General features: G+C 70.0%; 51 protein-coding genes (2 of these 51 running past the window's edge). 23 read left to right on the top strand and 28 right to left on the bottom strand.

The window, feature by feature from the left end; genetic code table 11:
* On the bottom strand, positions 1-20 hold the beginning of the coding sequence (locus tag AB4112_RS24120) for a quinone oxidoreductase family protein (RefSeq protein WP_441723479.1). The gene continues 952 nt to the left of window position 1, outside the view; only the first 20 of its 972 coding nucleotides appear in the window; it begins with the start codon at positions 18-20; its stop codon lies beyond the left edge, outside the window.
* A 96-nt stretch (positions 21-116) separates the two neighbouring features.
* Here AB4112_RS24120 and AB4112_RS24115 point away from each other — a divergent pair, with 96 nt between their 5' ends.
* Positions 117-986 carry a LysR substrate-binding domain-containing protein gene (locus AB4112_RS24115; protein ID WP_309792365.1) on the top strand — a complete coding sequence of 290 codons (870 nt, stop codon included), beginning with the start codon at positions 117-119 and terminating at the stop codon, positions 984-986.
* A gap of 157 nt (positions 987-1,143) precedes the next feature.
* Positions 1,144-2,175 carry a hypothetical protein gene (locus tag AB4112_RS24110; RefSeq protein ID WP_441723478.1) on the top strand — a complete coding sequence of 344 codons (1,032 nt, stop codon included), beginning with the start codon at positions 1,144-1,146 and terminating at the stop codon, positions 2,173-2,175.
* A 9-nt stretch (positions 2,176-2,184) separates the two neighbouring features.
* Here the strand turns inward: AB4112_RS24110 and AB4112_RS24105 are convergent, their stop codons facing one another.
* Complete coding sequence (locus tag AB4112_RS24105; RefSeq protein ID WP_441723477.1) at positions 2,185-3,066, bottom strand: LysR family transcriptional regulator; 882 nt, start codon at positions 3,064-3,066, stop codon at positions 2,185-2,187.
* 151 nt (positions 3,067-3,217) lie between these two features.
* On the opposite strand from AB4112_RS24105, the gene AB4112_RS24100 reads away from it, so the two are divergent.
* Positions 3,218-4,108, top strand: coding sequence for a polysaccharide deacetylase family protein (locus AB4112_RS24100; RefSeq protein WP_441723476.1), 891 nt, complete (start codon positions 3,218-3,220; stop codon positions 4,106-4,108).
* Between the two features lie 18 nt (positions 4,109-4,126).
* Here AB4112_RS24100 and AB4112_RS24095 read toward each other — a convergent pair whose 3' ends face one another.
* The 3 genes from AB4112_RS24095 to AB4112_RS24085 form a co-directional block, all read right to left on the bottom strand.
* On the bottom strand, positions 4,127-4,627 hold the full coding sequence (locus tag AB4112_RS24095) for a GFA family protein (protein ID WP_441723475.1): 501 nt from the start codon (positions 4,625-4,627) through the stop codon (positions 4,127-4,129).
* Positions 4,628-4,688: 61 nt separating this feature from the next.
* Positions 4,689-5,963, bottom strand: coding sequence for an RNA polymerase sigma factor (locus AB4112_RS24090; protein ID WP_441723474.1), 1,275 nt, complete (start codon positions 5,961-5,963; stop codon positions 4,689-4,691).
* 10 nt (positions 5,964-5,973) lie between these two features.
* On the bottom strand, positions 5,974-6,327 hold the full coding sequence (locus tag AB4112_RS24085; RefSeq protein ID WP_441723473.1) for a YciI family protein: 354 nt from the start codon (positions 6,325-6,327) through the stop codon (positions 5,974-5,976).
* 352 nt (positions 6,328-6,679) lie between these two features.
* On the opposite strand from AB4112_RS24085, the gene AB4112_RS24080 reads away from it, so the two are divergent.
* Positions 6,680-7,192 (top strand): 2'-5' RNA ligase family protein, encoded by a 513-nt coding sequence (locus tag AB4112_RS24080; RefSeq protein ID WP_441723472.1) that lies wholly within the window; start codon positions 6,680-6,682, stop codon positions 7,190-7,192.
* Between the two features lie 58 nt (positions 7,193-7,250).
* Complete coding sequence (locus AB4112_RS24075; RefSeq protein WP_441723471.1) at positions 7,251-7,619, top strand: ArsC family reductase; 369 nt, start codon at positions 7,251-7,253, stop codon at positions 7,617-7,619.
* A gap of 18 nt (positions 7,620-7,637) precedes the next feature.
* Here AB4112_RS24075 and AB4112_RS24070 read toward each other — a convergent pair whose 3' ends face one another.
* The 7 genes from AB4112_RS24070 to AB4112_RS24040 all read right to left on the bottom strand — a co-directional run bounded on the left by AB4112_RS24070 (position 7,638) and on the right by AB4112_RS24040 (position 14,642).
* Positions 7,638-8,189, bottom strand: a complete 552-nt coding sequence (locus AB4112_RS24070; protein ID WP_309792353.1) for a thioredoxin family protein — start codon at positions 8,187-8,189, stop codon at positions 7,638-7,640.
* Between the two features lie 165 nt (positions 8,190-8,354).
* On the bottom strand, positions 8,355-10,133 hold the full coding sequence (locus tag AB4112_RS24065) for a tetratricopeptide repeat protein (RefSeq protein WP_441723470.1): 1,779 nt from the start codon (positions 10,131-10,133) through the stop codon (positions 8,355-8,357).
* Positions 10,134-10,279: 146 nt separating this feature from the next.
* Positions 10,280-10,558 carry an acyl carrier protein gene (locus tag AB4112_RS24060; protein ID WP_309792350.1) on the bottom strand — a complete coding sequence of 93 codons (279 nt, stop codon included), beginning with the start codon at positions 10,556-10,558 and terminating at the stop codon, positions 10,280-10,282.
* Positions 10,555-11,931, bottom strand: coding sequence for an FAD-containing oxidoreductase (locus AB4112_RS24055; protein ID WP_441723469.1), 1,377 nt, complete (start codon positions 11,929-11,931; stop codon positions 10,555-10,557). Before AB4112_RS24055 ends, AB4112_RS24060 begins: the two co-directional genes overlap by 4 nt.
* A 341-nt stretch (positions 11,932-12,272) precedes the next feature.
* Complete coding sequence (meaB, locus tag AB4112_RS24050; protein ID WP_441723468.1) at positions 12,273-13,247, bottom strand: methylmalonyl Co-A mutase-associated GTPase MeaB; 975 nt, start codon at positions 13,245-13,247, stop codon at positions 12,273-12,275.
* Positions 13,248-13,307: 60 nt separating this feature from the next.
* Positions 13,308-13,697 carry a hypothetical protein gene (locus tag AB4112_RS24045; RefSeq protein WP_309792347.1) on the bottom strand — a complete coding sequence of 130 codons (390 nt, stop codon included), beginning with the start codon at positions 13,695-13,697 and terminating at the stop codon, positions 13,308-13,310.
* A 27-nt stretch (positions 13,698-13,724) separates the two neighbouring features.
* Positions 13,725-14,642, bottom strand: coding sequence for an acyl-CoA desaturase (locus AB4112_RS24040; protein WP_309792345.1), 918 nt, complete (start codon positions 14,640-14,642; stop codon positions 13,725-13,727).
* Positions 14,643-14,782: 140 nt separating this feature from the next.
* On the opposite strand from AB4112_RS24040, the gene AB4112_RS24035 reads away from it, so the two are divergent.
* A complete protein-coding gene (locus AB4112_RS24035) occupies positions 14,783-15,097 on the top strand; it encodes a metalloregulator ArsR/SmtB family transcription factor (RefSeq protein WP_309792344.1) in 315 nt (104 codons plus the stop codon).
* A gap of 9 nt (positions 15,098-15,106) precedes the next feature.
* On the opposite strand, the gene AB4112_RS24030 is transcribed toward AB4112_RS24035, so the two are convergent.
* Complete coding sequence (locus AB4112_RS24030; RefSeq protein WP_309792343.1) at positions 15,107-15,907, bottom strand: IclR family transcriptional regulator; 801 nt, start codon at positions 15,905-15,907, stop codon at positions 15,107-15,109.
* Positions 15,908-15,987: 80 nt separating this feature from the next.
* Here AB4112_RS24030 and AB4112_RS24025 point away from each other — a divergent pair, with 80 nt between their 5' ends.
* Positions 15,988-16,815 carry a phytanoyl-CoA dioxygenase family protein gene (locus AB4112_RS24025; RefSeq protein ID WP_441723467.1) on the top strand — a complete coding sequence of 276 codons (828 nt, stop codon included), beginning with the start codon at positions 15,988-15,990 and terminating at the stop codon, positions 16,813-16,815.
* 118 nt (positions 16,816-16,933) lie between these two features.
* On the top strand, positions 16,934-18,238 hold the full coding sequence (locus tag AB4112_RS24020) for an MFS transporter (RefSeq protein WP_441723466.1): 1,305 nt from the start codon (positions 16,934-16,936) through the stop codon (positions 18,236-18,238).
* A gap of 16 nt (positions 18,239-18,254) precedes the next feature.
* Here the strand turns inward: AB4112_RS24020 and AB4112_RS24015 are convergent, their stop codons facing one another.
* On the bottom strand, positions 18,255-18,962 hold the full coding sequence (locus tag AB4112_RS24015; RefSeq protein ID WP_441723465.1) for a DUF4241 domain-containing protein: 708 nt from the start codon (positions 18,960-18,962) through the stop codon (positions 18,255-18,257).
* Positions 18,959-20,815, bottom strand: coding sequence for an ABCB family ABC transporter ATP-binding protein/permease (locus tag AB4112_RS24010; protein ID WP_309792338.1), 1,857 nt, complete (start codon positions 20,813-20,815; stop codon positions 18,959-18,961). The genes AB4112_RS24015 and AB4112_RS24010 overlap by 4 nt, the downstream gene beginning before the upstream one ends.
* Before the next feature lie 198 nt (positions 20,816-21,013).
* Between AB4112_RS24010 and AB4112_RS24005 the strand changes: the two genes are divergently transcribed.
* The gene (locus AB4112_RS24005; protein ID WP_441723463.1) at positions 21,014-22,705 is read left to right on the top strand and encodes a L,D-transpeptidase family protein; all 1,692 of its coding nucleotides are present in this window, start codon (positions 21,014-21,016) and stop codon (positions 22,703-22,705) included.
* Positions 22,706-23,056: 351 nt separating this feature from the next.
* Positions 23,057-23,569 carry a DUF882 domain-containing protein gene (locus AB4112_RS24000; protein WP_309792336.1) on the top strand — a complete coding sequence of 171 codons (513 nt, stop codon included), beginning with the start codon at positions 23,057-23,059 and terminating at the stop codon, positions 23,567-23,569.
* A gap of 285 nt (positions 23,570-23,854) precedes the next feature.
* On the opposite strand, the gene AB4112_RS23995 is transcribed toward AB4112_RS24000, so the two are convergent.
* The 3 genes from AB4112_RS23995 to AB4112_RS23985 form a co-directional block, all read right to left on the bottom strand.
* Positions 23,855-24,589 (bottom strand): metallophosphoesterase family protein, encoded by a 735-nt coding sequence (locus tag AB4112_RS23995; protein WP_441723461.1) that lies wholly within the window; start codon positions 24,587-24,589, stop codon positions 23,855-23,857.
* A complete protein-coding gene (locus AB4112_RS23990; protein ID WP_309792333.1) occupies positions 24,582-25,268 on the bottom strand; it encodes a hypothetical protein in 687 nt (228 codons plus the stop codon). The genes AB4112_RS23995 and AB4112_RS23990 overlap by 8 nt, the downstream gene beginning before the upstream one ends.
* 189 nt (positions 25,269-25,457) lie before the next feature.
* The gene (locus AB4112_RS23985; protein WP_309792332.1) at positions 25,458-26,078 is read right to left on the bottom strand and encodes a DapH/DapD/GlmU-related protein; all 621 of its coding nucleotides are present in this window, start codon (positions 26,076-26,078) and stop codon (positions 25,458-25,460) included.
* Positions 26,079-26,239: 161 nt separating this feature from the next.
* On the opposite strand from AB4112_RS23985, the gene putA reads away from it, so the two are divergent.
* Positions 26,240-30,139, top strand: a complete 3,900-nt coding sequence (gene putA, locus AB4112_RS23980) for a trifunctional transcriptional regulator/proline dehydrogenase/L-glutamate gamma-semialdehyde dehydrogenase (RefSeq protein ID WP_441723458.1) — start codon at positions 26,240-26,242, stop codon at positions 30,137-30,139.
* A gap of 57 nt (positions 30,140-30,196) precedes the next feature.
* On the opposite strand, the gene AB4112_RS23975 is transcribed toward putA, so the two are convergent.
* Positions 30,197-31,894: a peptide ABC transporter substrate-binding protein gene (locus tag AB4112_RS23975; protein WP_441723456.1), complete on the bottom strand. Its 1,698-nt coding sequence runs from the start codon at positions 31,892-31,894 to the stop codon at positions 30,197-30,199.
* A gap of 163 nt (positions 31,895-32,057) precedes the next feature.
* Between AB4112_RS23975 and AB4112_RS23970 the strand changes: the two genes are divergently transcribed.
* Positions 32,058-32,519, top strand: a complete 462-nt coding sequence (locus AB4112_RS23970) for a hypothetical protein (RefSeq protein ID WP_374710593.1) — start codon at positions 32,058-32,060, stop codon at positions 32,517-32,519.
* A 72-nt stretch (positions 32,520-32,591) separates the two neighbouring features.
* On the top strand, positions 32,592-32,957 hold the full coding sequence (locus AB4112_RS23965; protein ID WP_441723453.1) for a YidB family protein: 366 nt from the start codon (positions 32,592-32,594) through the stop codon (positions 32,955-32,957).
* A 69-nt stretch (positions 32,958-33,026) separates the two neighbouring features.
* Here AB4112_RS23965 and AB4112_RS23960 read toward each other — a convergent pair whose 3' ends face one another.
* On the bottom strand, positions 33,027-34,073 hold the full coding sequence (locus tag AB4112_RS23960) for a calcium-binding protein (protein WP_441723451.1): 1,047 nt from the start codon (positions 34,071-34,073) through the stop codon (positions 33,027-33,029).
* A gap of 338 nt (positions 34,074-34,411) precedes the next feature.
* On the opposite strand from AB4112_RS23960, the gene AB4112_RS23955 reads away from it, so the two are divergent.
* Positions 34,412-36,487 (top strand): M3 family metallopeptidase, encoded by a 2,076-nt coding sequence (locus AB4112_RS23955; RefSeq protein ID WP_441723449.1) that lies wholly within the window; start codon positions 34,412-34,414, stop codon positions 36,485-36,487.
* A gap of 179 nt (positions 36,488-36,666) precedes the next feature.
* On the opposite strand, the gene AB4112_RS23950 is transcribed toward AB4112_RS23955, so the two are convergent.
* Positions 36,667-37,497, bottom strand: a complete 831-nt coding sequence (locus tag AB4112_RS23950) for an isocitrate lyase/PEP mutase family protein (RefSeq protein ID WP_441723447.1) — start codon at positions 37,495-37,497, stop codon at positions 36,667-36,669.
* Between the two features lie 143 nt (positions 37,498-37,640).
* Here AB4112_RS23950 and hisC point away from each other — a divergent pair, with 143 nt between their 5' ends.
* On the top strand, positions 37,641-38,708 hold the full coding sequence (gene hisC, locus AB4112_RS23945) for a histidinol-phosphate transaminase (RefSeq protein WP_441723445.1): 1,068 nt from the start codon (positions 37,641-37,643) through the stop codon (positions 38,706-38,708).
* 22 nt (positions 38,709-38,730) lie between these two features.
* Here hisC and AB4112_RS23940 read toward each other — a convergent pair whose 3' ends face one another.
* Positions 38,731-40,293: a D-aminopeptidase gene (locus AB4112_RS23940; protein ID WP_441723443.1), complete on the bottom strand. Its 1,563-nt coding sequence runs from the start codon at positions 40,291-40,293 to the stop codon at positions 38,731-38,733.
* Positions 40,294-40,410: 117 nt separating this feature from the next.
* On the opposite strand from AB4112_RS23940, the gene AB4112_RS23935 reads away from it, so the two are divergent.
* Positions 40,411-41,553: an alpha-hydroxy acid oxidase gene (locus AB4112_RS23935; protein WP_441723441.1), complete on the top strand. Its 1,143-nt coding sequence runs from the start codon at positions 40,411-40,413 to the stop codon at positions 41,551-41,553.
* 41 nt (positions 41,554-41,594) lie between these two features.
* Here AB4112_RS23935 and AB4112_RS23930 read toward each other — a convergent pair whose 3' ends face one another.
* From AB4112_RS23930 to dinB, 3 genes are all read right to left on the bottom strand, one after another.
* On the bottom strand, positions 41,595-42,215 hold the full coding sequence (locus AB4112_RS23930) for a hypothetical protein (protein WP_441723439.1): 621 nt from the start codon (positions 42,213-42,215) through the stop codon (positions 41,595-41,597).
* A gap of 124 nt (positions 42,216-42,339) precedes the next feature.
* On the bottom strand, positions 42,340-42,951 hold the full coding sequence (locus AB4112_RS23925; RefSeq protein WP_309792318.1) for a TetR/AcrR family transcriptional regulator: 612 nt from the start codon (positions 42,949-42,951) through the stop codon (positions 42,340-42,342).
* Between the two features lie 193 nt (positions 42,952-43,144).
* Positions 43,145-44,392, bottom strand: a complete 1,248-nt coding sequence (dinB, locus tag AB4112_RS23920) for a DNA polymerase IV (protein ID WP_441723436.1) — start codon at positions 44,390-44,392, stop codon at positions 43,145-43,147.
* A gap of 134 nt (positions 44,393-44,526) precedes the next feature.
* Between dinB and AB4112_RS23915 the strand changes: the two genes are divergently transcribed.
* The 7 genes from AB4112_RS23915 (at position 44,527) to AB4112_RS23885 (ending at position 53,532) form a co-directional block, all read left to right on the top strand.
* Positions 44,527-45,480 carry a GlxA family transcriptional regulator gene (locus tag AB4112_RS23915; RefSeq protein ID WP_441723434.1) on the top strand — a complete coding sequence of 318 codons (954 nt, stop codon included), beginning with the start codon at positions 44,527-44,529 and terminating at the stop codon, positions 45,478-45,480.
* 231 nt (positions 45,481-45,711) lie between these two features.
* Positions 45,712-46,962, top strand: coding sequence for a sarcosine oxidase subunit beta family protein (locus tag AB4112_RS23910; protein ID WP_441723432.1), 1,251 nt, complete (start codon positions 45,712-45,714; stop codon positions 46,960-46,962).
* A gap of 12 nt (positions 46,963-46,974) precedes the next feature.
* Positions 46,975-47,241, top strand: a complete 267-nt coding sequence (locus tag AB4112_RS23905; RefSeq protein WP_309792313.1) for a sarcosine oxidase subunit delta — start codon at positions 46,975-46,977, stop codon at positions 47,239-47,241.
* Complete coding sequence (locus AB4112_RS23900) at positions 47,238-50,213, top strand: sarcosine oxidase subunit alpha family protein (RefSeq protein ID WP_441723430.1); 2,976 nt, start codon at positions 47,238-47,240, stop codon at positions 50,211-50,213. The genes AB4112_RS23905 and AB4112_RS23900 overlap by 4 nt, the downstream gene beginning before the upstream one ends.
* Entirely contained in the window at positions 50,206-50,805 is a 600-nt protein-coding gene (locus AB4112_RS23895; RefSeq protein WP_309792311.1) for a sarcosine oxidase subunit gamma, read from the top strand. Before AB4112_RS23900 ends, AB4112_RS23895 begins: the two co-directional genes overlap by 8 nt.
* A gap of 88 nt (positions 50,806-50,893) precedes the next feature.
* Entirely contained in the window at positions 50,894-51,904 is a 1,011-nt protein-coding gene (locus AB4112_RS23890) for a LacI family DNA-binding transcriptional regulator (RefSeq protein ID WP_309792310.1), read from the top strand.
* Between the two features lie 197 nt (positions 51,905-52,101).
* A complete protein-coding gene (locus AB4112_RS23885) occupies positions 52,102-53,532 on the top strand; it encodes an aldehyde dehydrogenase family protein (RefSeq protein ID WP_309792309.1) in 1,431 nt (476 codons plus the stop codon).
* A 248-nt stretch (positions 53,533-53,780) separates the two neighbouring features.
* Here the strand turns inward: AB4112_RS23885 and AB4112_RS23880 are convergent, their stop codons facing one another.
* The 3 genes from AB4112_RS23880 to AB4112_RS23870 all read right to left on the bottom strand — a co-directional run.
* Entirely contained in the window at positions 53,781-54,314 is a 534-nt protein-coding gene (locus AB4112_RS23880; protein ID WP_309792308.1) for a MucR family transcriptional regulator, read from the bottom strand.
* 434 nt (positions 54,315-54,748) lie between these two features.
* Positions 54,749-55,696 (bottom strand): threonine/serine dehydratase, encoded by a 948-nt coding sequence (locus tag AB4112_RS23875; RefSeq protein WP_309792307.1) that lies wholly within the window; start codon positions 55,694-55,696, stop codon positions 54,749-54,751.
* 118 nt (positions 55,697-55,814) lie between these two features.
* Positions 55,815-55,983 carry the 3' end of a MarC family NAAT transporter gene (locus tag AB4112_RS23870; RefSeq protein WP_309792306.1) on the bottom strand. Its footprint extends 479 nt past the window's final position, so the window shows 169 of its 648 coding nt (coding positions 480-648); the start codon falls outside the window, past its right edge; its stop codon occupies positions 55,815-55,817.

The following is a 55,983-nucleotide window of genomic DNA, read 5'->3' as shown; positions in this document are numbered from 1 at the left end:
TGAACTCGGATCGCTTTCATGGGTCCCTCTCGCGTTGCGCTGTGCCGTGTCTGGGAGATAGCGGGCCGCGAGATATGTTTGTAGACTGATGTCGGTGAGATCAGAGTTCAACGGACATGATATCCGAACAGATCGGCCTCGACCTTCTCCGCAGCTATGTCGCGGTCTGCCGGCAGGGCAGCCTGAGCCGGGTCGCGGCGCAGACCGGCCGCACCCAATCGGCGCTGAGCATGCAGATGCGCCGGCTGGAGGGCCTGCTCGACCGGCAGCTGTTCCAGCGCACCGGCCGCGGCGTGGTGCCGACCGCGGAGGGGGAACTGCTGCTGGGCTACGCGACCCGCATCCTGGCGCTGGGCGACGAGGCGGTGGCCCGGCTGCAGCAGACCGAAATCAGCGGCGGCGTGCGCATCGGCCTGGCCGAGGAGGTGGCCACGGCCACGCTTCCCGCCGCGCTGGGGCGGCTGCATCGCGCCTATCCCGACATCCGCCCCGAGGTGACGGTCGAGCATAGCGTCGCGCTGGGGCGGCTTTGGGCCGAGGAGGGGCTGGATGTCATGATCGCCCCGACCTCCGTGGTGGTGGCCGACGCCCTGACCACCTGGAATGTTGAGCTGCAATGGGCCTGCGCCCTGGACTATGTCCCGGATCCGGACCGGCCGCTCGATCTCGTCGTCTTCGCCGCGCCCTGTCTGTGGCGCCGGCGCATGATCGACGCGCTGGCCGCCGACGGGCGCGAGCATCGGGTGATGTTCACCAGCCGGAGCGTCATGGCCCTGCAGGCCGCGGTCGAGAACGGGCTGGGCATCGGGCTGCTGCCGCCCGAATCCGTCCGCGCGGGGGCGATGCGGGCGTTGAAGCCGTCGGCCGGGGTGCCGGGGCCGCTGACCGTCCAGTATGGCCTCTACGCCCGGGATCGGCGGACGCCCCTCCTGGATGCCGTGATCGCCATCTTGCTGGAGGGCATGCCGGCGACGCCCGGACCGTGATCGGCCCGGCTAGAACCATGCCATGCAACGCGGTGTTGCGGTCGTAACCGGTTTGTCGGGCCCCGACGTCAATTCGTAACGCCGGATGGGAATTCTGCGGGCAGGGAGGGACATCAGGATTGGAGGTTCCCTCAGCGCCATCAGGAGGGTGCCCAGCGTGTCTCGTCAGATCAGCCATCGGCTGCTGCCCGTCCTCGCCTGCGTCCTGGCGACGGCCGCAGCCACGGGCGCCGGCGCGGCCAGCGACGCCACCGGCATGCGCGCCATCGGGGGCGCCTATCGCCAGCTTGTCCATGAGCTGGAGCAGAGCCACGGTGCCCGGCCCGACAGTGCGGCGAGCCAGAGAATCGCGGCGGCGGCCCGGGATTTCCAGGATGCGCTCAAGCGCGACGGCGGCGCGCGGCCGGAACTCGCAACCGACGCCAGGAACATCGTCGTTTCCCTCGGGGATGGGACGTTCAGCGCCGATGGCAGCATCGCCGCGCTGCGGCGCGACGCCAGGGGCAGCGTCATCACGGCCGAGCCGTGGATCCCGTCGCCGGGTGGGGATCCGATTCCGGGCGCCATCGGCATCGCCCTGAACCAGACCGGCGAAGGCGATTGCGTCGGCATTTCGGTGATCAAGGCGTTCTCGGACACGCCGGCCGGCACTGCGATCCTGCACAAGGCCGTCACCGCCAACGCCGATGGCAGCTTCAACATCAGCTTCCCCGGCGATGCCACGACCGTCTACCACCTCGGCCCGGACGATCTCGACCAGTTCGGCAAGGGCGACCCGGCGGCGGCGGCCCTGGTCGGCGCCATGTTCCGCTACTTCCACCGCGACCCCAGCCAAGGGGCGCTGCCGACCAACAAGGTGATGGAGCTGCTCGCCGGCACCCTCGGCGACCATGCCCGGCGGGCCGATGCCGAGATGACGCCGCAGGAGATCACGGACTTCCTGGCCGGCAATGCTGACAACGTCGGTAGGGGCGTCGCCATGGTGTTCGGCGGCAAGCCGGGCCGCAATGGCGAGTGGACCAAGGGCGACGGTCACGCCTTCGCCGTCATCCGCATCGACCCCGCCGCGGGGATGCTGACCTACACCAACCCCTGGAACGAAGCGACGACCCGGACCATCGCGATCGCCGATCTCGCGCGGCAGGCGGCGGGCACGTCGGCGGATTTCGAGACCGTGACCTTTCGCTGAACGGCCGGCTCAGGCTGTGAACAGGCTCTGCGCCATGAAGTCGACGAAGACCCTGAGCTTCGGCGACAGGTGGCGGCTCGATGGCCACAGCATCCGGAACGTGCCGGAGTGATCGGTGTGGGCGTCGAGCACGGTGACGAGCGTGCCGGCGTCGAGCTGGCGACGAAGGGCGAAGTCCGGCAGGCAGGCGATGCCGAAGCCCTGCTCGGCCATCGCGATCAGGGGCTCGATGGTGTTCACCACCGCCGTGGTCGGCAGCTCGACATCCCGGCGCCCGCGGCGCAGCGGCCAGGGCTCGAGCTTGCCGTTGGTCGCGTAGCGATGGTGCAGGCAGGCGTGGGCGGCGAGGTCGCCTGGAGTTTGCGGCATGCCCCGCAGCGCGACATAGCCGGGCGAGGCGACGAGGATGAGCCGGAAGGTGCCCAGCACCCGGGTCATCAGCCTGGAATCGCTGACCTCGCCGGCGCGCACCACGGCATCGAAGCCCTCATCGATCACGTCGACCAGCCGGTCGGTGAAATCGAGGTCCAGCTCGATTTCCGGATAGGCGCGCATGAACGCGCTCAGCGCCGGCATCATCAGCATGCCGGCGAGCGGCAGGCTGACGCGCAGCTTGCCGCGCGGCGCGCCCTGTGTCTGGGCGATCTCCAGCTCGGCCGCCTCGATCTCGGAGAAGATGCGCCGGCAGCGCTCCAGGAAGCGGGCGCCCTCCGGCGTCAGCGTGATCGTGCGCGTGGAGCGGTGGAACAGCCGCACGCCCAGCTGCTCCTCCAGCCGCGTGACCGCCTTGCCGATCGCCGAGGACGAGACGCGCAACTGCCGTCCCGCGGCCGTGAAGCTGCGGGCCTCGGCGGCCTGAACGAAGGCGTTGAGAGGGCCGAGACTGTCCATCCATCGCATCCCGATTTCGGACGGATATGTCCGATGTCCTCAGAACTATAGCGTTGTTCTCCGCAGTGCCGGATGAATTTATCTTGCTTGCCAGGGCGATGGCCGGATCTGCCTCGTCCACGCCCTCGCTTCCCAGCAAGAGAGAAACGCCATGTCGCAAGTCTCAGCAGCCCCCCAGCAGCACGACCGCTTTCCCTATTCCGCCATCGTCGACCGCCCGTCGCTGCGCTGGCCGAACGGGGCGCGCGTGGCGGTCTGGGTCATCCCGAACATCGAGCACTTCCTGTTCGATCGCCCCTCCAGCTCCATCATCGCGGCGACCAAAGAGCTGGTGCCCGACGTGCTGAACTATTCCTGGCGCGACTACGGCGTCCGCGTCGGCATCTGGCGGATGATGGAGGTGATGGAGCGATACGGGGTCAAGGGCACCGTGGCGCTCAACGCCGATGTCTGCCGGCACTATCCCCGCATCATCGAGGCCGGCAACGCGCTCGGCTGGGAATGGATGGGCCACGGCCCCAACAACTCCACCCTGATGAACGGGCAGGCGGAGGAGGGGCGGCTGGTGAATGCGGTGGTCGACGCCATCGAGCAGGGCACCGGCCGGCGGCCGCGGGGCTGGCTCAGCCCGGCGCTGAGTGAATCGCACGACACGCTCGACCTGCTGGCCGCGGCCGGCATCCGATACATCGCCGATTGGGTCAATGACGAGCAGCCCTATCCGATGCGGGTGAAGACCGGCTCGATGCTGTCGCTGCCATACTCGGTCGAGATCAACGACTACACCGCCTTCCTTGAACAGGGGCTGACCGGCGAGGCCTTCGGCCGGATGATCTGCGACCAGTTCGACGGCCTCTACGAGGACGGCGCCCGGTCGGGGCGGGTGATGGCGATCTGCCTGCACCCGTTCCTGGTCGGCCACCCCCATCGCAGCCAGCACTTCGCCAAGGCGCTCGCCCACATCACCTCGCACCGCGACGTCTGGATGGCGACCGGCGGCGAGATCGCCGACTGGTACGGCAAGACCTACGGGAACATCTGACCGGACGGAGACGGCCGCTCAGAACATGCCTTCAGGCTGGGATCGCTTCTTCCGTCGCGGGCCTTCCCACACGACGCCGGGGAAGCCCTTCAGGGGGCGCAGCGGCTCGCCCCGGTAGGTCCATTCCGGCGCCTGTTCGATGGCGATGTGGTACAGCGGCTCCCGGCCGGTGCGGGTCTCGAACAGCGCGCGCGGCAGGTTCACCATCTGCGGCGCGCGCGGCCGTTCGTAGAACAGCGGCGTCCCGCACCGGGTGCAGAAGCTCCGCGCGGTTCCCGTCGCCTCGTCCTCGAAGCGGGTGATGCCGGCGGCGCCCTTGGTGATGCGGAAGCGGCTGCGCCAGCTGCCGACATAGGTGGCGTAGGCGGCGCCGTGGGCGTGCCGGCTGGCCTGGGAATGGTCGTGCCAGGCCCAGCGGGCCGGCACATCGATCTCGACCTGCACCGCGCCGCACAGGCATCGGCCCTTCGCCACCGCCGCCGGTGTCTTCCGGATCTTTCCGACCGCTGCCTTGCCCATCCCGGCCTCCGACTGTCGCGCGATGATCCCTGGTGTATCAGGCCATCGCTGTCACGGAGTGTCAGGTTTTCCCGGGGTCCCGAAAAGATCCCAGCACCGACTGTCGCCGCTGCAGGAAGCGGCGGACGGCGGGGTCGCGTTCGAGGCCGATCGCGATCTCGAAGGCGCGGCGGGCGTCACCATCGGCTCCGGTCCGGGCCAGCAGCTCCGCCTGCGCCACCCAGTAGGGCGCGTATTCGGCCAGCCGCGGGTCCGACGCGACCGCCTGCATCGCGTCGAGGCCGGCCTCCGCGCCTTGGAGTTCCGCAATCGCCAGGGCGCGATTCACCGCCACCACAGGTGAGCCGACCAATGCCAGCAGCGCGTCGTACAGCTGCACCACCTCGGCCCAGTTGGCGCGGCCGCTGCGGCAGCGATGGACATGCGCCGACTGCAGTGCCGCCTCCAGCTGGTAGCGGCCGATCGAGCCCATGGCGCCGGCGCGCCGCAGCAGCGCCTCGGCCGCCGCGATCATGCGGCCGTCCCAGGAGGCCGGGTCCTGCTTGTCCAGCGGCACGAACTCGCCCTCGGCGTCACGGCGGGCGCCACGCCGGGCATGCGCGTGCAGCATCAGCGCCAGCAGGCCCAGCGCCTCCGGCTCCCCGGGCAGCAGCTCGGTCGCCAGCCGGGCCAGGAACAGGGCCTCCTCGGTCAGGTCGCGGCGGACGGTGTCGGTCCCGCCGGGATCGGTCCAGCCTTCGGTGAAGGCGGCGTAGACGGCGTCCAGCACGGCGCCGAGCCGGCCGGGAAGATCCTCGCGCCCCGGCACGACGAAGGGGATGCCGGCCTGGCGGATCTTGTCCTTGGCCCGGACCAGCCGCTTGCCCATCGCCGCGGGGGAGGAGAGGAAGGCCGAGGCGATGGTCTCCGCGCTCAGCCCCAGGACCGCCTGCAGCATCAGGGGCGCCCGGATGCCGGGCTCGATCGCCGGATGGGCGCAGGCGAACATCAACGCCAGGCGGTAATCCGGGATCTCGGCCTCGGCCGCTGCCGCGGCGCCCAGCTCCTCCGCCAGCAGCTGCAGCGGGGCGGCCGCGGCCTGGCCGCTCTGGCGCCGCCGGGCGGCGTCGACCAGCTTGCGGCGGGCGGCGGTCAGCAGCCAGGCCTCCGGGTTCGCCGGGCAGCCTTTCACCGGCCAGTCGGCCAGCGCCGCGGCGAACGCCTCGGACAGCGCGTCCTCGGCGGCGGCGACGTCCCGGGTGCGGGACGCGAGGAAGGCGACGAGCTTGCCGTAGCTGCGGCGCGCCACCGCGTCCGCCATGCCCTGCGCCTGCGCGCCGCCTTCCCTCAGGTTCATGCGTCGCGGCTCAGGCCGACATCGCCCAGAGCGGGCGGACCTCGACCACGCCATGCCCCACCGTCGGGCAGCGGGAGGCCCAGGAGAGCGCGGCATCGAGGTCGGGCACGTCGATCAGGTAGTAGCCGCCCAGCTGTTCGCGCGAATCCGCATAGGGGCCGTCCAGCACCTGCGGCTTGCCGTCGGTCAGGCGCACGGTGGTCGCGGCCGAACTGCCCTGGAGGCGGTCCGCGCCCTTGAGCACGCCGGCCTTCGTCAACGCCTCCGAATACGCCCTGTAGGCCGCGACTCCCTGTTCCTGCTGGGCGGGCGTCAGATGGGCCCAGCCACCTTCGTTCGCGTAGAGCAACAGCATGTACTGCATGGGAAGTCTCCCCGATGGTTGTGGCGGGCAGCATGCTCCGCCGACCCTATGACGCGCGAGCCCCGACGATCTGGACATCGGAGTTCGAAGGATGTGAATCCGGCGGTGTCTTGCCGCGGACCCGCCGGCAAACCATGTCATCTGGGGGCTGGTTGTCCGGTGCGATCACGGGAAGAAGGCCAATCGGATGGCAGCGAGGCGATGGTCGGCGGGGACGTACGACGATCCGAGGCAGCTTTGGCTGGACCTCGACATGCCTCTGCTGCCTCCGCTGCGACCCCCATCATTACCCACGTCTGCTCCTCCGCCAGGAGGAGGGAAACGCGAGGACAGCGTTTTCTTTGCTATCTTGTTGGGCTCGACCGCGGCGGCACTTGCAACGGAGCTTCTCGACCGCTTGCAACATCGGGATGGTTTTGGGGGGCGTCGGCGCCCAACAGAGCTGTTGCATGTCTCGCTCCTGCGTGTCGGCGGCTATCAGAGTTTGCCGTCGGACATCCTCGACGCAGCCCTGCGGGGGGCACTGATCGTCGACGTGCCGCAGTTCGATGTAACATTTGATCGTGTGGCGAGTTTCAAAGTCGGGAAGGGACGGCACGCGCTCGTCCTGCTCTGCAATCGTGGCTCTGCCGCGCTGGCCGGCCTGCAAGAGACCATCGTTGCGGGGATGAAGGCTGTCGGACTTTCGGTTCCTCCGCTCCCCCAATTCGTGCCGCATATGACCCTGCTTTACGGTCGGAAGCCGTTTCCCGAGATGCGGCTCGACAAACCGATCACCTTAAAGGCTAGCGATTTCGCCCTTGTGCGCAGCCTGTATGGCCGAAGCCAGTATCATATTCTCGGCCAGTGGCCGCTGCGTGGATGACGCGCGTTCCGGCCGCCCTTATGGTCTGCCCGACACGCATGAGCTGAGCGGACCTGACATGGCGAAAGCGGCCCCCGTCACGATCTACGGCATCAAGAACTGCGACACGATGAAGAAGGCGCGGGCCTGGCTCGACAGCCACGGCGTTGCCTACGCCTTCCACGACTACAAGGCGATGGGCGTCGAGCGCGCCACGCTCGAGGGTTGGGCCCGCCAGGTCGGCTGGGAGGTGCTGCTGAACCGCGCCGGCACCACCTTCCGCAAGCTGCCGGACGCGGCCCGGGAGGGGCTGACCGAGGCCAAGGCGATCGCGCTGATGCTCGACCAGCCCTCGATGATCAAGCGGCCGGTGCTCGACCTCGGCGGCCGGCTGCTGGTGGGGTTCAAGCCGGAGCAGTATGAGGCAGCGCTCGGCGCCGGGCGCTGACGCCGGAAGCATCTCGCCTCACGCCGCCTTCCACTTGATCGAGCACCCCATCGACGGCGGCTGCTCATCCGGCGCCTCGCCGGTCTCGGCGATCCGGCGCATCGCCTCGACCAGTTCGCGCCGCGCGCCGGGCGGCGGCGGGGTGGTGCGGCCCTCGTCCAGCCGGCCGCGGTACTTCAGCCCGCGCCACCGGTCGTAGCCGAAGAAGTCGGGGGTGCAGATCGCCTCATAGGCCCGCGCCGCCGACTGGTCCTCGTCATGCAGGTAGGGGAAGGGGAAGCCGTGCGCGGCGGCGAAGGCCTTCATCCGGTCGAAGCCGTCCTCCGGATGGCTGGTCGCGTCGTTCGAGCAGATGGCGGCGACGCCGATGCCCTCGGCCAGCAGCACGCGGGCGTCGGCGACCAGCCGGTCGATCACCGCCTTCACATAGGGGCAGTGGTTGCACAGGAAGACGATCACCGTGCCGCGCGGGCCGGCGACGTCGTCCAGCGTGTAGGTGCGGCCGTCGGTGGCCGGCAGCCGGAAATCCGGGGCTGGCGTGTCGGGCCTGACGGGCGGGGGCGTGGCCATGGCGCGTCCTCCTGGGCTCGGCGAGCTCCCAGTCTAGACCGCGGCCGGGGCCGGTGTCAGCGCCAGGCGCAGATGCCGGGCGTCGTCCCTTGGGCCAAGAGAGGGGCGGCTTCGGCCTCCGGCACCCGCCGCAGGGCGATGGATTGTCCAGGCAGCGGCGCCGGATCAGTCCGGCAGGCCGGCGCGGCGCAGGCCGTCGAGATAGCGGCTGAGGAGATCCTGTCCGAAGTAGTGCAGGGCTTCGGCCACGGTCGATACGGTGAGTTCCGGGCGCGACGCCGTCAGCTTCGCCAGCGCCTCGCGCGCGGCGTCAATCTGCCCGGCATGGGCGAGGAAGACGGCGAGGTCACGGAACATCCAGGTCGCCGCCGGCTTCTGATGCAGGGCGCGCCGGGTCCAGCCTGCGGCCTCCTCCGGTCGCCCCTCCGCAAAGGCGGCGAGGCCCAGGCCGATGAAGCAGTTGAAGCTGAACGGGTCGAGAGGGCTGAGGCGGATGGCGCGCTCGAAGCAGGGCCGGCCCGCCGCCGGGTCGCCGCGATAGACATGCAGGAAGCCCTGCCGGGTCCAGGCCCAGGCATGGTTGGGGTCGAGTGCCAAGGCCTCCTCGACGAACAGCCGGGCGCGTTCGACATCGCCGAACAGCAGCATGACCGCCGTGGACAGGGCGCTCAGCGCGGTCGGGTCATCATGGGCATTCTCTGCCGCCAGTTCGATCAGGCGGCCGCCCTCCGCCCGCTCGGCCGCGAAATCCGTGGTCCAGTTGTAGGTGACCTGCTGCGCATGCGCCCAGGCGGCAAGGGCGGCCGCGCGGGCATAGTCCGGGTCCAGCGCCAGCGCCGCGTCGAGGTGCCGGATCGCCTCGATGTTCTCGGCCTTGCGATGGGCCCAGAGATGCGGCAGGGCGCGCATCACGAAATCATACGCGGCGAGGCTGTCTGGCCGCTTGCGCTGCGCCAGCGTGATCTCCGCCGCGCGGATGGAGGGATGCAGCGCGCCGGCGACGCCTTCCGCGATCCGATCCTGCAGGTCGAACACGTCCTCGAGGACCCCGTCGAAGCGACCGGACCACAGATGCAGCCCGCTGGCCGCGTCGATCAGCTGCGCCATGATCCGCACCCGCTTGCCGGATTTCCGCAGGCTGCCCTTGAGCAGGTATCGCACCCCCAGCGCACGTGCGACCTCATGCGGATCCGCCGGCCCCGCCTCGGCGGCATAGGCATAGGCCGAATTGCGGGCGATGACCGTGAAGTCGCGGATGCAGGAGAGCGTCGCGGTGATCTCTTCGACGGTGCCGTCGGCGAGCGCGGCCGCGGAGGGGTCGCCCGAGAGGTTGTCGAAGGGCAGGACCACGATCGAGGGCAGGTCCTCTTCCTCATCCTCGGTGGCCGTGCCTTGCTCCGCCGATGCGTCGGAATCCTCGACCTTCACGCCACCGGGTGCCCAGACCCAGACCTCCATCGGCTCTTCGAAGCTCTTGAGCGTCTTGAGCATGCGGACGAACGGCGCTGCCAGGTCCCGGCCGAGCTGCCAGCGGACGGAATGGGTCATCGCGATCCCGCCAGGCGGCGACACCTCCTGCAGGCGGACGACAAAGGCGATGGCGGCGCCGAACCGCTCCTTTCCCGAGACGAAGACGTCGGCGAGTGCGATCCCCGCCCGGACCAGGATCGGCCGCCGAGGCTGCAGGGCGTTGCGTGCCGCCATCGCCTCCTGGAACTCGACCGTCCAGCAGACCGCGTCCTCGATGCTGGAGAACTCGATCAGCACGCCGTCGCCCATGGTCTTGAAGATGTGGCCGTGGCGGGCTTCGAGCGTCGCGTTCAGCAGGTCGCGGCGGATGGCTGCGAGCTCCGCCAGGGTGGCGCGCTCGTCCGTCTGCACAAGGCGTGTGAAGCCGACAACGTCCAGCGAGACGATGACGGTCAGCCGGCGTGGTGCGCGCATCGGCATTGGCCTCCGGCAACTGCTTCAGCTTGGCCTGTGCTCGCCGCTTGTGCAACGCCGGCAAAGCGGTCCCAGCCGCGGCGCGGCTCACCCAAAAGGCTGAACCTGGACGAGCCCGGCCGGATCGGTCCGCGGGCCGTCGCCCGTCACATGTGCCAGCCGTGCTTCGGGTCCGCCGTGGCCGGGTCGTAGTGGCGGTCGACCAGGTCGATCAGCGCCTCGACCGTCAGCACGGCCTTGTAGTCGTCGCGCGGCAGGTCGACGCCAAGGACGGTCTCGATATCCCAGGCCAGCCGGGTGGCGGCATCGGTATCGATCCCAAGATCCTCGATCAGCCGATCCCCCGGCCTGATCGGCCGGCCGCGTGGCAGCGCCTCTCGCAGCGCCCGCATCACCTCCGCCTCGACCCGGTCGCGGCCGCTCACGCCGCCGGCTCCAGCGAACCGAGCAGGGTCGGCAGCAGCTCCGAGACCGTGGGGTGGATCGGCATCGACCGCTGCAGCACGTCGTAGGGCGCCTTGGCGTACATCAGGTCCAAGAGCCCGTGCACCACCTCGTCGCCGCCGGTGCCCAGGATGGCGGCGCCCAGGATCTGCCGGTTGCCGGCATCGACCACCACCTTCATGAAGCCCTCGGTCTCACCCTTCTCGACGGCGCGGCCGACGCGGGTCATCGGCCGCTTGGCCACCAGGATGTGCCGGCCGGCCCGCCGCGCCTCCGCCTCGGTCATGCCGGCGCGGCCCAGCGGCGGGTCGGTGTACAGGGCGTAGGCCGGGATGCGGTCGCTCAGCCGGCGGGTGTCGCCGTCCAGCAGGTTGGCGGCGACGATCTCGAAGTCGTTGTAGGCGGTGTGGGTGAAGGCGCCGCGGCCGTTGCAGTCGCCCAGCGCCCAGATGCCGGGCACGCTGGTCTGCAGCTGGTCGTCGACCGTGATGTAGCCGCGCTCGTCGGTCGCCACCCCGGCCGCCTCCAGCCCGAGGTCGCCGGTGTTCGGCCGCCGCCCGACCGCCAGCAGCAGATGCGACCCGGTGACGACAGGCGCGCCCGCGGTGCAATCGACCGTCGCCGCCACACCGTCGCCATGCCGCACCAGGCTTATGCAGGTGGCGTTGGTGCGGATCGCGATGCCTTCCTTCTCCAGGAAGCCGGCCACGGCGGTCGAGACATCCTCGTCCTCGCGTCCGATCAGCCGTGGGCCTTGCTCGATGATCGTGACCCGGGAGCCGAAGCGGCGGAACATCTGGCCGAACTCCAGCCCGATATAGGAGCCGCCGACGATCACCAGATGCTCCGGCACGGTGGCAAGGTCCATCATCGTGCTGTTGGTCAAATACGGCACGGTGTCGAGGCCCGGCAGCGGCGGCACGAAGGCACGGCCGCCGACATTCAGGAAGATCCGGTCGGCGGTCAGGGTCTCGTCACCGACCTGCACGCTGTTCGGGCCGGTCAGCCGGGCGTGGCCCTGGATCACGGTGCCGTTCTGCAGGCCGCGCATCCAGCCTTCGACGCCGGTGCGCGACTGGCCGGAGACCTCGTCCTTGCGCGCCTTGACCCTGACCATGTCGATGCCGGGCGGGCCGGACAGCACCACGCCGTATTCGGCGGCGCGCTGGGCCATGCGGGCGGCATAGGCGCTGGCGACCATGGTCTTGGTCGGGATGCAGCCGGTGTTGACGCAGGTGCCGCCGAAGCGCCCGCGCTCGATGACCGCGACGCGCTGGCCGGCGCGGCTCAGCCGGTCGGCCAGGGCGGGGCCAGCCTGGCCCGTGCCGATGATGATCGCGTCATGGGTGGTCATCGCCGCCTCCTGGCATCCGTCTCGGTCCGGGCCAGCATAGCGCATCGCGTCGTCGGGCTGGACCCGGGATTGGCGCCCGGGATCCCCTGAATCAGTTCAACCTTTACGGTTTGCCCCGGCCGTCCGATCATGACGCGCGGTTTGAACAGTGAGTCGGAGACACGCTATGGCCAAAGGTCAGATGCGATCGAACAAGGAAGCCAAGAAGCCGAAGAAGAACGCCCCCGAAAAGGCGAAGCCCGGCAGCACCACGGTGGCCGTCGCGCCGTCGAAGAAGGCCTGAGGACGATCCGGTCGGGTCCGTGCAACGCGCGGGCCCGACCGATCGAACGGTCCGGCCGTCAGCTCCCCAGGAACCGCTCCAGCAGCCGCCGGGCGGCCAAAGTCGGCAGCAGGCGGCCGGCGGCGACCTCGGCCTCCAGCGCCGGCAGCGCCGCGGCGATGGCGGGATGGCCGCGCAGGGCGTCGAGCAGCCCGTCGCCCAGCTCGCGCCACAGCCAGCCTCGGGCCTGGTCGGCGCGGCGCACGGCCAGGGCCTCGGCCATCTCGGCGCGGAAGCGGCCGATCATGTCCCACACCGCGTCGATGCCGCGGTTCTCCAGCGCCGAGCATTGCAGCACGGGCGGCGCCCAACCGCCGCTGCCGCGCAGCAGCGCCAAAGCGTGGCGGTATTCGGCGGCGGCGTGGTTGGCGGCGCCCTTCTGGTCGCCATCGGCCTTGTTCACCACCAGGATGTCGGCGACCTCGACGATGCCGCGCTTGATGCCCTGCAGCTCGTCGCCGGCGCCGGGCATCAGCAGCAGCAGGAACACGTCGACCATCTGCGCCACCGCGGTCTCCGACTGGCCGACGCCGACGGTCTCGACCACCACCACGTCATAGCCGGCGGCCTCGCACAGCAGCAGGGATTCGCGCGTCCGCCGCGCCACCCCGCCCAGCGTCGCGCCGGCCGGGGAGGGGCGGATGAAGGCGGCCGGGTCGCGGGTCAGCAGCTCCATCCGCGTCTTGTCGCCCAGGATCGAGCCGCCGGAGCGTTGCGACGAGGGATCGACCGCCAGCACCGCGACGCGATGGCCCTGGCCGGTCAGGTGCAGGCCGAAGGCTTCGATGAAGGTCGATTTGCCGACGCCGGGCGGGCCGGAGATGCCGATCCGCACCGCACCGCCGGCAGCAGGCGCCAGAGCTTCGAGCAGCGCCTCGGCCCGCTCGCGATGGTCGCTGCGGCGGGACTCGACCAGGGTGATGGCGCGGGCCAGGGTCCGGCGGTCGCCGCCGCGGATCTGCGCCGCCATGCCATCGATCGTCTCCGCCGTCACCCGTGGGTCCCTTGCGCCTGATTCTGCATTGGGAAGGCTAGGCGATTTGGCCGGGCGTGCCTATTCAGAGGACGCAGGGGCGCCATCCAGGACGCCGGCCCGGCGCAGCGTCAGCCAGAACGCCAGCGCCCCGGATGCGCCGAGGCCTCCGAACAGGACAAGGATGAGAAGGTATCCCGGCCAGACGGGTATCCGCCAGCCGAGCACGCCGACCGGGACCACTCCGATCAGGAATCCGGTCGCGACGGCCAACTCGGGCCGATGCCAGCGCTTCGCGCGATAGAAAAGCGCCACCGGCAGGCCGAGGATGAGGGTATGGCCGAGCGTGATAATGAAGGCGAAGCTTAAGGCCGGCAGCAACAGGGCCGCAGACTCCTGCCACGCCAACACTACCGAGACGATAGCGGCGGGCACGAGCGCGCCGAGAAGGGTGGCCCCGATCCAGGGCATGGTTTCCTCCTGTCTCATGGAGCCCAGTCAGCCCGCGGCTTGCGCCGGCCGCACCCGCTGCAGCCCTGCCCGCGGCGGCAGGTCGGCGGGTTGCTTCAGGTCCCAGACCAGGCCCAAGCGCTCCAGGGCGCACAGCAGCCACCAGCCGGGATCGGCCTGGCCGGGTTCGAGCCCGAGGCGGGCCGAGTCCGGGAAGGCGTGGTGGTTGCCGTGCCAGGACTCGCCGAAGGTGACCAGGCCGCAATGGCGGATGTTGTAGCCCTGCACCGCCACGCCCTCGACGCGCCAGCCCTGGTCACCGCGGCGGTGCGCGAAGTGTCCGACCAGCCAGTGGCCGGTCAGCGACACCGCCACCCGCACCGGCACGCCCCAGACCAGCCAGGGCAGGCCGCCGATGCTCCAGAACAGGAGGGCCCAGGGCAGCTGCTGCAGCATCCAACTGCGTTCCAGGAAGCGGTAGAACCGGTTCTGGACGACATGGGCTTCCGGCGCGAAGCGGGGCGGGCGGTCCAGCACCAGCCGGCAATGCATCTGCCACCAGGCGTCGCGCAGCATGCCGGCACGGTGGGCGTGCAGGTCGTGGCACTCCGCCTGGCGCTGGGCCCAGTCGCGGGTATCGTGCAGCCGCATCATGCCGACCGGCCCGGCCATGCCGACCAGCGTGCCGAGAGTGACCATGAGGTGCTCGACCCACAGCGGCGCCGCGAAGCTGCGATGGATCAGCAGCCGGTGCATGCCGACGGAATGGCCGGCGCAGATCGTGACGGCGGTGGTGGCGACGAACAGCGCCACGGCGCTCCAACTCGTGGCGAAGGGGGCGAGGCCGAGCGCCGCGACCGTCATACCGCCGGTCCACAGCGACCGCGCCGGGGCCCATTCCACCCGGCCGCGCACTGCGCTGGTTTCGGCATCGGCCATCATCCGCGGGGTGGAGAGACAGGCCATGGGTGCCCCCTTCGTCCCGGCAACGGTTGCGTCGCGCCGTCGAATTCGGTAATTAGGTATTTACCTAACTAGAAGGCGGCGCGGCTGTCAATGGTTAGTTAAATACTTAATTACTGTGTCGAGCTTGTGGCGGGACCATCATGCAGCGTGTTTTCGAAGCCCTGTCGTCGGTCCACCGCCGCAAGATCCTGGCCTATCTCGCCCATGCCGAGCTCAGCGCCGGCGAGATCGCCTCGCGCTTCGAGATGTCGAAGCCGTCGATCTCGCAGCATCTCAGCGTGCTCGAGGCGGCTGGGCTGATCGCCGGGGAGAAGCGCGGCCAGTACGTCTACTACCGGCTGCTGCAGGACAACCTGGCCAACACGCTGAACGGATTCGTCCAGGAGGTCTGCCCGGTCAGCCGTCCGCTGAAGCGCGAGAGCGCGCGGCTGGCCAAGGCCAAGCAGGAGGGTTGAGGCACCGCCTCAGCCGGCCGGGCCGCCGATCTGCTCCGAGATGCGCGCGGCCGCTTCGCGCAGCGCGGCCAGCGCCTCGGCCAGCGACACCGTGTTCCCGCGCTGCGGCAGGTAGGGCAGGCTCAGCGCCGCGACGGCGAGGCCGGAGGGATCCAGGATCGGCGCGCTCATGTCGGTCAGGCCGGGCGCCGTCTCGCTCGGCGCCACGTCGTGCCCGGTCGCCGCGATGCCCTCCAGCCGGGCCAGGATGTCGTCGACCGGCAGGTCGTCGCGCTGCGCCATGATCCGCACCATCTCGCCGCGCCGTGGCTCCCGCTGGAAGGCGGTGAGGATGCGGGCCGAGACCAGATGGGTCGACAGCGGGAAGACGGCGCCGAGCCGCACCGTCCAGCCCATCGGCCGGTCGGGCTCCGCCTGGGCGACAATCAGGAAATGCTCGCCGCTGGCCATGCTGAGATGGCAGGCCAGCGCGACCTGGGCGGCCAGCGCCTCCATCACCGGCAGCGCCGCCTGCTGCAGCCGGCGGGTCGGCGGGTGCTGCGTCCCGAGCTGGAACAACCGCAGGGTCAGGCCGTATTCGCCGGTCTTCGGATTGCGGGCGACATAGCCGCGCCGCTCCAGCACCCCGAGCATGCGGAAGATCTCGCCGACCGATCGGCCGACGCGGGCCGCCAGCTGCTTCTGGGTGATGCCGCCGGGTTCGGCCGCCAGCGCCTCCAGCAGGTCCAGCCCCTTCTCCAGCGCGGGCGCGCCGGGGCGGGGGGCGGTGTCGTCGGCCCCCCTGTCGTCAGCGTTGACTTCGTCGTCCATCTGGCGTTCCATATTTGAAATTATAACGACACCAATGAAATTCGGATACCGCCAAGGTATCCGGCATCGGAGGAACCGCCATGAAGATGCTGTCCCCGGATTCGGTGACGCACTACCAGCAGCATGGCTATGTCGCGCCGATCCGCGCGCTCTCGGCCAAGGAGGCGGCGGAGGCCCGCCGGCAGCTCGAGGCGCATGAGGCCGCACATGGCGCGCTGAAGGGGCCGCTGCGTCACAAGAGCCATCTCCTGTTCACCTGGCTGGACGACCTGATCCGGCATCCCCGCATCCTCGACGCGGTCGAGGATATCATCGGTCCCAACATTCTGGCCTGGGGGTCGAGCTTCTTCATCAAGGAGCCGCACGATCCCGGCTACGTCTCTTGGCACCAGGATTCGACCTATTGGGGCCTCGACCCCGCCGACATCGTCACCGCCTGGGTCGCGCTGTCCGAAAGCACGGCGGAAAACGGGGCGATGCGGGTGATCCCGGACAGCCACCTGCTGGACCAGGTGCCGCATCGCGACACCTTCGCCGCCAACAACCTGCTGTCGCGCGGCCAGGAGATCGCGGTCGAGGTCGATGAGAACCGGGCGCACATGCTGGTGCTGCAGCCCGGCGAGATGTCGCTGCACCATGTCCGGCTGATCCATGGCTCGGATCCGAACCCGTCGGGCAAGCGCCGCATCGGCTTCGCCATCCGCTACCTGCCGACCCATGTCCGCCAGGTCGTCGGCACGCACGACACCGCCACGCTGGTCCGCGGCGTCGATGCCTTCCACAACTTCGCGCCGGAACAGCGGCCCGAGTCCGACCTGTCCGAGGCGGCGTTGGCGTTCCACGCCCAGGTCACCGGCGCGCACCAGCAGATCCTGATGCGCGGCACCGACCGGCCGCCGGCGGCCTGACGTCACCGATCCGTCTGCGTCCGTCCGGGGCGCGGACGGGCAAGCAATCCGACCGGCCAGCAAGGCCGGCACCATAGGCGACTGGCCGCAGCGGCCGGTCCCATAGGGGAGGGACGCCATGTTCGCGCGCCTGCGGTGGTTCATCGTCCTCCTGCTGTTCCTCGGCGGCGGCATCAGCTACCTCGACCGGGCGGCGCTGTCGATCGCGGCACCGCTGATCGCCCAGGATCTCGACCTCGACCCCGCCCGCCTCGGCATCGTCTTCAGCAGCTTCTTCTTCGGCTACGCGCTGTTCTGCTTCGTCGGCGGTTGGGCGTCCGATCGGATCGGGCCGAAGAACGTGTTCACCCTGGCCATGACGGTCTGGTCGGTGTTCTGCGGGCTGACCGCGGCGGCCACCAGCATCGCCGCCCTGCTGGTGGTGCGGGTGATCTTCGGCATGGGCGAGGGGCCGTTCAGCGCCACCGCGAACAAGGTGGTCAGCAACTGGTTCCCCCGCCACGAGCAGGCCAGCGCCGTCGGCCTCGCCAATGCCGGCCAGCCGATCGGCGCCGCCCTGGCCGGCCCGGTGGTCGGCACCATCGCGGTGATGGCGGGCTGGCGCATCTCCTTCATCGTCATCGCCGTGATCGGGCTGGCCTGGGTGGCGTGCTGGGTGCTGTTCGCCACCGACCGGCCGGACCAGCACCGCTGGCTCGAGGACAGCGAGCAGGAGACAGTGGAGAAGGCGAGGGCCGACGCCCCGGCGCTGTCCCGGCTGCCGCTCTCGGCCTATCTCCGGCGGCCGGCCATCCTGGCCACCGCCTTCGCCTTCTTCGGCTACGCCTACATCCTCTATTTCTTCCTGTCCTGGTTCCCCAGCTACCTGACCTCGGCCCAGCACCTCAGCATCCAGAAGATGGGCGTGGTCAACGCCATCCCCTGGCTGGTCGGCTGCGTCGGCATGGTGCTGGGCGGCTTCGTCTGCGACCACATCTACAAGCGCACCGGCAACCCGCTGTTCGCGCGCAAGCTGATCCTGGCCGGCAGCCTGGCCATCGCCGCGGTCTGCGTCGCTCTGGCGGGCGTGGTCACGGGCGTCGCCGCCGTGGTGGCGCTGATGGCGATCTCGGTCTTCTTCATGTACCTGACCGCCAACACCTACTGGGCGATCGTGCTGGACACGGTGGAGCCGGGGCGGGTCGGCAGCGTCGGCGGCTTCGTCCACCTGATCGCCAACCTCGCCGGCATCGTCGCCCCGGCGGTCACCGGCTTCATCGTCGAATGGACCGGCAGCTTCGCCGGCGCCTTCGTGCTGACCGGCGCCATCGCCATCCTGGGCGCGCTGTCGGTCGCGGTGTTCGTGCGCAGCCCGGCCAAGGCGGCCACGGCACCGACCCTGATGCCCGAACGCCTGGCGGGAGCGGTCCTGCCGCGCCGGTGACGGAAGGAGCGGCCGGCTACTTCCCGGCCCGCCACTCCACCACGCCGAAATCGGTGACCAGCGCGACCACCCGGCCGGCCTTGTCGAGGCCGAAATACGATGGGTAGAGGCCGTCCCCGAAGCCGGAGGAGATCATGGCGACATTGCCTGGGCCGGTCGCGTAGAGCAGCCCGCCCCGGTTCTCCGCTTCGGCCCGGTTCATGACGTCGACCAGATCCGCGGTGAGATCGCTGTCCGCGGTCTCTGCCAGATAGGGGGCCTGGACGCTCGCATCCATGAATGCGCCGGTGCCGGTGTCGACCCCGTAGCCGAAGAAATAGCCGGGCTTGAGATCCTTCGGGTGCTGACCGGGGTGGAGCGCCATGGTCCAGCGCAGCGCCGGCCGATCGGCGAACAGGATGCGCGCGAACGCCACCCGCTGGTCGCCGGCCGGCAGCCGGGCCATCGCCAGCTGGACCGGGAACGTGCCGGTCGGCACGCTGCGGGTGAAGGCTTCGGCGCCGTCGCAGGCGAAGGGATCGCAAGCCACGATGCGGCCGCTCGGCACGTCCAGGCGGCCGATCTCCAGGCCGGAGAGATGGGTCGCGCCGTCCTTGGCCGTCACCGTGAAGTCGGGGCCGAAGGCCCGCGCGAACACCACCGACCGGGGAAGCGGCGACGCCGCGGCCGGGACGCAGAGTCCGATCAGTATGCCCAGCGCCAGGATCAGGCGCCCTGCGGTCACGAGACCTCGACCGTCACCGGGTCGCGGTTCGGCCGGTCGGGCGCCACCAGTTCGCCGCGCTCCGCCGCCTCCTGCTGCCGGCGCCACATCTCGGCGTAGCGGCCGTCCTGGGCCAGCAGGTCGGCGTGGCTGCCGCGTTCGGCGATGCGGCCGTCCGCCAGCACGATGATCTCGTCGGCGTCGATCACGGTCGACAGGCGATGCGCGATCACCAGCGTGGTCTTGCCGCGGCTGACCTCGCGCAGATTGGCCTGGATCTCGCGCTCGGTGTTGGTGTCCAGCGCCGAGGTCGCCTCGTCGAACAGCAGGATCGCCGGGTCCTTCAGGATGGTGCGGGCGATGGCGACGCGTTGCTTCTCGCCGCCGGACAGCTTCAGCCCGCGCTCGCCGACCTTGGTCTCGTAGCCGTCGGGCAGGCGCAGGATGAACTCGTGGATGCGGGCCATCTGCGCCGCCGCCACCACCTCCTCCTCGCTCGCGCCCGGGCGGCCATAGGCGATGTTGTAGCGGATGGTGTCGTTGAACAGCACGGTGTCCTGCGGCACGATCCCGATGGCGGCGCGCAGGCTGGCCTGGGTCACCTCGCCGATGTCCTGGCCGTCGATCCGCACCGACCCGGCGGTGACGTCGTAGAAGCGGAACAGCAGGCGGCTGACGGTCGACTTGCCCGCGCCGGTCGGACCGACGATGGCGACGGTGTGGCCGGCCGGCACGGTGAAGGTCACCCCCTTCAGGATCACCCGGCGCGGGTCGTAGCCGAACTCGACATCGGTGAAGCTGACCGTGCCGCCCTGCACCTCCAGCGGCGGGGCGCCGGGGGCATCCGTCACATCGGGCGGCACGCCGAGCAGCGAGAACATCTTCTCGATGTCGACCAGCGCCTGCTTCACCTCGCGGTAGACGAAGCCGAAGAAGTTCAGCGGCAGGTACAGCTGGATCAGATAGGTGTTGGCCAGCACGAAGTCGCCGACCGTCAGCTTGCCGTCGACGATGCCTTGGGCCGCCATCCACATCACGGCGGTCAGCCCGGCGGCGATGATCGCGGCCTGGCCGATGTTCAGCAGCGACAGCGAGACCTGGCTGCGTACCGCCGCGCGCTCGTACCGGATCAGCGACGCCTCGTAGCGCCGCGCCTCATGCGCCTCGTTGCCGAAATACTTGACCGTCTCGAAGTTCAGCAGGCTGTCGATCGCCTTGGTGTTGGCCTCCTGGTCGGTCTCGTTCATCTGCCGGCGGTACTTGGTCCGCCATTCCGTCACCATCAGGGTGAAGGCGACGTAGAGGATGACGGTGACCAACGTCACCAGGGCGAACCAGATGTCGAGGATCCACCACAGCACGGCGACGACGAACAGGATCTCGACCAGGGTCGGCAAGATGTTGAACAGCATGAAGCGCAGCAGCGTGTCGATCGCCGCATTGCCGCGTTCGATCGCCCGCGACAGGCCGCCGGTCTGGCGGTCGAGATGGAAGCGCAGCGACAGGCCGTGCAGGTGCTCGAAGGTGGCCAGGCCGGTGCGGCGGATGGCGCGCTGCGCCACCTTGGCGAAGATCGCGTCCCGCAGCTCGCCGAAGGCCAGGCTCAGTACCCGCGCCATGCCATAGGCCAGGATCGCGCCGACCGGCAGCATCAGCGCCAGCCCGCCCTTCATCGACAGGGTGTCGATCGCGTCCTTGTAGAAGATCGGGGTGTAGACGCTGGCGACCTTGGCCGCGATCAGCAGCAGCACCGCGATCACCACCCGCGCCCGCATCTCCAACTGGCCCGGCGGCCAGAGATAGGGCGCGAGCGAGCGCAAGGGGTGACGGCCCTTGGCCGTATCGAGGACGGAGGGGGGTGTGGCGGCGTTCATGCTGCGTAACCTAGGCGGGCGCCGGCCGGGCGGGAAGGCCAAAGCCGTCCCTGGACAGCGCGGACCAGGTTGGATAAAATTGCTTGATTATGTTGCTTATTGGCAACGTACTGTGACTTTCACGATCGATTTACGCATAGTGGGCTCCTCTTATCCGATTGCCGCGCTAGGTATTTAAGGTTCGCCGGAGAATTGATCATGCGCCGCCTCGCCGTCCCCCTCTTGTCCCTGCTGCTGTGCTCGGCCGGCCTGCCGGCGACCATGGCACAGGCCGCCCTGGTTCAGGCCGCGCCCCCCACCCAGGCGGCCGCTGGCCTGTCCGACCCGCGCCTGGCGATCGAGGCCGCCATCGGCACCGCCAACACGGTCGCGGTCGGCGGCGTGATCCTGAAGGCCGGCGACGTGCGCGACCTCTACGCCGCGCGCGGCTGGTTCCCGTTGTGGATCGACACGGACGGCCGGCTGGACCGGCGGGTCGACCCGATCGTCGCCCGCCTGGCCAAGGCCGGCGACGAGGGGCTGCGCCCGTCCGACTACTATGTCGAGGCGCTGCAGGGGCTGATCCGCTCCGGCGATGCCGAGGATGTGGTCGCGGCCGAGATCCTGCTCAGCGCCGCGGTGATGCGCTACGGCGCCGATGTCCATTCCGGGCGGCTGGTGCCGCGCGACGTCGACAAGAATTTCGACATCACCCCGAAGCCGGTCGACCGCGCCGGCCTCGCCACCGCCGCGTCGATGCTGCCCGACGCCGATGCGTTCCTGGTCGAGCTGGCGCCGAAGCATGCGCTGTACCAGCAGCTGAAGGGCGCGTTGCGCGGCTATGAGGCGCTGGCGGATGCCGGCTGGCCGACCATCCCGGCCGGCGAGAGCCTGCGGCCGGGGCAGTCGAGCGACCGCGTGCCGGTGCTGCGGGCCCGGCTGACCGCGACCGGCGAGTTCGCCGGCGACCCGACCGACCAGAGCCCGGTCTACGACCCGGTGCTGGTGACGGCGGTGGAGCAGTTCCAGACCAAGCACGGGCTGAAGCCCGACGGCATCCTCGGCCGCGGCACCATCGCCACCCTGAACAAGCAGGGCGCCGACCGGATGAACCAGATCATCGCCAGCATGGAGCGGCTGCGCTGGCTGCCGGACGATCTCGGCGACGACTACCTGATGGTCAACCTCGCCGCCTACACCATGGACATCGTCACCGACGGCAAGCTGGTGCGGACCATGGATGTGGTGGTCGGCAAGCCCGACCTGCCGACGCCGATGTTCAACAGCGCGTTGACCTATCTCGAATTCAACCCGACCTGGACCGTGCCGCCCTCGATCGCGAGCAAGGAGTACCTGCCCAAGCTGCGCAACGACCCGACCTATCTGTCCAGTCGCAACTACAAGCTGTTCTCGAGCTGGAGCGGCGGCCGGGAGATGAGCGACGGGTCGGTCGATTGGCAGGGCGTCGGCGCCGGCGGCATGCGCAACCTGCGCATCCGGCAGGAGCCGGGGCCGGGCAACGCGCTGGGCAAGGTCAAGTTCATGATGGCGAACAACTGGAGCGTCTACCTCCACGACACGCCGTCGAAGAGCTTCTTCCAGAAGGCCGACCGCGCCCTGTCGCATGGCTGCGTGCGCCTGCAGGATCCGATCTGGCTGGCGGACTACCTGCTCGACGGCTCCCCCGACTGGTCGCCGGAACGACGGGCGCGGGTGATGGGCAGCTGGAACCCGACCACCCGAATCAACCTGCCGACTCCGATGCCGCTCTACATCGTCTACCAGACCGCATGGGTCGACCAGACCGGCGAGATGGCGTTCCGCGGCGACGTCTACGGCATCGACGCAAAGGTCATCGAGGCACTCAAGGCCCGCGAAACCCAGCGCGAACAACTCGCATCCTCGCGTTGAACGCCACACTGGACTCTGACGTTGCTCCGATGGGCGGCCGTAATTCGGCCGCCGATTTTTATTTTATCTTGATGTTTTCACAGTGATGTAAGTTTTATATTAGGATTTTTCCGTTTTTTACTTACATCTGTTCCAAAAGTGCGACAGATGTACAACAATGTTGCCGATATGGCACAGTTTTTCTTTGCAATCATATGAAGAAATGGTTGATTCCCGCTTCGTCCTGCCTCAGAAAGGTCTTCATCGAACGTCCGGCGCCGAATAAAGGCGTGTAAAGCGTCAGAAATGCTGGGCGCGCATGTAGTTATGTTAGGAGCAGCGGGGACGATGCAGAGACGGCAATTCCTCAGAATGTCGGCAGGGGCCGCTGCGGCCGTTGCCGTCACGCCACTCGCGCCACTCTCAGCCTATGCCGCCACCAACCGAAGGTCGCTACACCTCTACGACGCGCACAACCTGGTCGAAATCAAGGAAGACTACTGGGTCGACGGCTGGTACAACCCGGACGTCCTGGCCAAGTTCAACTACTTCCTGCGCGACTGGCGCTCGGACGAGGTCCGCGTGATGGACCCGAAGCTGCTGGACATCCTCAATTCGCTGCAGCGCCGGGGCGGGTCGAACGAGCCGATCCATGTGGTCTGCGGCTACCGATCCCGGGCGACCAACGCCATGCTGGCCCGGCGCAGCCGCGGTGTCGCGCGCAACTCCCTGCACATCCAGGGCCAGGCGGCCGACATCTTCATGCCGAATATGAGCTTGGCGAGCCTGCGGTCGAACGCGGTCGCGCTCGACGCCGGCGGCGTCGGCTACTACCCGCGCTCGAACTTCGTGCATGTCGACACCGGCGACGTGCGCACCTGGTAGGTCCCGGCCGCCGCAAGGCGGAAGCACCATCCGACGTGAAGAGGGTCGCCGTTGGCGGCCCTTTTCGTTTGGGGTGTGTGGAGGTCTTCGGGTTGCAGGCTGGGCCTCGGCTCTCGACTTCTATTGTCATGCCACGGCTTGACCGTGGCATCCAGGGGCGGCCAGAGCCGTTCTTGGTGGCCCCTGGATTGCCCGGTCAAGCCGGGCAATGACAATTTAGGGGTGAGCCTCCGCGGGTTTGCCAATGACGGCTTTTGGGGTGGCTCCGCATTACCGCGCCCACCCTCACAGCTCCAGCAACGCATAGGGCTTGCCGCTCGGCTTCTCGATCCCCCAGGCGACGTTGTAGACCGGCGCACCCCCGGGGGTGTGACCCTGATGGACGCCGCGATGGGCGTGGCCGTGCACCACGGCGCTGACCGTGAAGCGGTCGATCGTCTCGGCCAGCCGCGACGACCCCAGGAAGGGGTAGATCTCCAGCGGCTCGCCCTCGATGGTCTCGGCGATCGGGGCATAGTGCAGCACCACCAGCGACCGTTGCGTCTTCACCGTGCGCATGGCGTTCTCCAGCCGCATCGCCTCGCCCACCGCCACCGCGACGAAATCCTTGGTCTCGGGCTCGCCGAAGGAGCCGAGCATCCGCTTGCCGAATCCTCCCGCGAATCCCTTGACCCCGACGAAGCCGACGCCGTCGATCTCGCAGGAGCTGCCGTCCAGGAGATGCATGCCGCCCTGGGTCAGGATGGTCTTTACCTCGTCGACCTGGCCGCCTTCGTAGTCGTGGTTGCCCAGCACGCCGACCACCGGGATCGGGCAGCCGCGCAGATCCTCCGCCAGCCGTTCGGCCTGGCGCGGCGTGCCGGTGTCGGTCAGGTCGCCGCACAGCACCAGCGCGTCGGCCGCCTGCGCGATCTCGCCGAACAGGTCGCGCAGCGGGTCGGAGGTGTCCTTGACATGGATGTCGCCGATCGCGGCGACGGTGAACTTCTCCCGGTCGGGCATGGCCTTTTCCTCACTCATCGCGCCACTCGCCCTCGCCGCCGACATCGGCGAAGCCCCAATCCTCGACCGCGGTGGCGTAGTCGATCCGCGACAGCATGCGGCCGCGGCACACCTTCATCTGCGGCTGCGGCAGGTCGAGCTGGTGGCGCAGCCGGTCCATCAGCTCGTCCATCAGCCAGCGCGGCACCCGGTCGCGTTCGGTCGGGTAGACCCAGCGGAAATTGAGCAGGTGGACCAGCAGCATCTCCCAATGCAGCTCCATGTAGCCCAACAGCCGCCGCCAATCGATCTGGTCATGCTGCTTCAGGATGACATGGACGACATCGGCGCCGTCGTAGCGGTGGCGCATCTGGATGAAGGCCTTCGACCAGATCAGTTCGGTCGGGGCGACGATCCGCACCGTGCTGCCGAACACGTCGATCTCGCGGGCGTGCTCGAACCACTGGTCGTTGACCGGCATGGTGCCGTTCGAGGAGGCGTAGATCACGTCGAAGAAATGTGACCCCTTGTGCACTTTGCCAAGCCAGCGCTCGTCCTCGATCTCGATGGCGTGGCCGAGGTCGTGGAAATGGCCGAGGATGCGCGGGCTGTCGCCGGCCTTGCAGAAGATGTCGAGGTCCTTGGTCGGCCGCGAGATGCCGGTGTAGGCGCTGACGGCGTAGGTGCCGGCCAGCAGGAAGGGCAGGCCGGTCGCCACCAGCTCGCGCAGGGCGTCGGTGTAGAACCCCTCGGCCTGGGGATCATGCGGGGTCGGCGCGGCGGCGGCGATGATCGAGGGAATGGGCCGGTCCTCATCGTGGCGATCATGGCGATCGCGGACGATGGAGCAACCGGAGCGACACGCGATCGGTTCCGATGAAGGGCAGGGGCATCCGGTGCCGGTCGGCTAGGCGCCGTGTTTGCGGCAGAATTCCTCGGCCTCCAGCGCCCGGAAATCGGCCAGCGCCGTGCCCAGCCGGTCATGCGGCCAGTCCCACCAGGCCAGGGCCAGCAGCCGGGCCTCGACCGCCTCGGTCACCCGCCGCCGCAGCGGCCGGGCCGGGCTGCCGGCGACGATGGTGTAGGCCGGCACGTCGCGGGTCACCACCGACCCGGCGCCGATCACAGCACCGGTGCCGACCGTCACCCCCGGCAGCACGATCGCGCCATGGCCGATCCAGACGTCGTGGCCGATCGTGACCCGGTTGCCGCGGCGCCAGTCGAAGAAGCCCTGGTCGTCGGCCTCGCCCAGCCCGTAGGCGGAGGAGCGGTAGGTGAAATGGTGCTGGGTGGCCCGCCAGGTCGGGTGGTTCGGCGCGTTCAGGCGGGTGTAGGCGGCGATCGAGCAGAACCTGCCGATCTCGACGCACCAGGCCATGGCGCCGTCCATCAGGTAGCTGTAGTCGCCGAGCTCGACCTCGCCCAGCACGGCGTTGGCGCCGATCTCGGTGTAGATGCCCAGGCGGCTGTCATTGACCCGCGCGGTCGGGTGGATCAGGGGCTCCAGCCCCAGGGACTTGCTGCTCATCGGTCGGACTCCAGTGGATCTCATCCGGTGGTCTAGACGAATTCGATGACGGTTCTATTGGCGTCGGGCCGGGAAATCATCGATTCGCGAAGAGGTTGCACCTCTGACGAAATCGGTGCTACCGATCGGACCAATTAGGTGCAACCGGACGGGCAGGGGTCATGGCCAACACCACCTTCGGGATCAAGATCGACGATGATCTGCGCACGCGGCTGAAGGCGGCGGCGGAGAAGCAGGGGCGGACGCCGCACTGGCTGGTCAAGCAGGCCATGCTGGCGATGCTCGACCGGGTCGAGCGTGGCGAGAGCTTCGGCGGGCCTGAGGATGCCGACGGTGTCGACCTGGTCGAAGGCGCCGCCGCGGAGACGGCCGGGCCGCAGCCCTTCCTCGACTTCGCCCAGTCGGTGCAACCGCAGACCGTGCTGCGCGCCAAGATCACCGCCGCCTATCGCCGGCCGGAGGAGGAGTGCCTGCCCTTTATCCTGGCCGGTGCCACCCTGCCCAAGCCGGTGACCGACGGCGCCCGCGACATCGCCCGCACCCTGGTCGAGGCGCTGCGCGCCAAGGGCGTCGGCGGCGGCGTCGAGGGGCTGATCCAGGAGTTCTCGCTGTCGAGCCATGAGGGCGTCGCCCTGATGTGCCTGGCCGAGGCGCTGCTGCGCATCCCCGACCGCGCCACCCGCGACGCGCTGATCCGCGACAAGATCTCGTCCGGCGACTGGCAGTCCCATGTCGGGCAGAGCCCGTCGATGTTCGTCAACGCTGCCGCCTGGGGCCTGGTGGTGACCGGCAAGCTGGTGACCACCAGCAGCGAGGCCGGCCTGTCCGCCGCCCTGACCCGGCTGATCGGCCGCGGCGGTGAGCCGCTGATCCGCAAGGGCGTCGACATGGCGATGCGGATGATGGGCGAGCAGTTCGTGTCCGGCCAGACCATCTCCGAGGCGCTGGCCAACGGCCGCAAGCTGGAGGCCCGCGGCTTCCGCTACTCCTACGACATGCTGGGCGAGGCGGCGACCACCGCGGCCGATGCCGACCGCTACCTGCGCGACTACGAGCAGGCGATCCACGCCATCGGCAAGGCGGCGGAGCGGCGGGGCATCTATGAGGGGCCGGGCATCTCGATCAAGCTGTCGGCCCTGCATCCGCGCTATTCCCGCGCCCAGGCCGACCGGGTGAAGGCCGAGCTGCTGCCGCGGCTGACGGCGCTGGCGGTGCTGGCCCGCAGCTACGACATCGGCCTCAACATCGACGCCGAGGAGGCCGACCGGCTGGAGCTGTCGCTCGACCTGCTGGAGGCGCTGTGCTTCGACCCGGCGCTGGCCGGCTGGAACGGCATCGGCTTCGTGGTCCAGGCCTACCAGAAGCGCTGCCCCTTCGTGATCGACTACATCGTCGACCTCGCCCGGCGCAGCGGCCACCGGGTGATGGTGCGGCTGGTCAAGGGCGCATACTGGGACAGCGAGATCAAGCGCGCCCAGGTCGACGGGCTCGAGGGCTTCCCGGTCTACACCCGCAAGATCTACACCGACGTCTCCTTCCTGGCCTGCGCCCGCAAGCTGCTGGCGGCGCCGGATGCCGTTTTCCCGCAATTCGCCACCCACAACGCCCAGACCCTGGCGACCATCTACAAGATGGCCGGCGAGAACTATTATCGCGGCCAGTACGAGTTCCAGTGCCTGCACGGCATGGGCGAGGGGCTGTACGAGGAGGTGGTCGGCCGCGAGAAGCTGGACCGGCCGTGCCGGATCTACGCGCCGGTCGGCACCCATGAGACGCTGCTGGCCTATCTCGTCCGCCGCCTGCTGGAGAACGGCGCCAACACGTCCTTCGTCAACCGCATCGGCGACCCCGATGTCTCGGTCGACGAGCTGATCGGCGACCCGGTCGAGGCGGCGCGCAAGGTGCAGCCGCTGGGCGCGCCGCACGCCCGGATCGCCTCGCCGCGCGGCCTGTTCGGCGATGTCAGGGAAAACTCCGCCGGCATCGACCTGTCGAACGAACAGCGGCTGGCCTCGCTCTCGGCCGCGCTGCTGTCGGGCGCCGACGCCGTGGTCCGCGCCGTGCCGATGCTGGGCGACGGCGACCGCGACGGACCTGCAAAGGAGGTCCGCAACCCGGCCGACCGGCGCGACCTGGTGGGCCATGTGGTCGAGGCCTCGGCCGAGCAGGTCGACGAGGCCATGGCCCAGGCCGCCGCCGCGGCGCCGATCTGGCAGTCCACCCCGCCGGCCGACCGCGCCGCCTGCCTGATGCGCGCCGCCGACCTGATGGAGGCACGGATGCCGGCGCTGCTCGGCACCATCATCCGCGAGGCCGGCAAGACCCTGTCCAACGCGGTCGGCGAGGTGCGCGAGGCGGTCGACTTCCTGCGCTACTACGCCGCCCAGGTGCGCGACGGCTTCTCCAACGACACCCACCGGCCGCTCGGCCCCGTGGTCTGCATCAGCCCGTGGAACTTCCCGCTGGCGATCTTCAGCGGCCAGGTCGCCGCGGCGCTGGCCGCCGGCAACACCGTGCTGGCCAAGCCGGCGGAGGAGACGCCGCTGATCGCCGCCGCCGCGGTGCGGATCCTGCGCGAGGCTGGGGTGCCGGCCGGCGCGGTGCAGCTGGTGCCGGGCGCCGGCCCGGTCGGGGCGCGGCTGGTGGCCGATGCCCGCACCCGCGGCGTGATGTTCACCGGGTCGACCGAGGTCGCCAAGATCATCCAGAAGGTGCTAGCCGATCGCTTGGACCCGGAGGGCCGGCCGATCCCGCTGATCGCCGAGACCGGCGGCCAGAACGCGCTGATCGTCGACTCGTCGGCGCTGCCGGAGCAGGTGGTCGGCGACGTGCTGGCCTCGGCCTTCGACAGCGCCGGCCAGCGCTGCTCGGCGCTGCGCATCCTGTGCGTGCAGGAGGATGTGGCCGACCGCGTCCTGACCATGCTGAAGGGGGCGATGGCGGAGCTGTCGATCGGCAACCCCGACCGGCTGGCGGTCGATGTCGGCCCGGTGATCACCGGCGAGGCGCAGGGCATCATCGACGGGCACATCGAGGCGATGCGGGCCAAGGGCCGCAAGGTCCAGCAGCTGCCGCTGCCGGAGGCCGCGAAACACGGCACCTTCGTGCCGCCGACCCTGATCGAGATCGACGGCATCGCCGACCTCAAGCGCGAGGTGTTCGGGCCGGTGCTGCATGTGCTGCGCTGGCGCCGCAGCCAGCTGGACCAGCTGCTCGACGCCATCAACGCCACCGGCTACGGCCTGACCTTCGGCGTCCACACCCGGATCGACGAGACCATCGCCCGCGTCTCGCACCGCATCGGCGCCGGCAATGTCTACGTCAACCGCAACCTGATCGGCGCGGTGGTCGGGGTGCAGCCCTTCGGCGGCCACGGCCTGTCCGGCACCGGCCCCAAGGCCGGCGGCCCGATGTACCTGTACCGCCTGCTCTCGACCCGGCCCGAGGCCGGCCCGGTGGCGGCCGACCCGGCCGGCGCCGAGGTGGGCGACAAGCGCTTCCACGCGCTGCGGGAGTGGGTGTTCCATCTGCGGTCGATCGGGCAGGGGGCGGAGGCCGAGCGCGTCGCCGGCTATGAGGCGCGCAGCCCGCTGGGCGTGACGCTCGACCTGCCCGGCCCGGTCGGCGAGAAGAACAGCTACAGCCTGGAGCCGCGCGGCACGGTGCTGTGCATCGCCCAGAGTGCGGCGGGCGCCGCGCTGCAGGTCGGCGCGGCGCTGGCGACCGGCAACAAGGTTGTGCTTTCGGCCCCGGCGGACGTCGCGAAGACAGTGCTCGGCGCCGTGCCGCAGTCCCTGAAGCCGCTGCTGTCGCGCAGCGACGACTGGGCTGCGGCGGCGGCCGATGCCGTGCTGTTCGAGGGCGACAGCGATGCGCTGCATGCGCTGAACCAGGCGGTGGCGGCGCGTCCGGGCCCGCTGGTGCCGGTCCAGGGGGCGGCCCGCGACGACCTCGCCTCCGGCCGCGCCGGCTACGCCCTGGAATGGCTGCTGCTGGAGCGGTCGGTCAGCAACAACACCGCGGCGGCCGGCGGCAACGCCAGCCTGATGACGATCGGGTGAGGCGTCCGGGGTGTCGGGCCGCCAGAGGCGAGCCCGACCCGCGACGGGCGCTGTCGCTCAGCGCTCGATCGACAGCCAGCGCACCAGATGGAAGTCCTGCACGTTATCCACCCAGCCCTTCACGGCCGGCGAGACCGCATGCCTGCTGGCGTAGTGGTAGATCGGGATGATCGGCAGATCGTCGATCATGATCCTCTCGGCCTGCTGCAGCAGTTGGCCGCGCCGCGCGGGATCGGTCTCCGTGGCCGTCCGGGCGATCAGGCTGCGATATTTGGGATTGGCATAGCCCGTTCCGTTCAAGGGTGGTGAGCCGCCCGTCCCAAGCTGCAGGAAACTGTAAGCGTCGTTGTAGTCGCCGACCCAGCCGTTGCGCGCGATGTCGGAAAACCGCCGCCCGTCGAATGTCGCCCGAAACGGCCCCCACTCCTGGGTCCGGAATTCGACGACGACCCCCAGCTTCTTCTGCCACATCTCGGCAATCGCCCGGGCCATCCGTTCGTGGTTCTCGCTGACGTTGTAGAAGAGCTCCAGTTTCAGGGGTCTGTCGGGACCATAGCCTGCCTTGGCGAACAGCTCCTTGGCCTTGGCATCGCGTTGGGCCTGCGTCAGCCTCGCGGCATCGGGTTGCCAGCTGGGGAAATTGAGGGTGCCCCGCGGCACGAAGCTGTAGGCCGGCAGTTCCCGGCCACGTGTGACGCGGGTGACCAGCAAGTCGCGGTCGATCGCCAATGACAGGGCCTCGCGCAGCTCGCGGCTGCTGCGCCACGGTTCATGCGTCAGGTTGTAGGCGTAGTAGTAGGTGCCCAGGTACGGCGTGATGTGGATCTGGCCTGGATTCGCCTGCCGAAGGGCCTCGACCTGCTGGCCCGGCAGATCATAGGTCACGTCCAGCCCGCCGGCCCGGAAACGGCGCAGTTCGGCATCTGCATCCTCGGTCGGGTAGATCATCACCGTATCGATGCGGATCGACGCGGCATCATGGAAATGCGGGTTGCGGGTCAGCTTGACGTGATCCCGTGGCGCGGCTTCGGCCAGCATGTAGGCGCCGTTCGAGACCAGATTGCCGGGCTTGAACGCATCGGCCCCGAACCTTTTGACGCTGGCGCGGCTGACCGCCGAGGTCGCGGGATGGGTGAGGGATGTCACGAAGTAGGGCGCGGGCGCGACCAGCCGAACCTTCAGGGTGATGGCGTCGATTGCCTGGGCACCGAGGTCTGTGGGCGGCTTGGCGCCGGTCCGGATATCCCTCGCGTTCACCACCCCGTCCAGATAGGTGGCATAGGGCGAGGCGGTCTCCGGATCGACCAGGCGCTGCCAGCCGAAGACGACATCGGCCGCGGTGACCGGCGTGCCATCCGACCACTTCCCATCCGCACGCAGCCTGAAGATGTAGGTCAGGCCGTCATCGGCGACCGTCCAGCTTTCCGCCATGCCCGGCACCGGGGTGCCGTCGGCGCCGTAGGCCATCAGCCCTTCGAACAGATCCGCCGTGACGGCGGCCTCCGCGAGGACCCCTATCCGCTGCGGGTCGAAGGTCTTGGGATCATCGCCATTGCCCTTGTTGAGGACCATCTCGGCCAGGGCGGCACTGGAGACGCTGCCGAACAAAACCGCGAACACCAGCCCGCGTGCCAGAGCCCTGACGAAGCGATACATGAGTCCTCCCTCGGTTTCGGCGAGCCGCAGCGGCAGGCCGTTGTCGATGCCGGCCCCCTCGCGCACAGCCCGACGGCTGACATTAGTGTCGAAGGCCACGGGCGCAAAGTCACGGCCAAGTTCCGGGTCGTCCGCTGCGAGTTTCGCAACTGCGGAATCCCGCGAATTCTTGGAACGCCGTGCGACATAAAGTGTTACTATCGCCACTTGGCGCCCATCGGCGCCGCGATGGCATCCCGGTCCTCGGTCACGGAGAGTGCTGATGTTCAATCGAGCGATGGTGAGTGGTCTCGGCGCGGTCGTGCTGGCCGCCGGCGCGACATTCGTCGCCATGGCGCCGGCCCAGGCGCTGACCATGCAGGAATGCAGTGCGAAGTATCAGGCTGCGCAGACGGCCGGTACGCTGAACGGCATGAAGTGGAACGACTTCCGCAAGGCGGAATGCGGCACCGATGCGACCCCGGCCGCCGCAGCACCCGCGGCTGCCGCGCCGGCCCCGGCCGCCGCAGCAGCGGCTCCGGCAGCCCCCGCCGCGGCGGGAAGCGCCGTGTTCCCGTCGGCGGTGTCGGCGAAGTATTCGGCCGAATCCGCAGGCAAGGCGCGGATGCACACCTGCCTCGACCAGTACAACGCCAACAAGGCCACCAACGGCAACGGCGGCCTCCGCTGGATCGAGAAGGGCGGCGGCTACTACAGCCAGTGCAACACCCGGTTGAAGGGCTGATCCTCTATCCGGCGGCGCCGTTCCACGGAGCGGCGCCGCCCCACCCGATCGCGCAGCGACAGGGAGTCGATCATGAGCTTGTTCGACAACATCAAGGGCGCCTTCGGCGACCTCGTGGCCCGCGAGGCGCCGGAAGGCATTCCGGCGCTGCTGTCCAACGCCCTGACCCAGGCGGGCGGGATGCAGGGCATCCTGGCCAAGCTCCAGGCCGGCGGCCTCGGCTCCCAGGTCAGCTCCTGGGTCGGCACCGGCGGCAACCTGCCGATCAGCGGCGCCCAGATCCAGGCCGCCCTGGGCGACCAGCACGTCCAGCAGATCGCGGCCTCGCTCGGCATCCCGGCGGACAAGGTCCTGGCCTTCCTGTCGCAGCACCTGCCCGCGGCGGTGGACCACGCCACGCCGAACGGGACGCTGCCGCCGCCGGCGGCGACCGCCTGAGGCTTGCCTCGGCTTGACCTGCAGCAATCCCCGCCGGCCGGCGGGGATTGGTCGTTTGGGGGGGCCCGACTACAGCACGAAATCGCCGGCGACGAGGGCGTCCGACCCGGTCAGGGCGACGCTGAAATCGGCGGTGCCGTTGCCGTCGACATCGCCCGAGATGGTGGTGACCCCGCCGGCGATGGCATAACGCAGCTCGCCGGCATGGTGGGTGAAGGCGCCGGTGCCGATGAAGTGGAACGCCTGGTTGGCGCCAGCGGCGGCGTTGGCGTCGATCAGGTGCAGGTCGATCCTGTCGCCCTCGGCATGGCTGAAATCGGTGATCCGGTCGGCATTGGCGCCGACCACGCTGTGCGCGGCCGACGAGAACACGAAGCGGTCGGCGCCGGCGCCGCCGATCAGCGTGTCCTTGCCGGCGCGGCCGTCGAGCACGTCGTTGCCGGCGCCGCCGACCAGCCCGTTGGCCGTGGCCCCGCCGCTGAGCACGTCGTTGCCGGCGCTGCCGTAGAGGTTCTCGATCCCGCTCAGCACGTCGCCTTGGGCGTTGCCGCCGAGGCCGGTGCCGGCGGCGATGTCGACGGTCACGCCGACCGCGCTTTCGCTGTAGATCGCCGAATCGATGCCGGCCCCGCCGACCAGGTGGTCCGCCCCGGCACCCCCGCGCAGCGTGTCGTAGCCGACGCCGCCTTCGAGCGTGTCGTTGCCGGCGAGCCCGCTGAGGATGTCGTTGCCGGCCAGGCCGGACAAGGTGTCGGCCTTCTGCGACCCGGTCTGCGAATCGTCGCCGGCGAACAGGGTGATGGCGAGGCCCGAAAGGTCGCCGTTGCTGATCGCCGAATAGGCGGCCGCGGCCGTGATCGAGAAGCCTGTCAGCGTGACGATCGCGCTGCCCGCCTGGGACAGCACCATCCCGGTGACGATTCCGGTGATGCCGAACAGGCCGAAGCCAAGGCCGACGCCGGTGAGCGTGGCGGACACGCCGTCGAAATCGAGATGGGCCTGGGTGGTGGTGATGGAGGCGACGTGCGGATGGCCGAAATCCAGCGACCCCAGAGCCTCGAACGAAAACCCGGCGCCGGCGATGCCGTTCGGCGCGTTCACTGTCAGCGTGGTCATGCGGAGCCCCTGTTCGGTGGCCGGACATCAGGGGCCGGCGACCGCCGTTGAGAATACGATCTTATGCTATCGGCCGATCAAGGGCATCGCCATCGCATTTCGACTGTATTCACGGCCATATCCTGCTTGACGAGGGTGCGAATCCACTGAGTCCAGCAGGAAATCGAGATCGGTAAGATTTTAAATCTTTCATCACTATCCAAAGAAACAAGATTTGAAGCCGATGGCGAACGATCCTGCCGCCTGCCCGGGGCGTCGAGACGGTGGCTGACACGCCGCGGCCATCCTCTGCTAGTGTGGCCGGCCCAACGCCTCCCGATCACCAGCCGGTGCCCAAGATGAGCGCAGACCAGCCGACCCCGTCGCCGCAGACCGCCGGAAACCCCCTGCTCGCGCCCTGGGCGACGCCGTTCGGCAGCCCGCCCTTCGGCGAGATCGCGACCGAGCATTTCCGCCCGGCCTTCGATGCCGCGCTGGCCGAACATCTGCGAGAGGTCGAGGCCATCGCCGGCAACCCGGCGGAACCCAGCTTCGAGAACACCATCGCGGCGCTGGAGCGCGGCGGCCGGACGCTGAGCCGGGTCGCCGCCGCCTTCTTCAACCTGACCTCCGCGCACAGCAACGACGCGCTGGAGGCGGTGGAGCGAGACATCGCGCCGCTGCTGGCCCGCCACCGCAACGCGATCCAGCTGAACCCGGCGCTGTTCCGCCGGGTCGACGCGCTGTTCGCCCGCCGCGCCGCGCTGGGCCTGACGCCGGAGCAGGACCGGGTGCTGGAGCGCTATCACATCGGCTTCACCCGCAGCGGCGCCGGGCTGGACGAGCCGGCCAAGCGCCGGCTGGCGGAGATCGGCGAACGCCTGGCCACGCTGGGCACCCAGTTCGGCCAGAACGTGCTGGCCGACGAGAAGGCCTATGCCCTGGTGCTGGACGGCGAGGCCGACCTGGCCGGGCTGCCGCCGGAGCTGCGCGACGCCGCCGCCGAAAGCGCGGCCGCCCGCGGCCTGGCCGGCAAGCACGCCATCACCCTGGGCCGGTCGAGCATCGAGCCGTTCCTGCAGTTCTCCGCCCGGCGCGACCTGCGCGAGACCGCGTTCAAGGCCTGGCTGGCCCGCGGCGAGGGCGCGGCCGCCGACAACCGCCCGATCATCGCCGAGACCGTGGCGCTGCGGGCCGAGCAGGCCAAGCTGCTGGGCTATCCCAGCTATGCCCATTTCCGCCTCGACGACACCATGGCGAAGACGCCCGAGGCGGCGCTGGATCTGCTGCGCTCGGTGTGGACGCCGGCGCGCGCCCGGGCCCTGCGCGAGCAGGAGGCGCTGCAAGCGCTGGCCGCGGCCGAGGGCGGCAATTTCGAGATCGCCGCCTGGGACTGGCGCTACTACGCCGAGCAGCAGCGCAAGGCCGAATACGACCTCGACGAGAGCGAGCTCAAGCCCTACCTGCAGCTCGACCGCATGATCGAGGCCGCCTTCGACACCGCGCACCGGTTGTTCGGCCTGTCCTTCGCCGAGCGGCACGACGTCCCGGTCTGGCACCCCGACGTGCGGGCCTGGGAGGTCACCGGCCGCGACGGCCAGCTGGTCGGCCTGTTCTACGGCGACTATTTCGCCCGGCCTTCGAAGCGCAGCGGCGCCTGGATGGAGGCGATCCGGGAGCAGGACAAGCTCGACGGCGAGGTCCGGCCGATCATCGTCAACGTCATGAACTTCGCCAAGGCGGCGGAGGGCACGCCGAGCCTCTTGAGCTTCGACGACGCCCGCACCCTGTTCCACGAATTCGGCCATGGCCTGCATGGGCTGATGTCCGACCTGACCTACCCCTCGATCTCCGGCACCAACGTGGCGCGCGACTTCGTCGAGTTCCCGTCGCAGCTCTACGAGCACTGGCTGGAGCGCCCGGAGATCCTGCGCCGCCACGCGCTGCACTACCGCACCGGCGAGCCGATGCCGGAGGACCTGCTGCGCCGGCTGCTGGCGGCGCGCACCTTCAACCAGGGCTTCGCCACGGTGGAGTTCATCTCCTCCGCCCTGGTCGACCTCGACTTCCACGCAGCCGGCGCCGACGCGGCCGACCCGGCGGCGTTCGAGCGCGAGTCGCTGGCGAAGATCGGTATGCCCGCGGCGATCGCGATGCGCCACCGGCCGCCGCATTTCCAGCACGTCTTCGCCGGCAGCGGCTATTCCGCCGGCTATTATAGCTACCTCTGGTCCGAGGTGTTGGACGCCGACGGTTTCGGCGCCTTCGAGGAGGCGGGCGACGTGTTCGACCCCGATGTGGCGAAGCGGCTGGGCGACTTCGTCTACTCCGCCGGCTACCTCCAGGATCCGGCCAAGGCCTATCAGGACTTCCGCGGCCGTCCGCCCGAGCCGGCTGCGCTGCTGCGCAAGCGCGGCCTGGTCGAGGCGGCCTGAACATTTGCGTCGCCTCCACCGCTTGCGGGAGAGGTCGGAGACGCGAAGCGGCTCCGGGTGAGGGGGTTTTGTCGAGGCCGGGACCAACCCTCACCCGGTCTCGCGATGCGAGCCCGCCCTCTCCCGCCAGGCGGGAGAGGGCAACACGTTATCTCGTCATCAATCCCAGCAGATCGCGGTTACCGACCTGAAAACAGCCCGTTCAGCTCCTTGTGCGGCACCGCGTCGGCGGCGTAGCCGAAGCTGCCCTCGTCGTGGATCTCTCGCGCCGCGCGCAGGAAGGCGCCGAGTGCCGCCCGGGCCAGGGATCCGCCGACGCTGATGCGCCGCACGCCGACTGCGGCGAGCTGGTCGACGGTGAAGCGCGCGCCGACCAGGCCCATGACGACATTGACCGGGCGGTCGACCGCGCCCACCACGGCGGCGATGTCGTCCAGGCTGGCCAGGCCGGGGGCGTAGAGCACGTCGGCCCCGGCCTCCTGGAAGGCCTGCAGCCGGCGGATGGTGTCGGCCAGGTCGGGGCGGCCGTGCAGGAAGTTCTCGGCCCGTGCCGTCAGGGTGAAGGGGAAGGGCAGGGACCGCGCGGCCGCGACCGCCGCCCGCACCCGCTCCACCGCCAGGTCGAAGCCGTGGATCGGGTCGGCGTCCCGGCCGGTCGAATCCTCGATCGAGCCGCCGACCAGCCCGACCGCGGCGGCCCGGCGGATGGTCTCGGCCGGCGCCTCCGGCGCATCGCCGAAGCCGCCTTCGAGGTCGGCGGAGACCGGCAGGTCGGTGGCCTCGACGATATCTAGGGCATTCGCCAGGATCTCGTCGCGGCTGATCCGGCCGGCGCCGTCGTTGCGGCCCAGGGTGAAGGCGAAGCCGGCGCTGGTGGTCGCCAGCGCCTCGAAGCCGAGCCCGGCCAGCAGCCGCGCGGTGCCGGCATCCCACGGGTTGGGGATGACGAAGGCGCCGGGGCGTGCGTGCAGGCGCTGGAAGGCGAGGGCCTTTTCGGTCTGGGTCGGCATCGGAACCTCCGGATCGGGTGTGGCGAACAGGTTCGTCTTTTGTTCCGGATCGGTCAAGGCATGGCAGGGGCGGGACACTCGGTCGCTGCCGGTGCGGCGCCCGGGTTGCTACAGTGGCGGGACCGCATCGGATGGACAGTGGAATGAGCCGGTTCTGGAGCCCCGTCGTCAGCAGCCTGACCCCCTATGTCGCGGGGGAGCAGGTGGTGCTGCCCGACCTGGTCAAGCTCAACACCAACGAGAATCCCTATGGCCCGTCGCCGCAGGCCCTGGCGGCGATCCGCGAGGCGGCGACGGATGCGCTGCGCCTCTATCCCGACCCGACCGCGCTGCGGCTGCGCACGGCGATCGCCCGCAGCCATGGGGTCGACCCCGACCAGGTGTTCGTCGGCAACGGTTCGGACGAGGTGCTGGCGCACAGCTTCGCCGCCCTGCTGAAGCACGACGCGCCGCTGCTGTTCCCCAGTGTGACCTACAGCTTCTACCCGAGCTGGAGCCGGCTGTACGGCATCGCCTTCCGCGAGGTGCCGGTCGGCGACGGCCTGCAGGTCCGCGTCGCGGATTTCCGGCAGCCCTGCGGCGCCATCATCCTGCCGAACCCCAACGCCCCGACCGGCAGCGCCCTGCCGCTTCAGGAGATCGAGGCGCTGCTGCACGACCATCCCGACCAGCCGGTGGTGATCGACGAGGCCTATGTCGATTTCGGGGCGGAGAGCGCGGTGCAACTGGTGCCGCGGCACCCGAACCTGCTGGTGGTGCAGACCTTCTCGAAATCGCGCAGCCTCGCCGGGCTGCGCGTCGGCTTCGCCATCGGCCAGCGGCCGCTGATCGAGGCGCTGGAGCGGATGCGGGACAGCTTCAACTCCTACCCGCTGGACCGCCTGGCCATCGCCGGGGCGGTCGCCGCCTGGGAGGACCGCGGCTGGTTCGAGACGCAGCGCGACCGGGTCGTCGCCAGCCGGGAACGCCTGGCCGGGGCCCTGCGCGGCCTGGGCTTCGGCGTGCTGCCCTCGGCCGCGAACTTCCTGTTCGCCCGCCACGCCACGGCCTCGGGTGAGGCCCTGGCGGCCGGGCTGCGGGCGCGGTCGATCCTGGTGCGGCGCTTCGCCAGGCCACCGATCCAGGATCATCTCCGCATCAGCATCGGCACCGATGCGGAGTGCGACCGGCTGGTGGCCGGCCTGGCCGAACTGGTCGATCCGCCGGCCTGACGCCTTTCCGGCGCGGCGCCCCTCAGGCGACCCGTTCGTAGCGCAGGCCGTGGGCCAGCCAGCAGCCGACCTCGACGCTTTCGGCCCGGCCGGCGCTGTCGCGCCGGACGCTCAGAGTCCAGTCGCCGGGCGGGGTGTGGTCCAGCGCCCGCGGGCAGGGCAGGGCCCAGGCATCCGGCCCGACCGGGTCCAGCAGCTCCATCCGGCCCTGGCCGAGGAAGCCGGAGAAGCCGCCGTAGAGCGTGCCGCCGGCATCGGCGACCTCCAGCTCGGCCGCCAGCTCGTCGCAGCGGTAGCGGCCGGCGATATCGGTCATGGGCGTGCCGTTGCAGGGGATCAGGCGCGTGCTCTGGTTCTCCTGCGGCCGGTCCATCCACAGCCCGCCCTCGCCGGCGCGCAGCCGGGTCCGGCCGTTGCCGGCGCTGCCGTCGCCCTGCAGGTCCAGCCGCTCCGCCGAATGGCCGTAGCGCAGCCGAACCCGGCCCTCGGTCGCCGCGTCGATGCGCGCGGACAGCCCGGTTTCGGGCTCGATGTAGCTGCCCAGCCACTCGGGCGCCGGCAGGCCGGCGGCGGGCTGCGGCCGGGTCTCGCCCAGCACGGCGGCCAGCAGGTCGACCGCCGCGGCGCTGGCATCGGCCAGGTGGTTGAACATCACGACGATCGAGACGCGCTCCGACGGCACGTACAGGCGATGGCTGCGCCAGCCGCGCAGCGCCCCGCCATGGCCGATGACGGCGCGGCCGAACTCGGCGCCCCGGCTCAGGCCGAAGCCATAGGGGGCGAGGGCGCCGTCGGCGAAGCCGACCGGGGCGGACAGGCGGCTGTACAGCGCCTCCGGGTCGTCGCGGGAGGCATCGATGTGGCGTTCCCAGGCGATCATGTCGTCCAGGCTGGCGCCCAGCCCGGCGTCGCCGGTCCACAGGATGCGGTTCTCCGCCGCGCGGAAGCCGCCGGCCTGGGTGCCTTCATAGCCCTCGGTGCCATCGGGCATGGCGCGGGTGTCGGCGGCCAGCACCGCGCTGCCCATGCCGGCGCGGTCGAAGATGCGGGTGCGCAGCAGCTCCGCGAAGCTGCGGCCGGTGCGCTCCTGCACGATGTCCGACAGGATGCGGAAGTTCTGGTTGACGTAGGAGTAGCGGGTGCCCGGCGTGAAGTGCAGCGTCCGGGTGCCGGCGATGACGCGGGCGGCCTCGGTGTCGCCGAAGGGCGATTCGACCGGCGAGCCGTGCAGCATCGCCACCGCCCAGTAGTCGCGCAGGCCCGACTGGTTGTGGCACAGGTGCAGGGCGCCGGGCGCCGCCTGCTCCAGCAGCGGCAGGCGGCCGCGGACGTCGTCGTCCAGCACGGTCGGGTCGGGGAAGGCGTCCAACACCAGGCCGCAGGTGAACTGCTTGGTGATCGAGCACATCCGGAACAGCGTCTGCGGCGTGAACGGGATGCGCCGCTCGGCATTGGCCCAGCCCCAGGCGTGGCGGGCCAGCACCTCGCCGTCCTGCAGCACGGCGACGGCGCCGCCGGGCCCGGCATAGTTGCGGGGCAGGGCGTCGAGGACGCGGTTCAGGCGGGTGTCGAGGGAGTCGCTCATGGCCGCCACCCTGGCGTCGCCGCCGCGTCGTGTAAAGATGGGCCCTGCCGGAATTGCGGGTGACAGCCGCCCCTGCGGCATTTATCAGACATAAGAACCTTGCCCAAGAAGAAGCCGATGCCGACGATCACCAATATCCAGGACCTTAGGACGCTGGCGAAGCGCCGCATCCCGCGGGCCATCTTCGACTACGCCGATCGCGGCTCCTATGACGAGGTGACGCTGCGGGCCAACCGGGCGGACCTCGCCGCCATCGGGCTGCGCCAGCGGGTGATGATCGATGTCGACAAGCGCTCGGTCGCGACCAGGATCCTGGGCCAGGACGTCACCATGCCGCTGGCGATCGCGCCGACCGGCCTGACCGGCCTGTTCCACGGCAATGGCGAGATCCACGGCGCTCGCGCGGCCGAGGCCTTCGGTATCCCGTTCTGCCTCTCGACCATGTCGATCTGCTCGATCGAAGATGTGCGCGGCGCGGTGGCCAAGCCGTTCTGGTTCCAGCTCTACGTCATGCGCGACCGCGGCTTCTCGAAGTCGCTGATCGAACGCGCCATCGCCGCGCAATGCTCGGCCCTGGTGCTGACGCTCGACCTGCAGATCCAGGGCCAGCGCCACCGCGACCTCAAGAACGGCCTCGCCGTACCGCCGCGGCTGACGCTGGGCAACGCCCTCGACATCGCCACCAAGCCGTCCTGGGCGATGAAGGTGCTGTTCGGCAAGCGCCGCAGCTTCGGCAATCTGGAAGGGCAGGTGAAGGGCGCGGGCAACCTGAAGACCCTGTCGGAATGGACCGCCAGCCAGTTCGATGCGTCGCTGAGCTGGAAGGACGTCGAATGGGTGCGCAGCATCTGGCCCGGCAAGCTGATCCTGAAGGGCGTGCTGGACGAGGATGACGCGAAGATCGCGGCCTCGACCGGCGCCGACGCCGTCGTGGTCTCGAACCATGGCGGCCGGCAGCTCGACGGCGCGCAGTCCTCGATCTCGGCGCTGCCGGGGATCGTCCAGTCCATCGGTCACCAGACCGAGATCCTGTTCGACGGCGGCGTGCAGTCCGGCCAGGACATCCTCAAGGCCGTGGCGCTGGGCGCCCGCGGCTGCCTGATGGGCAAGGCCTTCCTCTACGGCCTGGCCGCGATGGGCGAGGCCGGGGTGACCAAGGCGCTGGAGATCATGCGCAAGGAGCTGGACATCAGCATGGCGCTGACCGGCACCGGCGACATCACCAAGGTCGACCGCAGCAGCTTGGTGATCCGGGGGTAGGGACGGGGATCGAGGATGCCTCCGCGAGGAGGCTCCCCGCCTTACTCGTCCAGGGAGATCATCGCCGATCTCCGGCCCGTCATCTGGTCCCGGATCTTCGCGTATGAGGCTTCCCTCATGCGCCTGCACCCGCCGTGCATTTCCAGGAGGTCGGCGATCCAATGGCCGGGCCGGAAGGCCTCGATCGTGGTGGGGTGCCAATCGTCGTATTCGGCCCCGGCCTTGCTCATCGCCGAGACACCGAACACCGTCTTCCCGCCGGCCGACAGATAGGCCTCGCCGCGGCTGTTGCCGTTCGCATCGAAATGGAAGGAAAGCTCCTTGAAGGTGATGCCGTAGTCGCGCTTCCCCCGGTAGGTGAAGCTGACGGCAAAATCCTTCATGTTGTCGGCGACGATCTGCAGGTTGCTGTATTCGCTCGGGATCGATAGGCGCTTGTTGGTGCTTGTCCAGGCGGCGAAGCGGCGAACATCCCACACCAGCGCGCAGAGCGCCTCGCCGATACAGCTGGTCTCCATGAAGCGCTGGGCTTCAGCGACCTTGGCCCTGTCATCAGCGGTCCTGGCGGCACAGTTGTTGTGCTCTTCCAGTTCCAGCTGTCTGGCTTTTTCCCTGAATTCATCCACCAGGGAATGCCATTTTTCCAGATGGGCGTTGCCCATGGCAGCCTCCTCCTTGGCTACTTTCCATCCATGGTGCGTTGTTTTCGGACGAATGCAAGGGCAGGGATGGGGCTCGACCGGAAAATCGCGCATCGAGCTCCCGTTGGGCCGCTGGTCGTTGTGCTTACGGGCGCGCGGCCGGCTGCGGCCGCAGGAAGCGGGCGATCAGCAGGCGCAGCATCGGCGCCTGCGCCGCAGCGTCGAAGGTCGGGTCGATCGCGGCGCGGCTGATCATGCCGTCGAACAGGGCGATCAGCCAGCCGGCGGTGCTGGGCAGGTCCAGCGTCGGGTCGATCTGGCCGCGCGCCACCGCCGTGGTCAGCACGCCGATCAGCGCCGCCTTGGTCTCGGCGTCGGACCGTTCGAACATCACGGCGATGCGGGGGTTGCGCATCGCCTCGGCGCCGATCTCGACCGCCAGCCGCGCCTCCGACCGGTCGGCCAGCGCGTCGAAGGCGACGTCGACCAGGTCGAGCAGCGCCTGCAGCAGGTCGTCGGCCTGGCGCAGCTGCTCGAAGATCTGGGCGGCCTCGTGCCGCTCCTCCTCGACCAGCGCCTCGATGATGGCTTCCTTGCTGTCGAAATAGTGGAACAGGTTGCCGGGGCTCATCCCGGCCTCGACGCAGATCTCGGCAGTGCGGGTCTGGTGGAAGCCGCGCCGGGCGAAGCAGGCCGTCGCCGCCCGCAGGATCTGCTGGCGCCTGGCCTCGTGCTTCTCGGGGTCGAGTTTGCGCATCGCTTCGTCCGCCCTGGCTGCCGACCCGCGGAACGGGGCGCCCATTCATTAACCGACCATCCAGTCGAACAATGATCCGGGGCAGGCGGGGCGTCAAGGGTGAGGGGGCTCAGATTTTCTCGTCGCCGGGCCCCATCACCTTGAGGTGATACTTGATCCGGCGCAGCCGTTCCAGGCTGCGGTCGCCGGGGCGCTACAGGTCCTTCTCCGCGAGTTCGCGGAACGCGTCGGGCACCGAGCTGGACCGTCCCAGCGCGACCGAGCCATAGCCGACCGCCGCCCATCCGAACCGGTCGCGGATCGCGTCGACGGCGCGGTCGGCCTTCCCCCGCGCCATGCCCTTCCGGGCGCCGGGCCGGCGCCGCTCGTCGTCGAGCCCGAGCGGGAGGTCCAGCTGCAGCGCTGCCCGGTCGTCGAGATGCGAGACCGAGATCGCCAGCAGCGAGATGGTCTTCTCCTGGGGGTGCTGCGCCAGCACGGTGCGCACCAACTCCTCGGCGATTTCGGCCAGGATCGTGGTCGCCGAGATCGGCGCGTCGAGCGTGATCGAGCGGGTGACCGAGCGCAGGTCGGCGAAGCGGACGCGCACCGTCACCGTCCGGCCGGGCCGCGACTTGGCCCGTAGCCGGGTGGCGACCCGGTCCGCCAGATGGCGCAGCGTCGGCACGAACACCCGCTCCTCGGCCGGCTTCCGCCCCAGCGCGGACTGGGCCCCGGCCGATTGCGCCCGGCGATGGGTGCGGATCTCGCGCGGGTCGCGGTTCCAGGCCAGCGCCGCCAGCTTCTCGCCGGCCGCGCGGCCCAGCAGCCGTTCGAGCGATCCTCCCGGCGCCTGGGCCAGCTGCCCGATGGTGCGCACGCCGGTCTCGGCCAGCCGGGCCTTGGTGACCGGGCCGACGCCCCACATCAGCTCGACCGGCAAATCGTGCAGGAAGGCCAGCTCGGCAGCGGGGTCGACCACCATCAGCCCGTCCGGCTTGGCCACCTGCGAGGCGATCTTCGCCAGATGCTTGGTGCGCGCCACGCCGACCGAGATCGGCAGGCCCAGCTCCGCCCGCACCCGGCGGCGGATGGCGGCGGCGATCTCGGCCGGCGGGCCGAACAGATGGGTGCAGCCGGCGACGTCGGCGAAGGCCTCGTCGATCGAGATCCGCTCGACCAGGGGCGTGAAGTCGCCGAGCACGCCGATGGCGGCGTCGCCCAGCCGCTGGTACTCCCGGAACTGGCCGTCGACGAAGATGAGATGGGGGCACAGCAGGCGCGCCTGCCGCCCGGGCATGCCGCCGCGCACCCCGAAGGCCTTGGCCTCGTAGGACGCGGCCAGCACCACCCCGCCGCCGACCGCGATCGGCTTGCCGCGCAGGGACGGGTCCAGCAGCTGCTCGACCGAGGCATAGAAGGCGTCCAGGTCGGCGTGGAGGATGGTGGCTGCGGTGTCCATCCCGACCGTTCATCTGCAAGGCATGATCGGAACAAATAGAGAACAATGGCCAACGCTTGTCAAGCTGCGGGCTTGACCGGCGCCGCTCGATCGCGTCCTTTCGGCCAGGGCGACCGGCGCGGGGAGGGACGGGGATGCAGGCTGCGGAGGAGGCATTCACCGTCGGCTTCCTGCTGATCCCGAACTTTCCGCTGATGCCCTATGCCGCGGCGATCGAGCCCTTGCGCGCCGCCAACCTGCTGGGTGGGCGCGAGCGCTATCGCTGGCTGCATTTCAGCCCGGACGGGCAGCCGGTGCGCGCCTCCAACGGCATCGCCGTGGCGCCGGATCGGACGCCGGACCGCATGGCGGAGGTCGACCTGCTGCTGGTCTGCGCCGGCACGGGCGTGGAGGGCTTCGACCATCCGCCGACCCTGGCCCGGCTGCGCGACCTAGCGCGGCACGGCACCGCGCTGGGCGCGGTTTCCGGCGGGCCCTACCTGCTGGCCAGGGCGGGGGTGCTGGACGGCCACCGCTTCACCCTGCACTGGGACCATCTGGCATCCTTCGCCGAGCGCTTCCCCGCGCTGGAGCCGACCGGGCACCTGTTCGAGATCGACCGCGACCGGCTGACCTGCTCCGGCGGCATCGCGGCACTCGACCTGATGCATGCGCTGATCGAGCGGCGCGACGGCGTGGCCCTGGCCGCGGCGGTGGCCGACTGGTTCATGCACACCCAGCTGCGCCATGGCGACGATCCGCAACGGCTGGACCCGCGCCGGCGCTTCGGCGTCAGCCATCCCGGCCTGCTGGCGGCGCTGGCGCGGATGGAGGAGCGGATCGAGGAACCGCTGTCGCGCCAGGACCTCGCTGATATCGCCGGGCTGTCGCTGCGCCAGCTCGAGCGGCTGTTCCGCGGCCGTCTGGGGCGCAGCGTGGCCGAGCATTATCTCGACCTGCGGCTGCGGGCGGCGCGACGCCACCTGCGCCAGACCACGCTGTCGGTGACCGAGGTGGCGCTGGCCTGCGGCTTCGTCAGCACCAGCCACTTCTCCCGCGCCTACCGCCAGCGCTTCGGCCTTCCGCCGGCGCAGGACCGGGCGGCGTGAGCGGCTTGTCTTCACAGGACATGCCGATGACGCTCTGAGGCAAATCGAAGGGCGGTAGCGGGTGGATGCTCGGGAGTGGATGGGTCGGAGCCACCCCCTCACCCGGAACCGCCGACGCGGTTCCGACCTCTCCCCAAGGAGAGGTGATTTTACCTCTCCTTGGGGAGAGGTCGGAAATCCCTAGGGATTTCCGGGTGAGGGGGCGGCTCCGGCCCCGAACGGAGGCACGGCGTGCGCTATTCGATCTTCTCTGTGCTGGGCCAGGCCCTCCGGGGCCAGAAGGGCTGGACGCCGGCGTGGCGCGACGCGGCGCCGAAGCCCGCCTATGACGTGATCATCGTCGGCGGTGGCGGCCACGGGCTCGCCACCGCGCATTACCTGGCCAAGGAGCACGGCATCGCCAATGTCGCGGTGCTGGAGAAGGGCTGGATCGGCGGCGGCAATGTCGGCCGCAACACCACCATCATCCGCTCCAACTACCTGCTGCCCGGCAACACGCCGTTCTACGAATGGTCGATGAAGCTGTGGGAGGGGCTGGAGCAGGACCTCAATTACAACGCCATGGTCAGCCAGCGCGGCGTGCTGAACCTCTACCACTCCGACGCCCAGCGCGACGCCTATGCCCGCCGCGGCAACGCCATGCGGCTGAACGGCGTCGATGCCGAGCTGCTGGACCGCGAGCAGGTGCGGGCGCTGGCGCCGCTGCTGGCCTTCGACAATGCCCGCTTCCCGATCCAGGGCGGGCTGCTGCAGCGCCGCGGCGGCACCGTGCGCCACGACGCGGTGGCCTGGGGCTATGCCCGCGCCGCCGACAGCCGCGGCGTCGACATCATCCAGAACTGCGAGGTCACCGGCATCGCCATCGAGGACGGCGTGGTGGTCGGGGTCGAGACCAGCCGGGGCCGGATACGCGCCGGCAAGGTCGGGCTGGCCTGTGCCGGCAACTCCTCGCGCGTCGCGGCGCTGGCGGGGCTGAAGCTGCCGATCGAGAGCCATGTGCTGCAGGCCTTCGTCTCCGAAGGGCTGAAGCCGCTGGTCGACGGCGTCATCACCTTCGGCGCCGGGCACTTCTACGTCAGCCAGTCCGACAAGGGCGGGCTGGTGTTCGGCGGCGACATCGACGGCTACAACTCCTACGCCCAACGCGGCAATCTCCCGGTGGTCGAGGATGTGGTCGAGGGCGGGCTGGCGATCATGCCGGCGCTCGGTCGGCTGCGCCTGCTGCGGCAATGGGGCGGGCTGATGGACATGTCGATGGACGGCAGCCCGATCATCGACCGGACGCCGGTGCGCAACCTTTACCTCAACGCCGGCTGGTGCTATGGCGGCTTCAAGGCGACCCCGGCCTCGGGCTGGTGCTTCGCCCACACCATCGCCCATGACGCGCCGCATGCGCTGAACGCCGCCTACCGGCTGGACCGTTTCGCCACCGGCCACCTGATCGACGAAAAGGGCGTCGGCGCCCAGCCGAACCTGCACTGAGGGACATCACAGATGCGAATCCCCTGTCCCCATTGCGGCGAGCGCGCGGCCGAGGAGTTCAGCTATCTCGGCGACGCCACGGTGCAGCGCCCGGCGCCCGATGCCGGGGTCGACGCCTTCGTCGCCTACGCCTATCTGCGCGACAACCCGGCCGGGGCGCTGGCCGAGTACTGGTACCATGGCGGCGGCTGCCGCAGCTGGCTGGTGGTGACGCGCGACACCCGCGACCACCGCATCCTCGGCGCCGTCGACGCCCGCGGCCGGGAGGCGCAGCCATGAGCCAGCCCTTCCGCCTGCCCGCCGGCGGGCAGATCGACCGCGCCGCGACGCTGGGCTTCCGCTTCGACGGGCGGGAGTACCAGGGCCATCCCGGCGACACCCTGGCCTCGGCCCTGCTGGCCAACGGCGTTGGATTGACCGGTCGATCGTTCAAATATCATCGCCCGCGCGGCATCCTCTCGGTCGGGGCGGAGGAGCCGAACGCGCTGGTCGAGCTGCGCCGCGGCGCGAGGCGAGAGCCGAACAGCCGCGCCACCATGGTCGAGCTGTTCGACGGGCTGGACGCGCAGAGCCAGAACCGCTGGCCGTCGCTCGGCTTCGACCTGATGGCGGTGAACGGGCTGCTGTCGCCGGTCTTCGCCGCCGGCTTCTACTACAAGACCTTCATGTGGCCGGCCCGGTTCTGGGAGAAGGTCTACGAGCCGCTGATCCGCCGCGCCGCCGGCCTGGGCCGGGCGGCGACCGAGCCTGACCCGGACCACTACGAGAAGGCCACCATCCATTGCGACGTGCTGGTGGTCGGCGCCGGCCCGGCCGGGCTGGCGGCGGCGCTGGCGGCGGGACGGTCCGGGGCGCGCGTCATCCTGTGCGACGAGGGTTTCCGGCTCGGCGGCAGCCTGCTGGCCGAGCGCCGGCCGGTCGGCGATCGGGCGGCGCCCGACTGGGCGGCAGCGGCCGAGGCCGAGCTGGCCGCGTTGCCCGAGGTGCGCATCTTGCGCCGGACCACGGTGTTCGGTGTGTTCGACCACGGCACCTATGGCGCGGTCGAGCGGGTCGGCGACCATCTGGCGGTGCCGGAGCCCCACGCCCCGCGCCAGCGCCTGTGGCGCATCGTGGCGAAGCGCTGCGTGCTGGCGGCCGGCAGCCTGGAGCGGCCGCTGGTGTTCGGCGACAACGACCGGCCCGGCGTGATGCTCGCCGGCGCCGTTCGGACCTATCTCAACCGCCATGCCGTGGCCCCTGGCCGCCGCGCGGTGATCTTCGCCAACAACGATGCGGCCGGGGCGGTCGCCGCCGACCTCGCCGCATCGGGCGTGGCGGTGGAGGCGATCGTCGACGCCCGGCCGGAGGCGCAGCTGGATCGGGCGGCGCGCGATGCCGGCACCCGGCTGCTGGCCGGGGCGGTGGTGACCCGCGCGGTCGGCGGCGCCCGCGGGCTGCATGCGGCCGAGGTGCGGGATGCGGCCGGGCGGACCGTGACGCTGCCCTGCGACCTGCTGGCGATGTCCGGCGGCTTCAGCCCCAACGTCCACCTGACCTCGCATCTCGGCGGCCGTCCCGCCTGGGATGCCGGCCTCGCCGCCTTCGTGCCGGGCGACCTGCCGCCGGGCATGACCGTCGCCGGCAGCGCCGCCGGCGTGTTCGACTTGGCCGGCTGCCTCTCCGGCGGCGGCAAGGCCGGTGCTGAGGCCGCAAGAGATTGCGGCTTCGACGGCGGCGCCTTCGATCTGCCGGCGGTGGCGGCGGAACCCAGCGGGGTCAGCGCCCTGTGGCGGGTCAAGGGCGGGGGCGGCAAGCGCTTCGTCGACTTCCAGAACGACGTCGCCGACAAGGACATCGAGCTGGCCGAGCGCGAGGGCTTCCGCGCGGTCGAGCACCTCAAGCGCTACACCACCCTCGGCATGGCCACCGACCAGGGCAAGACCTCGAACGTCAACGCCATCGGCATCATGGCCGAGATCACGGCGCGGGACATCGACGCGGTCGGCTCCACCCGGTTCCGGCCGCCCTACACCCCGGTATCGCTCGGCGCCTTCGCCGGCCACGCCCGCGGCCGCGACTTCCGGCCGACCCGGCTGACCACGTCGCATGACTGGGCGGCGGAGCAGGGGGCGGTGTTCGTCGAGGCCGGGGCGTGGCTGCGGGCGCAGTATTTCCCGCGGCCGGGGGAGAAGGACTGGCTGGAGACGGTGAACCGCGAGGTGCGCCGGACCCGGTCGGCCGTCGGGATCTGCGACGTCTCCACCCTCGGCAAGATCGACCTGCAGGGCGCCGATGCGGCGGAGTTCCTGAACCGGCTCTACATCAACGGCTGGTCCACCCTGGCGGTCGGCCGTGCGCGCTACGGGCTGATGCTGCGCGAAGACGGCATTGTCATGGATGACGGCACCACCTCCCGCCTGGCCGACGACCGCTTCCTGGTCACCACCACCACGGCCAATGCCGCCAAGGTGATGCAGCACATGGAGTTCTGCCACCAGTGCCTGTGGCCGGAGCTCGATGTCCAGTTCACCTCGGTCAGCGACCAGTGGGCGCAGTTCTCGGTGGCCGGGCCGAGGGCACGCGACCTGCTTTCCCGTATCGTCGACCCGCCCTTCGACATCGGCAACGCCGCCTTCCCCTATCTCGGCGCGGCCGAGCTGACGGTCTGCGGTGGCGTGACGGCGCGGCTGTTCCGCATCTCCTTCTCCGGCGAGCTGGCCTATGAGGTCGCGGTGCCGGCGCGCTACGGCGACGCACTGGTGCGGCGGCTGATGGAGACGGGCAAGGATCTCGGCATCACCCCCTACGGCACCGAGGCGCTGGGCGTGATGCGGGTCGAGAAGGGCCATGTCGCCGGCAACGAGCTGAACGGCCAGACCACGGCGGCCGATCTCGGCCTCGGCCGCATGATGTCGACCAAGAAGGACTATATCGGCCGGGTCCTGGCCGGGCGGCCGGGGCTGGCCGATCCGGCGCGGCCCAGCGTGATCGGTTTCCGGCCGGTGGACCGGTCGCGGCGGCTGCGGGCCGGGGCGCATTTCATCGCCGACGGCGCGGCGGCGACCACCGAGAACGACCAGGGGTTCATGACCTCGGTCGCCTTCTCGCCGATGCTGGGCCATTGGATCGGGCTCGGCCTGCTCGCCCGCGGGGCGGAGCGGATCGGCGAGACCCTGCGCGCCTGCGACCCGGTGCGCGGCGAGGAGATCGCGGTCGAGGTGGTGTCAGCTGTGTTCTACGACCCCGATGGGGAGCGCCTGCGTGTCTGACCTCACCCCCCGATCCGCCTTCGCCGGCATCCTGGTGCCCGGCCGCCACGGCCGTGCCGAGGGTAATAAGGCCGGCGTCACCGTCCGGCCGCGTGACGGGCTGGCCCTGGCCCGGCTGATCGCCCGCAAAGGCCGGGCCGCGGACCTCGCCACCGCGATCCGGTCCCAGTACGGCCTGGACCTGCCGACCACGCCGAAGCGGGTGGAGCAGGGCGGTCTGGCCTTCGTCTGGTCGGGCCCCGGGCAATGGCTCGCCGTGGCCGAGGATGGGCGCGACCTCGTCCGGGATCTGGCCGCGGCCGTCGGCGCCTTTGCGGCCGTGAGCGACCAGAGCGACGGGCTGGCGGTGCTGCGCGTCTCCGGCCCCCACGCCCGCGACGCGCTGGTCAAGGGTGTCGGCCTCGACCTGCATCCGCGCGGCTTCGGCCCTGATGATGCGGCGGTGACCGTGATCGCTCATGTCGGCGCCCAGCTGTGGCAGCTGGACGACGCACCGACCTACGAGATCGCGGTGCTCCGCGGCTTCGCCGGCAGCGTCTGGCGCTGGCTCGATGCTTCGGCGGCGGAGTTCGGCTGCGAGGTCGAGGCCTAGCCGCTTCGGCGTTTCCGGGCTTGTGCCCGGGCGGCTTCGCTCCTACACGCTGGGACATGCCCCCGGAGTTGGTCGCGAGGCGCCCGTGATGGTCACGATCAAGGACGTCGCCCGGCAGGCCGGCGTGTCCTTCACCACCGTCTCGCATGTCATCAACCGGACCCGGCCGGTGAGCGGCGAGACGGCGGAGCGGGTGCGCAGCGCCATCGCCGCGCTGGGCTATTTCCCGTCGGATGTGGCGCGGGCGCTGAAGTCGAACCGCAGCCGCACCATCGGCATGATCGTCACCACCACCACCAACCCGTTCTTCGGCGAGGTCATGCGCGGGGTCGAGCGCGCCTGCTTCGACCATGGCTACGCCCTGATGCTGTGCAACACCGACGACGAGACGGCGCATCTCGCCCGCTATCTCGAGATGCTGTTCGCCAAGCGGGTGGACGCCGTGGTGGTGATGACCACCCATGCCAGCCCCGAGTTCTTCCGCCGCCTCGGCCAGGTGCGCGAGGTGCCGGTGGTGGCGATCGATGCTGCCGCCGGCATCGTGCCGTCGGTGTTCAACGACGATTCCCGGGCCGGCGGCTTCCTGGCCGGCGATTTCCTGGCCCGGCGCGGCTTCCGTCGTATCGGCTGCATCGCCGGCCCGGCCGACCATCCCCGCGTGATCGAGCGGCTGGACGGGCTGCGGGCGGCGCTGGCGGCGCACGGCCTGGGCGTGCCGGAGGCGCTGACGCGGCGCTGCGACCTGACCATTGCCGGCGGAGCTGTGGTGGCGCGAGAGCTGATCGCGCTGCCGCCGGGCGAGCGGCCCGAGGCGATCTTCGCGCTGAACGACCTGTCGGCGATCGCCACGCTGCACGCCGCCCAAGATGCCGGCCTGTCGGTGCCGGCGGACCTCTCGGTGATCGGCTATGACGACATCGAATTCGCCAGCCAGACCTTCCCGCCGCTGACCACCATCCGCCAGCCCGCCGCCGAGATCGGCGCCGCCGCCGCGACGGCGGTGCTGCGGCACCTGGAGGAGGGGGCGCCGCTGCCGGCCGCCGTCACCCTGGCGCCGGAGCTTGTGGTCCGGGCATCGGTCGGCTTCGCCATCCGATAGTGCGCCGGACTCGCGGCGCGGCGGCAAGGCCTGGCGGGCGCATGGCCGTCGCTCACCCGGCAACGCTTCCCCGCCGCACGGCGCTGCTCTAACGTCTCGTCCAGGCTGTCATGCCCGGCATTTGCCGCGGCGATGGCATTGCGACCGGAGGGCCGGGCCTTCGGCTCCCCTCCGCCCCACGACCGAACGAGGTTCTGATGGCGCACGAATTGCAATTCTACATCGACGGCGCTTGGGTCGACCCGATCACGCCGAAGACGCTCGACGTGATCGACCCGTCGACCGAGGAGGCGTTTGCCCAGATCTCGCTCGGCTCGGCCGCGGATGTCGACCGCGCGGTGGCGGCGGCGAAGCGGGCCTTCCCGGTCTTCGCCCGCACCAGCCGGCAGGAGCGTCTGGCCCTGCTGCGCCGCATCCTGGAGGTCTACAAGAGCCGTGCCGGCGACATCGCGCTCGCCGTGTCGCGCGAGATGGGCGCGCCGCGCAAATTCGCGCTGGAATCCCAGACCGGCGCCGGCGAGGCCCATCTGGCCCGGATGATCGAGACGCTGGAGACTTTCGAGTTCGAGCGGATCAAGGGCACCACCCTGATCGCCAAGGAGCCGATCGGCGTGGTCGGCATGATCACCCCGTGGAACTGGCCGCTGAACCAGATCACCTGCAAGGTCGGCCCGGCCCTGGCCGCCGGCTGCACCATGGTGCTGAAGCCCAGCGAGATCGCGCCGCTCGACGCCATCATCTTCGCCGAGATCCTGCATGAGGCCGGCGTGCCGAAGGGCGTGTTCAACCTGGTCAATGGCGACGGGCCGACGGTCGGCACCGCGATCTCCAGCCACCCCGATGTCGACATGGTGTCCTTCACCGGGTCGACCCGCGCCGGCGTCCTGGTGGCCAAATCGGCGGCTGACACGGTCAAGCGCGTGCATCAGGAGCTGGGCGGCAAGTCGGCCAACATCATCCTGCCGGACGCCGATCTGAAGCGGGCGGTGACCAAGGGCGTCGCCGGCTGCTTCGGCAACAGCGGCCAGTCCTGCAACGCCCCGACCCGGATGTTCGTGCCGCTCGACCGGCATGACGAGGCGGTCGGCTACGCCAAGGCGGCGGCGGAGACCTTCAAGGTCGGCCCGGCGGATGCCGAAAGCACGATGCTGGGCCCCGTGGTCAGCCAGGTGCAGTACGACAAGATCCAGAAGCTGATCGAATCCGGCATCGCCGAGGGCGCGGAGCTGGTGACCGGAGGCCCGGGCCGGCCCGAGGGGCTGAACCGCGGCTACTTCATCCGCCCGACCGTCTTCGCCCGGGTGACGCCTGAGATGTCGGTGGCGCGCGAGGAGATCTTCGGCCCGGTGCTGTCGATCCTGACCTACGAGACTGAAGAGCAGGTGATCGACCTCGCCAACGACACGGTCTACGGCCTCGCCGCCTATGTCCAGTCGGGCAGCCTGGACCGCGCGCGCAAGGTGGCGTCGCAGCTGCGCACCGGCAATGTCCACATCAACTACCCCGCCTGGGACACCGGCGCGCCGTTCGGCGGCTACAAGCAGTCGGGCAACGGCCGGGAATACGCCGAATTCGGCCTCGAGGATTTCCTCGAGATCAAGGGCGTGATCGGCTACGAGGCCGCCTGAGTCCTCGCCGGAGCCTTCCGTGGTTCGCCGCGGAGGGCTCCGGCTTGCCGGCCTCTTCCTGAATTCTTTTTGCGGCGACGCAGGCTGCGGGGAACCAGCATCCGCCTGCGGGGGGCGGCCATCCTGGCGTGGTGGCTTCCCGCCCGGCGTTGCACTGGCCGGTATCGCCCTCGGCGGCAGCCTGGTCCTGCCGATGGCCGGCCTCGCCGAACCGGCCGTCGCCATCGCCTGACGGCAGGCGCAAAGCCTCAGACGGCGGCGCGCTGGGGCCGGTGCTTCTCGGCGCGGTGGCGGAGGCGGGTGGTGCCGAGGCCCTGGGTCTTGGCATAGGCCGATTTCGAGCGGGCGTAGTTCGGCGCCACCATCGGGTAGTCCGCCGGCAGGTTCCATTTGGCGCGGTACTGCTCCGGCGTCATGCCGTAGGTGGCGCGCAGCCAGCGCTTCATCATCTTGAACGGGCGGCCGTCCTCCAGGCAAATGATGTAGTCCGGCGTCACCGACTCCGCGACCGGCACCGCCGGGGTCGAGGCCGCGACGAGGCGCGGATGCGCCGCCGGGTGATGGTCGGCGCCGGGTTCGGCCCGGATGGCCTCGGGCTCCTGGTCGCCGTCGACGGCCGTCATGTCCTGCGAGACCGGCGTGCCGCGGGCCGCGATCAGCGACAGATGGACGCTGCGGATGAGACCCGGCAGGGACTCGCTGTCCACCGCATTGTGCGACACATGGGCCACGATGATTTCCTTGGTGAATTTGAGGATCTCATCTTCGCTCAGCGTGGACATCGCGCTTTCCCTTTAAGTCCTGTGTGCCGCCCCTTATGTCCTGTGCGCCGCAACGCGTCCGCAGGTCGTCACGGGGGGCCGTCAGCATCATCGAGACTGCTCTCATGGCGTCAAATGCTACAAGACAAGACTGGCTCTAAGGTTCCAGGGGATTCAGAAAAAAGTTTTCGGTCCTGCGACTCTTTCCCTTGCGCCGGTTCGCCTGCGGAAAATAATCAGGATCGAGCACAATTGTTGCGTCGCCCCTTCGCATGCTTGTTGTTTCCCTGATGGCCACGCCGGGAATTCAAAGCAGCCACGGCTCCGCCCAATCCAGCGGATGCGTGGCCATGAGTTCTCTCTCTATGCCGATCGGCCCCGCGCCGGCCGAAGGATTCGGCGGCCAGCCTCGGGGAAACGGCGCAGTGGTCGGCCGATGTGATGGAGGCGTCGAGCTAGCGGCTGAAATCGACCGCGACGGTGTTGCCGCCGCTGACCACGACGCCGACCCGCTCGCCGGGCCGGGGGCGGTAGCGGCCTGACAGCAGGGCGGCGAAGGCGGCGGCGGCGCCGGGTTCGGCCACCACCCGCAAGCCCGACCACAGCGCCGCCTGGGCGGCGCGGATCGCGTCGTCGGTCACCAGCGCGGTCGCCTGCACATGCTGCCGCACGATCGGGAAGACCTGCTCGCCGATCCGCTTCGGCGCCAGGGAATCGGCGGCGATGCCGCCGGTCTCGGCATCGACCGGGTGCCCGGCCTCGAAGGCGCGGTGCAGGGTGGGCGACGCCTCGGGCTCGACGCCCACGACCTTGACCCGCCCGGCATACCAGGCGGCGATGCCGCCGATCAGCCCGCCGCCGCCGACCCCGACCAGCACCGTGTCCAGCTCCGGCGCCTGGGACTCGAGCTCGAGCGCCAGCGTGCCCTGGCCCAGCATGGTCTCGGCCTGGTCGAAGGCGTGGATGGACAGGGCGCCGGATTGGGCCGCCCAGGCGTCGCAGGCGGCCAGCGCGTCGGCGTAGCGGTCGCCGCCGACCACCAGATCGGCGCCGTAGCTGCGGATGCGGTCGATCTTGGCGGGCGAGGAGATGGCCGGCACGAAGATCCGGGCGGGCAGGCCCAGCGCCCGCGCGGCGAAGGCCACCGCGGCGCCGTGGTTGCCGCCGGACGCCGCAGCGACCCCGACCGCCGGCACCGGGCGGGTCAGCAGGTTGGCGAAGGCGCCGCGGGTCTTGAACGACCCGGCATGCTGCAGCAGTTCCAGCTTCACCGTGATCGCGCCGGCCTCGATGCCGAAGTCGCGGCCCTCGGCGGCGACCACCGGGGTGCGCCGGATGTGGGGGCGGATCACCGGCTCGGTGGCGGCGATCCGGCTGCGGTCGATCGGGATGATCCTGGACATCTCGTCTCCGGTGCCGCCCCTGCGGCTGATGTTCGGGTCAGGAATTCGTCGATTGGCAAACTACCAATTCCAGACGGCCGGACGCAATTCCCCTTTGCCGGCCGCCGTCCGGCGCGGGCTACAGCGTATGCACGAAATCGGCGATGCCGTTCAGGGTGATCTGGGTGCCGACGCACAGCAGCAGGAAGGCCATCAGCCGCGACAGCACGCGCGCCCGGGCATGGCCCAGGAAGGCGACGATCCGGTCGGCCGAGGAGTAGGCGACCCAGATGATGACGGCGAGCACG

Source organism: Inquilinus sp. 2KB_23 (assembly GCF_052115705.1).
Lineage (GTDB): Bacteria > Pseudomonadota > Alphaproteobacteria > DSM-16000 > Inquilinaceae > Inquilinus > Inquilinus ginsengisoli_A.
Note: the sequence above shows the minus strand (reverse complement) of the source record. Positions and strands in the feature narration are given on the sequence as shown.

Excerpts from the sequence above, each read along its gene's own strand:
- AB4112_RS24115 (WP_309792365.1), top strand. The coding sequence starts at position 117 with ATGATATCCGAACAGATCGGCCTCGACCTTCTCCGCAGCTATGTCGCG.
- AB4112_RS24105 (WP_441723477.1), bottom strand. The coding sequence starts at position 3,066 with ATGGACAGTCTCGGCCCTCTCAACGCCTTCGTTCAGGCCGCCGAGGCC.
- AB4112_RS24100 (WP_441723476.1), top strand. The coding sequence starts at position 3,218 with ATGTCGCAAGTCTCAGCAGCCCCCCAGCAGCACGACCGCTTTCCCTAT.
- AB4112_RS24095 (WP_441723475.1), bottom strand. The coding sequence starts at position 4,627 with ATGGGCAAGGCAGCGGTCGGAAAGATCCGGAAGACACCGGCGGCGGTG.
- AB4112_RS24090 (WP_441723474.1), bottom strand. The coding sequence starts at position 5,963 with ATGAACCTGAGGGAAGGCGGCGCGCAGGCGCAGGGCATGGCGGACGCG.
- AB4112_RS24085 (WP_441723473.1), bottom strand. The coding sequence starts at position 6,327 with ATGCAGTACATGCTGTTGCTCTACGCGAACGAAGGTGGCTGGGCCCAT.
- AB4112_RS24075 (WP_441723471.1), top strand. The coding sequence starts at position 7,251 with ATGGCGAAAGCGGCCCCCGTCACGATCTACGGCATCAAGAACTGCGAC.
- AB4112_RS24070 (WP_309792353.1), bottom strand. The coding sequence starts at position 8,189 with ATGGCCACGCCCCCGCCCGTCAGGCCCGACACGCCAGCCCCGGATTTC.
- AB4112_RS24065 (WP_441723470.1), bottom strand. The coding sequence starts at position 10,133 with ATGCGCGCACCACGCCGGCTGACCGTCATCGTCTCGCTGGACGTTGTC.
- AB4112_RS24055 (WP_441723469.1), bottom strand. The coding sequence starts at position 11,931 with ATGACCACCCATGACGCGATCATCATCGGCACGGGCCAGGCTGGCCCC.
- AB4112_RS24045 (WP_309792347.1), bottom strand. The coding sequence starts at position 13,697 with ATGCCCTGGATCGGGGCCACCCTTCTCGGCGCGCTCGTGCCCGCCGCT.
- AB4112_RS24040 (WP_309792345.1), bottom strand. The coding sequence starts at position 14,642 with ATGGCCTGTCTCTCCACCCCGCGGATGATGGCCGATGCCGAAACCAGC.
- AB4112_RS24035 (WP_309792344.1), top strand. The coding sequence starts at position 14,783 with ATGCAGCGTGTTTTCGAAGCCCTGTCGTCGGTCCACCGCCGCAAGATC.
- AB4112_RS24030 (WP_309792343.1), bottom strand. The coding sequence starts at position 15,907 with ATGGACGACGAAGTCAACGCTGACGACAGGGGGGCCGACGACACCGCC.
- AB4112_RS24025 (WP_441723467.1), top strand. The coding sequence starts at position 15,988 with ATGAAGATGCTGTCCCCGGATTCGGTGACGCACTACCAGCAGCATGGC.
- AB4112_RS24020 (WP_441723466.1), top strand. The coding sequence starts at position 16,934 with ATGTTCGCGCGCCTGCGGTGGTTCATCGTCCTCCTGCTGTTCCTCGGC.
- AB4112_RS24010 (WP_309792338.1), bottom strand. The coding sequence starts at position 20,815 with ATGAACGCCGCCACACCCCCCTCCGTCCTCGATACGGCCAAGGGCCGT.
- AB4112_RS24005 (WP_441723463.1), top strand. The coding sequence starts at position 21,014 with ATGCGCCGCCTCGCCGTCCCCCTCTTGTCCCTGCTGCTGTGCTCGGCC.
- AB4112_RS24000 (WP_309792336.1), top strand. The coding sequence starts at position 23,057 with ATGTCGGCAGGGGCCGCTGCGGCCGTTGCCGTCACGCCACTCGCGCCA.
- AB4112_RS23995 (WP_441723461.1), bottom strand. The coding sequence starts at position 24,589 with ATGAGTGAGGAAAAGGCCATGCCCGACCGGGAGAAGTTCACCGTCGCC.
- AB4112_RS23985 (WP_309792332.1), bottom strand. The coding sequence starts at position 26,078 with ATGAGCAGCAAGTCCCTGGGGCTGGAGCCCCTGATCCACCCGACCGCG.
- putA (WP_441723458.1), top strand. The coding sequence starts at position 26,240 with ATGGCCAACACCACCTTCGGGATCAAGATCGACGATGATCTGCGCACG.
- AB4112_RS23970 (WP_374710593.1), top strand. The coding sequence starts at position 32,058 with ATGTTCAATCGAGCGATGGTGAGTGGTCTCGGCGCGGTCGTGCTGGCC.
- AB4112_RS23965 (WP_441723453.1), top strand. The coding sequence starts at position 32,592 with ATGAGCTTGTTCGACAACATCAAGGGCGCCTTCGGCGACCTCGTGGCC.
- AB4112_RS23960 (WP_441723451.1), bottom strand. The coding sequence starts at position 34,073 with ATGACCACGCTGACAGTGAACGCGCCGAACGGCATCGCCGGCGCCGGG.
- AB4112_RS23955 (WP_441723449.1), top strand. The coding sequence starts at position 34,412 with ATGAGCGCAGACCAGCCGACCCCGTCGCCGCAGACCGCCGGAAACCCC.
- AB4112_RS23950 (WP_441723447.1), bottom strand. The coding sequence starts at position 37,497 with ATGCCGACCCAGACCGAAAAGGCCCTCGCCTTCCAGCGCCTGCACGCA.
- hisC (WP_441723445.1), top strand. The coding sequence starts at position 37,641 with ATGAGCCGGTTCTGGAGCCCCGTCGTCAGCAGCCTGACCCCCTATGTC.
- AB4112_RS23940 (WP_441723443.1), bottom strand. The coding sequence starts at position 40,293 with ATGAGCGACTCCCTCGACACCCGCCTGAACCGCGTCCTCGACGCCCTG.
- AB4112_RS23935 (WP_441723441.1), top strand. The coding sequence starts at position 40,411 with ATGCCGACGATCACCAATATCCAGGACCTTAGGACGCTGGCGAAGCGC.
- AB4112_RS23930 (WP_441723439.1), bottom strand. The coding sequence starts at position 42,215 with ATGGGCAACGCCCATCTGGAAAAATGGCATTCCCTGGTGGATGAATTC.
- AB4112_RS23925 (WP_309792318.1), bottom strand. The coding sequence starts at position 42,951 with ATGCGCAAACTCGACCCCGAGAAGCACGAGGCCAGGCGCCAGCAGATC.
- dinB (WP_441723436.1), bottom strand. The coding sequence starts at position 44,392 with ATGGACACCGCAGCCACCATCCTCCACGCCGACCTGGACGCCTTCTAT.
- AB4112_RS23915 (WP_441723434.1), top strand. The coding sequence starts at position 44,527 with ATGCAGGCTGCGGAGGAGGCATTCACCGTCGGCTTCCTGCTGATCCCG.
- AB4112_RS23905 (WP_309792313.1), top strand. The coding sequence starts at position 46,975 with ATGCGAATCCCCTGTCCCCATTGCGGCGAGCGCGCGGCCGAGGAGTTC.
- AB4112_RS23900 (WP_441723430.1), top strand. The coding sequence starts at position 47,238 with ATGAGCCAGCCCTTCCGCCTGCCCGCCGGCGGGCAGATCGACCGCGCC.
- AB4112_RS23890 (WP_309792310.1), top strand. The coding sequence starts at position 50,894 with ATGGTCACGATCAAGGACGTCGCCCGGCAGGCCGGCGTGTCCTTCACC.
- AB4112_RS23885 (WP_309792309.1), top strand. The coding sequence starts at position 52,102 with ATGGCGCACGAATTGCAATTCTACATCGACGGCGCTTGGGTCGACCCG.
- AB4112_RS23880 (WP_309792308.1), bottom strand. The coding sequence starts at position 54,314 with ATGTCCACGCTGAGCGAAGATGAGATCCTCAAATTCACCAAGGAAATC.
- AB4112_RS23875 (WP_309792307.1), bottom strand. The coding sequence starts at position 55,696 with ATGTCCAGGATCATCCCGATCGACCGCAGCCGGATCGCCGCCACCGAG.